Source organism: Variovorax sp. GW821-FHT10B04 (assembly GCF_059415645.1).
On sequence record NZ_JBWKNQ010000010.1, the window covers coordinates 54263 to 111933 of the forward strand.

Annotated in this window: 49 protein-coding genes (2 of these 49 running past the window's edge); 32 read left to right on the plus strand and 17 right to left on the minus strand. The window is 67.6% G+C overall.

The window, feature by feature from the left end:
* From AC07PZ_RS22845 to AC07PZ_RS22865, 5 genes are all read left to right on the plus strand, one after another.
* Positions 1–456, plus strand: partial view of an amino acid ABC transporter substrate-binding protein gene (locus AC07PZ_RS22845; protein ID WP_495297443.1) — the end only. The gene continues 579 nt to the left of window position 1, outside the view; the window shows 456 of its 1035 coding nt (coding positions 580–1035); the start codon falls outside the window, past its left edge; the stop codon is at positions 454–456.
* Between the two features lie 118 nt (positions 457–574).
* The gene (locus AC07PZ_RS22850) at positions 575–1585 is read left to right on the plus strand and encodes an amino acid ABC transporter permease (protein WP_495297444.1); all 1011 of its coding nucleotides are present in this window, start codon (positions 575–577) and stop codon (positions 1583–1585) included.
* 86 nt (positions 1586–1671) lie between these two features.
* Entirely contained in the window at positions 1672–2673 is a 1002-nt protein-coding gene (locus AC07PZ_RS22855; protein WP_495297593.1) for an amino acid ABC transporter permease, read from the plus strand.
* A gap of 25 nt (positions 2674–2698) precedes the next feature.
* Positions 2699–2836: a hypothetical protein gene (locus tag AC07PZ_RS22860; RefSeq protein ID WP_495297445.1), complete on the plus strand. Its 138-nt coding sequence runs from the start codon at positions 2699–2701 to the stop codon at positions 2834–2836.
* A gap of 111 nt (positions 2837–2947) precedes the next feature.
* Positions 2948–4324 (plus strand): homoserine dehydrogenase, encoded by a 1377-nt coding sequence (locus AC07PZ_RS22865; RefSeq protein WP_495297446.1) that lies wholly within the window; start codon positions 2948–2950, stop codon positions 4322–4324.
* 139 nt (positions 4325–4463) lie between these two features.
* Here AC07PZ_RS22865 and pgm read toward each other — a convergent pair whose 3' ends face one another.
* Genes pgm through map form a run of 4 tightly spaced genes read right to left on the minus strand, consistent with a single transcriptional unit; the run spans position 4464 to position 10286 of the window.
* Positions 4464–6113: a phosphoglucomutase (alpha-D-glucose-1,6-bisphosphate-dependent) gene (pgm, locus tag AC07PZ_RS22870; protein WP_495297447.1), complete on the minus strand. Its 1650-nt coding sequence runs from the start codon at positions 6111–6113 to the stop codon at positions 4464–4466.
* Position 6114: 1 nt separating this feature from the next.
* Positions 6115–6804 carry an HAD family hydrolase gene (locus AC07PZ_RS22875; protein ID WP_495297448.1) on the minus strand — a complete coding sequence of 230 codons (690 nt, stop codon included), beginning with the start codon at positions 6802–6804 and terminating at the stop codon, positions 6115–6117.
* A gap of 43 nt (positions 6805–6847) precedes the next feature.
* Entirely contained in the window at positions 6848–9445 is a 2598-nt protein-coding gene (locus tag AC07PZ_RS22880) for a [protein-PII] uridylyltransferase (RefSeq protein ID WP_495297594.1), read from the minus strand.
* Positions 9446–9470: 25 nt separating this feature from the next.
* Positions 9471–10286 (minus strand): type I methionyl aminopeptidase, encoded by an 816-nt coding sequence (gene map, locus AC07PZ_RS22885; RefSeq protein ID WP_495297449.1) that lies wholly within the window; start codon positions 10284–10286, stop codon positions 9471–9473.
* 158 nt (positions 10287–10444) lie between these two features.
* Here map and purL point away from each other — a divergent pair, with 158 nt between their 5' ends.
* Positions 10445–14431, plus strand: coding sequence for a phosphoribosylformylglycinamidine synthase (gene purL, locus AC07PZ_RS22890; RefSeq protein WP_495297450.1), 3987 nt, complete (start codon positions 10445–10447; stop codon positions 14429–14431).
* Between the two features lie 91 nt (positions 14432–14522).
* A complete protein-coding gene (ygiD, locus tag AC07PZ_RS22895; RefSeq protein ID WP_495297451.1) occupies positions 14523–15422 on the plus strand; it encodes a 4,5-DOPA-extradiol-dioxygenase in 900 nt (299 codons plus the stop codon).
* Positions 15423–15580: 158 nt separating this feature from the next.
* Here ygiD and AC07PZ_RS22900 read toward each other — a convergent pair whose 3' ends face one another.
* From AC07PZ_RS22900 to AC07PZ_RS22920, 5 genes are all read right to left on the minus strand, one after another.
* Complete coding sequence (locus AC07PZ_RS22900; protein ID WP_495297452.1) at positions 15581–16366, minus strand: foldase protein PrsA; 786 nt, start codon at positions 16364–16366, stop codon at positions 15581–15583.
* Positions 16367–16458: 92 nt separating this feature from the next.
* Entirely contained in the window at positions 16459–16722 is a 264-nt protein-coding gene (locus AC07PZ_RS22905; protein ID WP_495297453.1) for a BolA family protein, read from the minus strand.
* Complete coding sequence (locus AC07PZ_RS22910) at positions 16719–17261, minus strand: septation protein A (protein ID WP_495297454.1); 543 nt, start codon at positions 17259–17261, stop codon at positions 16719–16721. The genes AC07PZ_RS22905 and AC07PZ_RS22910 overlap by 4 nt, the downstream gene beginning before the upstream one ends.
* 47 nt (positions 17262–17308) lie before the next feature.
* Positions 17309–17737, minus strand: coding sequence for a peptide-methionine (R)-S-oxide reductase MsrB (gene msrB, locus AC07PZ_RS22915; RefSeq protein ID WP_495297455.1), 429 nt, complete (start codon positions 17735–17737; stop codon positions 17309–17311).
* A complete protein-coding gene (locus AC07PZ_RS22920; protein WP_495297456.1) occupies positions 17734–19236 on the minus strand; it encodes a protein adenylyltransferase SelO in 1503 nt (500 codons plus the stop codon). The genes msrB and AC07PZ_RS22920 overlap by 4 nt, the downstream gene beginning before the upstream one ends.
* Positions 19237–19395: 159 nt before the next feature.
* On the opposite strand from AC07PZ_RS22920, the gene AC07PZ_RS22925 reads away from it, so the two are divergent.
* The 17 genes from AC07PZ_RS22925 (at position 19396) to AC07PZ_RS23005 (ending at position 40628) form a co-directional block, all read left to right on the plus strand.
* Entirely contained in the window at positions 19396–21039 is a 1644-nt protein-coding gene (locus AC07PZ_RS22925; protein WP_495297457.1) for a 3-(methylthio)propionyl-CoA ligase, read from the plus strand.
* 228 nt (positions 21040–21267) lie between these two features.
* Entirely contained in the window at positions 21268–22497 is a 1230-nt protein-coding gene (locus tag AC07PZ_RS22930; RefSeq protein ID WP_495297458.1) for a branched-chain amino acid ABC transporter substrate-binding protein, read from the plus strand.
* 75 nt (positions 22498–22572) lie between these two features.
* Positions 22573–23526, plus strand: a complete 954-nt coding sequence (locus tag AC07PZ_RS22935; RefSeq protein ID WP_495297459.1) for a branched-chain amino acid ABC transporter permease — start codon at positions 22573–22575, stop codon at positions 23524–23526.
* Between the two features lie 23 nt (positions 23527–23549).
* Positions 23550–24869, plus strand: a complete 1320-nt coding sequence (locus tag AC07PZ_RS22940) for a branched-chain amino acid ABC transporter permease (protein ID WP_495297595.1) — start codon at positions 23550–23552, stop codon at positions 24867–24869.
* A gap of 17 nt (positions 24870–24886) precedes the next feature.
* Complete coding sequence (locus AC07PZ_RS22945) at positions 24887–25657, plus strand: ABC transporter ATP-binding protein (protein ID WP_495297460.1); 771 nt, start codon at positions 24887–24889, stop codon at positions 25655–25657.
* A 1-nt stretch (position 25658) separates the two neighbouring features.
* Entirely contained in the window at positions 25659–26354 is a 696-nt protein-coding gene (locus AC07PZ_RS22950) for an ABC transporter ATP-binding protein (RefSeq protein WP_495297461.1), read from the plus strand.
* Positions 26355–26536: 182 nt separating this feature from the next.
* Positions 26537–28897 carry a hypothetical protein gene (locus AC07PZ_RS22955; RefSeq protein WP_495297462.1) on the plus strand — a complete coding sequence of 787 codons (2361 nt, stop codon included), beginning with the start codon at positions 26537–26539 and terminating at the stop codon, positions 28895–28897.
* Positions 28898–29127: 230 nt separating this feature from the next.
* Complete coding sequence (locus tag AC07PZ_RS22960; protein WP_495297463.1) at positions 29128–31233, plus strand: 3-hydroxyacyl-CoA dehydrogenase NAD-binding domain-containing protein; 2106 nt, start codon at positions 29128–29130, stop codon at positions 31231–31233.
* Between the two features lie 28 nt (positions 31234–31261).
* Positions 31262–32737, plus strand: a complete 1476-nt coding sequence (locus AC07PZ_RS22965; RefSeq protein ID WP_495297464.1) for a M20 family peptidase — start codon at positions 31262–31264, stop codon at positions 32735–32737.
* Positions 32738–32772: 35 nt separating this feature from the next.
* On the plus strand, positions 32773–33948 hold the full coding sequence (locus AC07PZ_RS22970) for an acetyl-CoA C-acyltransferase (protein WP_495297465.1): 1176 nt from the start codon (positions 32773–32775) through the stop codon (positions 33946–33948).
* 226 nt (positions 33949–34174) lie between these two features.
* A complete protein-coding gene (locus tag AC07PZ_RS22975) occupies positions 34175–36007 on the plus strand; it encodes an acyl-CoA dehydrogenase (protein WP_495297466.1) in 1833 nt (610 codons plus the stop codon).
* Position 36008: 1 nt separating this feature from the next.
* On the plus strand, positions 36009–36206 hold the full coding sequence (locus AC07PZ_RS22980; RefSeq protein ID WP_495297467.1) for a hypothetical protein: 198 nt from the start codon (positions 36009–36011) through the stop codon (positions 36204–36206).
* A 112-nt stretch (positions 36207–36318) separates the two neighbouring features.
* On the plus strand, positions 36319–37113 hold the full coding sequence (locus tag AC07PZ_RS22985; RefSeq protein WP_495297468.1) for an SDR family oxidoreductase: 795 nt from the start codon (positions 36319–36321) through the stop codon (positions 37111–37113).
* Complete coding sequence (locus AC07PZ_RS22990) at positions 37106–37573, plus strand: PaaI family thioesterase (RefSeq protein WP_495297469.1); 468 nt, start codon at positions 37106–37108, stop codon at positions 37571–37573. Before AC07PZ_RS22985 ends, AC07PZ_RS22990 begins: the two co-directional genes overlap by 8 nt.
* Positions 37574–37604: 31 nt before the next feature.
* Positions 37605–38621, plus strand: coding sequence for an NADP-dependent oxidoreductase (locus AC07PZ_RS22995; protein WP_495297470.1), 1017 nt, complete (start codon positions 37605–37607; stop codon positions 38619–38621).
* A gap of 38 nt (positions 38622–38659) precedes the next feature.
* A complete protein-coding gene (locus tag AC07PZ_RS23000) occupies positions 38660–39586 on the plus strand; it encodes a glutathione S-transferase family protein (RefSeq protein ID WP_495297471.1) in 927 nt (308 codons plus the stop codon).
* A 136-nt stretch (positions 39587–39722) separates the two neighbouring features.
* Complete coding sequence (locus AC07PZ_RS23005) at positions 39723–40628, plus strand: SDR family oxidoreductase (protein WP_495297472.1); 906 nt, start codon at positions 39723–39725, stop codon at positions 40626–40628.
* 39 nt (positions 40629–40667) lie between these two features.
* Here the strand turns inward: AC07PZ_RS23005 and AC07PZ_RS23010 are convergent, their stop codons facing one another.
* From AC07PZ_RS23010 to AC07PZ_RS23030, 5 genes are all read right to left on the minus strand, one after another.
* Positions 40668–41624 carry an excalibur calcium-binding domain-containing protein gene (locus AC07PZ_RS23010; protein ID WP_495297473.1) on the minus strand — a complete coding sequence of 319 codons (957 nt, stop codon included), beginning with the start codon at positions 41622–41624 and terminating at the stop codon, positions 40668–40670.
* 52 nt (positions 41625–41676) lie between these two features.
* Entirely contained in the window at positions 41677–42795 is a 1119-nt protein-coding gene (locus AC07PZ_RS23015; protein ID WP_495297474.1) for a winged helix-turn-helix domain-containing protein, read from the minus strand.
* A 127-nt stretch (positions 42796–42922) separates the two neighbouring features.
* Positions 42923–45109, minus strand: a complete 2187-nt coding sequence (glgX, locus tag AC07PZ_RS23020) for a glycogen debranching protein GlgX (RefSeq protein ID WP_495297475.1) — start codon at positions 45107–45109, stop codon at positions 42923–42925.
* A gap of 137 nt (positions 45110–45246) precedes the next feature.
* Positions 45247–46278 carry an aldo/keto reductase gene (locus AC07PZ_RS23025; RefSeq protein ID WP_495297476.1) on the minus strand — a complete coding sequence of 344 codons (1032 nt, stop codon included), beginning with the start codon at positions 46276–46278 and terminating at the stop codon, positions 45247–45249.
* A gap of 43 nt (positions 46279–46321) precedes the next feature.
* The gene (locus tag AC07PZ_RS23030) at positions 46322–47533 is read right to left on the minus strand and encodes an MFS transporter (protein ID WP_495297477.1); all 1212 of its coding nucleotides are present in this window, start codon (positions 47531–47533) and stop codon (positions 46322–46324) included.
* 81 nt (positions 47534–47614) lie between these two features.
* On the opposite strand from AC07PZ_RS23030, the gene AC07PZ_RS23035 reads away from it, so the two are divergent.
* Positions 47615–48550, plus strand: a complete 936-nt coding sequence (locus AC07PZ_RS23035) for a LysR family transcriptional regulator (RefSeq protein ID WP_495297478.1) — start codon at positions 47615–47617, stop codon at positions 48548–48550.
* Positions 48547–49101, plus strand: coding sequence for a methylated-DNA--[protein]-cysteine S-methyltransferase (locus AC07PZ_RS23040; protein ID WP_495297479.1), 555 nt, complete (start codon positions 48547–48549; stop codon positions 49099–49101). Before AC07PZ_RS23035 ends, AC07PZ_RS23040 begins: the two co-directional genes overlap by 4 nt.
* 3 nt (positions 49102–49104) lie before the next feature.
* Here AC07PZ_RS23040 and AC07PZ_RS23045 read toward each other — a convergent pair whose 3' ends face one another.
* Positions 49105–50508: a type II toxin-antitoxin system HipA family toxin gene (locus tag AC07PZ_RS23045; RefSeq protein WP_495297480.1), complete on the minus strand. Its 1404-nt coding sequence runs from the start codon at positions 50506–50508 to the stop codon at positions 49105–49107.
* A complete protein-coding gene (locus AC07PZ_RS23050) occupies positions 50505–50894 on the minus strand; it encodes a helix-turn-helix domain-containing protein (protein WP_495297481.1) in 390 nt (129 codons plus the stop codon). The genes AC07PZ_RS23045 and AC07PZ_RS23050 overlap by 4 nt, the downstream gene beginning before the upstream one ends.
* A gap of 242 nt (positions 50895–51136) precedes the next feature.
* Between AC07PZ_RS23050 and AC07PZ_RS23055 the strand changes: the two genes are divergently transcribed.
* The 6 genes from AC07PZ_RS23055 to AC07PZ_RS23080 are packed head-to-tail and all read left to right on the plus strand — an operon-like array spanning position 51137 to position 57488.
* The gene (locus tag AC07PZ_RS23055; protein ID WP_495297596.1) at positions 51137–52321 is read left to right on the plus strand and encodes a multidrug effflux MFS transporter; all 1185 of its coding nucleotides are present in this window, start codon (positions 51137–51139) and stop codon (positions 52319–52321) included.
* Between the two features lie 23 nt (positions 52322–52344).
* Complete coding sequence (locus AC07PZ_RS23060; protein WP_495297482.1) at positions 52345–53748, plus strand: MFS transporter; 1404 nt, start codon at positions 52345–52347, stop codon at positions 53746–53748.
* Positions 53749–53783: 35 nt separating this feature from the next.
* Positions 53784–54440, plus strand: a complete 657-nt coding sequence (locus AC07PZ_RS23065) for a paraquat-inducible protein A (RefSeq protein ID WP_495297483.1) — start codon at positions 53784–53786, stop codon at positions 54438–54440.
* A gap of 53 nt (positions 54441–54493) precedes the next feature.
* Positions 54494–55192 (plus strand): paraquat-inducible protein A, encoded by a 699-nt coding sequence (locus AC07PZ_RS23070; protein ID WP_495297597.1) that lies wholly within the window; start codon positions 54494–54496, stop codon positions 55190–55192.
* Positions 55189–56844: a PqiB family protein gene (locus AC07PZ_RS23075; protein WP_495297484.1), complete on the plus strand. Its 1656-nt coding sequence runs from the start codon at positions 55189–55191 to the stop codon at positions 56842–56844. The genes AC07PZ_RS23070 and AC07PZ_RS23075 overlap by 4 nt, the downstream gene beginning before the upstream one ends.
* On the plus strand, positions 56841–57488 hold the full coding sequence (locus AC07PZ_RS23080) for a PqiC family protein (protein WP_495297485.1): 648 nt from the start codon (positions 56841–56843) through the stop codon (positions 57486–57488). The genes AC07PZ_RS23075 and AC07PZ_RS23080 overlap by 4 nt, the downstream gene beginning before the upstream one ends.
* A gap of 4 nt (positions 57489–57492) precedes the next feature.
* On the opposite strand, the gene AC07PZ_RS23085 is transcribed toward AC07PZ_RS23080, so the two are convergent.
* A protein-coding gene (locus tag AC07PZ_RS23085) for an amidase (protein WP_495297486.1) crosses the window boundary here: on the minus strand, positions 57493–57671 show its end. 1231 nt of this gene lie beyond the right edge of the window; the window shows 179 of its 1410 coding nt (coding positions 1232–1410); the start codon falls outside the window, past its right edge; the stop codon is at positions 57493–57495.

The following is a 57671-nucleotide window of genomic DNA, read 5'->3' on the forward strand; positions in this document are numbered from 1 at the left end:
TGCCAGGCCTTCACGACCGACACGTCGGCGCTGGCCGGGCTGCGCAACAAGGAAGCGCCGAACCCTGACGACTACGTCATCCTGCCGGAGCTGATCTCCAAGGAACCGCTCGCGCCGCTGGTACGCCGTGGCGACGACGAGTGGTTCGCCATCGTCAAGTGGGTGCCGAATGCGCTGATCGAGGCCGAGGAGGCCGGCATCACGCAGGCGAACATCGACGATCTCAAGGCGAACAGCAAGGACCCGGCGCAGCAGCGCCTGGTTGGCACGGGCGACGATCTCGGCAAGCTGCTGGGCCTGGACAAGGAGTGGTCGTACCGTGCCGTGAAGGCGGTCGGCAACTACGGCGAAATCTTCGAGCGCAACGTGGGGCCGAAGTCGGTGCTCAAGCTGCCGCGGGGCTCGAACAATCTGTGGAGCAAGGGCGGCCTGCTCTACGCGTTGCCTGTGCGTTGACTCGCCCCCAGGCTTCGCGCACTTCGTGTCGCTTCGCCAACCCCCTGCCCGGGGGCAACACCAACGGCCCGGCGAAGCCGGTTCCGTGGTGTTCCTGTGGTGAGGGAAGGAGCTTTTTATGAGTGGGAATGACTGGGCGCCGGGTGCCCGCCGCGGGGTTTGGCTCGCCTGGGCCGTGCAGGCTCTGCTGGTTCTTGCCGTCGTGGGTGGCGTGGTCTGGGTGGTGCATCACGCGCTGGAAGTGCTGCGCTCGCGCGGGGTGCGGTCGGGCTTCGACTTCCTGCTGCAGTCGGCCGGCTTCGAGATCTCTGAGGGCTGGCTCGACTTCGATTCGGGGCAGCCGTTCTGGCGTGCCTTCCTGGCCGGGCTGATCAACACGGTGCGTGCAGCGGTGCCGGCGGCGGTCGTCGCCGTGCTGCTGGGTACGCTGCTCGGCATTGGCCGGCTTGCGCCGCACGTGCTGGTGCGCGGGCTGTGCGGGGTGTACGTCCAGACGCTGCGCAACATCCCGCTGCTGGTGCAGATGTTGATGCTGTATTTCGCGCTGACCCAGTTGCTGCCGGATTCGACCGACGCCATGGAACTGCTGCCAGGGTTCTGGCTCAGCAAGGGCGGCCTGTCGATGCCGTGGCCGGTGCGGGAGGCCGGCGCGTTCTGGCCGACGCACCTCGAGTGGCCCGAGCGCGGCAGCTTCAACGTGAGCGGCGGCGCGGCGCTGAGTCCCGAATACCTCGCGGTGACGGGCGCGCTCGCGCTCTACACCGCTGCCTTCGTCGCGGAGATCGTGCGTGCCGGCATCGGGTCGGTCGCGCAGGGGCAGAAGCTGGCCGCGGGTGCGCTCGGCTTCACGCCGCTGCAGCAACTGCGCATCGTCGTGCTGCCGCAGGCGCTGCGTGTGATCGTGCCGTCGCTGACGAACCAGCTGTTGAGCCTCACCAAGAATTCGTCGCTGGCGGTCGCGGTCGGCTATCCGGAACTGGTGTCGGTCGCCAATACATCGCTCAATTCCACCGGCCGGGCCTTCGAGTGCATCGCGGTGGTGATGGCGGTGTACCTGCTGCTGTCGCTGCTGATCTCGGCGGGCATGAACCGCTACAACGCGCGTGTTGCGTTGCGAGGCTGGCAATGAGCCGGACGCCCACCGACTTCTCCGCACAGGGTGCCCCGGTCGTGCCGGCCTGGCAGCGCTGGCGCAGCGAACTCGCCGGTACGCCGATGCGTGCGCTGGCGACGTTGCTCGTTCTGTTGCTGGCTGCCTGGGTGCTCGCGCATGCCATCGACTGGGCGGTGCTGCACGCGGTGTTCCGCCCCGATGCCGAGGGCTGCCGCGCGCTGCAGCACGGCGCCTGCTGGGGCGTGATCGCCGAGAAATGGCGGCCGCTGCTGTTCGGCCGCTATCCCTACGAAGACCAATGGCGCCCTGCGATCGCGGTCGTCCTGCTGTCGGCCGTGACCCTGCTCAGCGCCTGGCCGCGCAGCTGGCGCTGGTGGTTGCTGCCGCTGTGGCTGGTCGCGCTGGGGTTGTTCGTGGTGTTGATGCGCGGTGGTGTGGCGGGTCTGGTGGAAGTGCCGACCAGCCGTTGGGGTGGGCTGCCGCTGACGATCGGCCTGGCGGTGGTCGGGCTGGCGCTGGCCTTTCCGCTGGCGCTGCTGCTCGCGCTCGGGCGGCGCTCGCAATGGCCGGTCGCGCGCACCCTGAGTGCGACCTACATCGAGCTGGTGCGCGGTGTGCCGCTGATCTCGGTGCTGTTCATGGCGTCCTTCCTGCTGCCGTTGCTGTGGCCTGCAGGCTGGCAGCCGGACGTGCTGGTGCGCGTGCTTGCCGGACTCACGCTGTTCGTCGCAGCCTACCTTGCGGAGATCGTGCGCGGCGGCTTGCAGGCCGTGCCGCGCGGGCAGATCGATGCCGCGATGGCGCTCGGCTTCGGACGATGGCCGGTGCAGCGCGACATCGTGCTGCCGCAGGCGCTGCGGCTCGTCGTGCCGGCGCTCACGAACAACGTGGTGGGCACGCTCAAGGACACCTCGCTGGTGACGGTGGTCGGCCTGTTCGAGCTCACCGGTGCGTTGGGCCTGGCGCTGGGTGGCGACCCGACCTGGCGGCCGTTCTACCTCGAGGGCTACCTGTTCATCGCCGCGGTGTATTGGGTGATGTGCTTCGGCCTGTCGCGCTACAGCGCATGGCTGGAGCGGCGCCTTTCCGCTGGCGCGCGCTGAGGCCTGCGGTACACTCCGGGCCGTCATGTCGATCCAGCATTCCATTCAAACCGCGTCCTTCGCCGCCTGCACGCCGTGCATGAGCCGGATGATGCCGCCTGCCATCGCGCAGGCAATGGTCGTTGCTCGAATGATTACCACCATTACCATCGCGGCCACCTGAGCACGCGCAGGTGGCCGTTTCGGCAGCCACCTGGTGTACACGCTCTCTCCGAACGAATGAACCCAGCTCTGGCAGCTGGGTTTTGTTTTTCTGTCGTTTGGAGTTGATGCCATGTACCGAGATCCCGTCGAATCCCGCGAATCCCTCACGCCGCTCGCCGCGCGCGAGCACCGCCTGTCCACCCGCGCGCTGCGCGTCGGCATGATCGGTATCGGGACGGTCGGATCCGGCACCTTCCGCGTTCTGGCGCGCAACCGTGCCGAGATCGCGGCGCGGGCGGGCCGGTCGATCGAACTCGTGATCGTGGCGGCGCGCAACCTGGCACGCGCCGCCACGATCGTCGGTGCGGATCTGCCGCTCACCGACGATCCGATGCAGGTCGCGACCCATCCCGATGTCGATGTGGTCGTCGAGGTGGCAGGTGGCACCGGTCCGGCGCGCGACTGGGTGCTGGCCGCCATTGCGCACGGCAAGCACGTGGTCACGGCCAACAAGGCACTGCTCGCGGTGCATGGCGAAGAGATCTTCGCGGCGGCGCGCGAGCGGGGCGTGGTCGTCGCCTATGAAGGCGCGGTGGCCGTGAGCATCCCGATCGTCAAGGCCTTGCGCGAAGGGCTCGCGGCCAATCGCATCGAGTGGGTCGCCGGCATCATCAACGGCACCACCAACTTCATTCTCAGCAAGATGCGCGACGAGGGGCTGGACTTCTCCACCGCCCTGGCCCAGGCCCAGGCGCTGGGCTACGCCGAGGCCGATCCGACCTTCGACATCGAGGGCATCGATGCCGCCCACAAGCTCTCGTTGCTGGCGGCCAATGCCTTCGGCATGCCGCTGCGCTTCGCCGATGCACAGATCGAGGGCATCACGAAGCTGCAGGCCATCGACGTGGCATGCGCCGAGCAGCTCGGTTTTCGCATCAAGCTGCTGGGTGTGGCGCGGCGCCAGGCGCAGGGCGTCGAGCTGCGCGTGCAGCCCGCGCTCGTGCCCGCTGCGCACCTGATGGCCAATGTGCATGGCGCGATGAACGCGGTGATGGTGAAGGCCGACGCGGCCGGCCTCACGCTGTACTACGGCGCCGGTGCCGGCTCGGAGCAGACCGCTTCGGCGGTGATCGCCGACCTGGTCGACGTGGCGCGGCTCGATGGTGCCGATGCGGCGCGGCAAGTGCCGCACCTCGGCGTGCATGCGCATGCGACCAACGACCTGTCCGTGCTGCCGCGTGCTGCGGTGAATACATCGCACTACCTGCGTGTGCCGGTGCGCTCGGCGAGCGGCATTCAGCGCGTCGCGGCCTGTCTCGCCGAACAGCAGGTGCCGGTGCGGCAGGTCGCCCTTGCGGGCCAGAACGACGATGCCGGGCCGCAGGTGCTAGTGCTCACCGGGCCGGTCGCGCAAGGCGTCCTGGATTTGGCCGCGCATGCTTTGCAATCGCATGCGGAGGTGAGTGGCGCAGTGACGTCGCTGCGCGTCGAAGAGCTGGCCGCCTGATCCGCTTGCAGGCGTCGTAGAAGCGGACGCGATCAAGGCTGGAAACACCGCAGAACCGGCTTTGCCGGGCTGCCGGTGCTGCCCCCGGAAGGGGGTTGGCGAAAGGCGACACGCAGTGCGCCGAAGCCTGGGGGAGAGCCTAACCCTCCAGCGCAGCGTCCACCACGTGCTGCGCTTCCTCGAGGATGCGTTTCAGATGGTCGGGGCCGACGAAGCTCTCGCCGTAGATCTTGTAGATGTCTTCCGTGCCGGACGGCCGGGCCGCGAACCAGCCGTTGGCCGTGACGACCTTCACGCCGCCGATCGCAGCGCCATTGCCGGGCGCATGGCTCAGCACCTGGAGCACCTTTTCGCCGGCGAGCTCGGTCGAGCTCACCTGCTCGGGCGACAGCGTCGACAACCGCTTCTTCTGAGCGACCGTGGCGGCCGCATCGACACGGTCCGACACCGGCTTGCCCAGCGCCTGTGTCAGCTCGACGAAGCGTTCACCCGGGTCGCGGCCCGTCTTGGCGCGGATCTCGCCGGACAGCAGCGCGGCCACGATGCCGTCCTTGTCGGTCGTCCAGACGGATCCGTCGCGCCGCAGGAAGGTCGCGCCCGCGCTCTCTTCACCGCCGAAACCCAGCGTGCCGCCGACCAGGCCGTCGACAAAGTACTTGAAGCCGACCGGCACCTCGTACAGCGTGCGGCCCAGGCTGGCGGCCACGCGGTCGATCATCTGGCTGCTGACCAGCGTCTTGCCGACGGCCGCGTCGGCGGCCCACTGCGGACGGTGGGTGAACAGGTAGTCGACCATCACCGCGAGGTAGTTGTTGGGCTGCATCAGGCCCGCAGTGCGCGTCACGATGCCGTGGCGATCGTGGTCGGTGTCGCAGGCGAAGGCGATCGGGAAGCGGTCCTTCAGCGCGATCAGGCCATTCATGGCGCTCGGCGACGACGGGTCCATGCGGATGCGGCCGTCCCAGTCGAGCGACATGAAGCGGAAGCGCGGATCGACCTCGCGGTTCAGCACCGTGAGCTTGAGCTTGTAGCGCTCTGCAATGGCCGGCCAGTAGTTGACGCCCGCGCCGCCCAGCGGATCGACGCCGAGTTCGACGTCTGCGCCACGGATCGCGTCCATGTCGATCGCCTGGTCGAGTTCGCCGACGTAGCTGTTCAGGTAGTCGTGGCGATGCGTGGTCGATGCCCGAAGCGCCTGGGCCAGGGGCAGGCGCTTCACGCCGTCGAGGTTGGCCGCCAGCATCCTGTTGGCCGCGGCTTCGACGGCCGAGGTGATGTCGGTGCCCGCGGGGCCGCCGTTGGGCGGGTTGTACTTGAAGCCACCGCTCTCGGGCGGGTTGTGCGACGGCGTGATCACGATGCCGTCGGCCAGTCCGCTGGTGCGGCCGCGGTTGTAGACCAGGATCGCGTGCGACACCGCGGGCGTCGGCGTGTACTCGTCGTCCTGCGAGAGCATCAGCTCGACGCCGTTGGCGGCGAGCACCTCGATCGCGCTGCTGCAGGCCGGTGTCGACAGCGCATGCGTGTCGATGCCGAGGAACAGCGGGCCGTCGATGCCCTTCTGCTTGCGGTAGTCGCAGATCGCTTGCGTCACCGCCAGCACGTGCCATTCGTTGAACGAGTTGTCGAAGGACGAACCGCGGTGGCCGGACGTGCCGAAGGCCACGCGTTGCGCGGCGACCGACGGGTCGGGCCGGCCGCTGTAATACGCGGAGACGAGCCGCGGCACGTCGACCAGCACGTCGTAGGGCGCCGGCTGGCCGGCGAGGGGATGGATCTTCTGGCTCATATCAGTGGTTGCTCGGGGTTGGCCATGGGAGGTGGATCAGGTCGCCGATACGCTCGATCGTGATGTCGGCCGGCGGAAAGCCCGCCAGCGCTTCGGTGTCGAGCGCGTAATGGCCCTGGCGCACGAAGACGGTGGTGAGGCGGTCGCCCCAGCCGGCCTTCATGGCGGTCAGGATGCGCAGCTTGTCGTCGACCATGACGTAGTGTCGCGCGGGATGGGCCTGTTCGATCGCGTCCAGCATCTCTTCCTTGTGGACATAGATCAATACCCGGCCTTCCATTGCGTCCCACAGGCCCGAGCGCTGCACCTTGCGCGGCTGGAACACGACATCGCCGTCGGACACGATCACGGTCGGGCCGTGCTGGCGCAGTTTCTGGATCGCCGCCAGCGCGTAGGGGTACAGCCGGTCGGCGAAGGGGTAGTCGATCAGGAAGGTCGACATCAGCAGCAGCCGCGGGTCGTTCATGCCGCGGCGGGTGCTGTCGGTACGGTAGCGCTGCAGTGCGCCGAGGTAGTCGACGTAGCCGAGCTCGCTGCGCAGCGATTCGAGTGCCGCCCAGTAGCGGTCGGACTCGGTGCGGCCGAATTCGGATTCGAGGTGGGCGCGCAGGTCGGCCAGCACGCGGTCGTTGTCGAGCAGGGTGTTGTCGACGTCGATCAGGAAGGCAATGTCGTCGGTGAAGTGCTGCATGGGGGTCGCTGTCGTGTCGTTGGCCGAGTCCAGCGCCCCCGCGTCACGCGGCGGTTGCGCCCAGGGCGTCCATCAATTCGGTTTCGATCGCCAGCTGTGCCCGCTGGCCTGCAAGTTCCGGACCGCTGATGAGGAAGGTGTCTTCCACGCGCTCGCCCAGCGTCGTGACCTTGGCGAGCTGCAGGTTCAGTTCGTGGCGTGCCAGCACGCGTGCCACCGAGTACAGCAGGCCGGCCCGGTCGCTGGCCGAGATGCTGAGGAGCCAGCGCTGGGCCTTGTCGTCGGGCACCAGGCTGATGCGCGGCTGGATCGGGAAGCTGCGCACCCGGCGCGACACGCGGCCCTTGCTCGGCGGCGGCAGCGGACCGGCCTCGACCAGCGTCTGGGTCAGGCCGGTCTCGACCATGCTGATCAGGTCGCGGTAGTGCTCGGGAATGAAGCCGGCGATGACCTGGAAGGTATCGAGCGCATAGCCATTGCTGGTCGTGTGGACCTTGGCATCCAGGATGCTGAAGGAGGCCTGGTCGAAGTAGCCGCAGATGCGCGCGAACAGGTCTTGCTGGTCGGGCGTGTAGACCGCGACCTGCAGGCCTTCGCCGACCGGCGACAGGCGCGCACGCACGATGGCCGGCGCCTTCGGGTCGATCGGCACGCCGCGGGCCGGCACGTAGCGCGACAACTGCTTGGTGTGCCAGGCGATCTCGCCCGCGTCATGGCGCATGAAGTAGCCGACGTCGAGCGTTTCCCACAGTGCCTTGTGCGACTCGAAAGGCATGGCGTGCAGCGCGAGCTGCACCAGCGCTTCGCGCTTGCGTGCCTCGACCTCGGCGTCCGGGTCGGGCATGTGGCCGCCGAGCGCACGCGAGGTGGCGCGATAGAGGTCTTCGAGCAGCTTGCCCTTCCACGCGTTCCACACGCGCGGCGACGTGCCGCGGATGTCCGCGATGGTCAGGAGATACAGCGCCGTCAGGTAGCGCTCGCTGCCCACGCGCTTGGCGAAGGCGGCGATGACTTCCGGGTCGCTCAGGTCCTGCTTCTGCGCGACCACGCTCATGGTCAGGTGCTCCGACACCAGGAAGGCGATCAGCTGGGCGTCCTCGCGTGGAACCTCGTGCTGGCGGCAGAACAGCCGCACGTCGCGCGCGCCGAGCGTCGAATGGTCGCCGCCGCGGCCCTTGGCGATGTCGTGGAACAACGCAGCCACGTACAGCACCCAGGGCTTGTCCCAGCCGGCCGCCAATTGCGAGCAGAACGGGTACTCGTGCGCATGCTCGGCGATGAAGAAGCGCCGCACGTTGCGCAGCACCATCAGGATGTGCTGGTCGACCGTGTAGACGTGGAACAGGTCGTGCTGCATCTGCCCCACGATGCTGCGGAAGACGCGCAGGTAGCGGCCCAGCACCGAGGTCTGGTTCATCAGCCGGAACGCGTGCGTGATGCCGCGCGGCTCCAGCAGGATGCGCATGAAGGTCACGTGGTTCACGCGGTCGTTGCGGAACTTCATGTCCATCACCGGCCGCGCGTTGTACAGCGCGCGCAGCGTGCGCGCCGACAGGCCTTGCACGCCGATGGTCTTCTGGTACAGCAGGAAGGTCTCGAGGATCGCGCGCGGGTCGCGCAGGTAGAGGTCGTCGCTGGCGACCTCGATCAGCCCGGCCTTCTCGAAGAAGCGCTCGTTGATGCGGGTCGGTTCCTCGGCACGCGGCTGCAGCCGTTCGGCGATGTTGAGCAGCAGGATCTGGTTGAGCTGCGTGACCGCCTTGGCGGCCCAGTAGTAGCGCCGCATCAGCGCCTCGCTCGCCTTGCGCTGCGATTCGCCGACATAGCCGAAGGTCGCGGCCACGGCGGTCTGCAGGTCGAAGACCAGGCGATCCTCGCGCCGTTGCGCGACCACGTGCAGGCGCGCGCGGATCTGGCTCAGCAGCGCTTCGTTGTGCTTGATCTGCCGGACCTCGAAGGGCGTGGCCAGGCCGTTCTTGGCCAGGTCGTCCCAGCGCTTGCCGAAACCGGCGGCCTTGGACATCCAGAGGATGGTCTGCAGGTCGCGCAGGCCGCCCGGCGACTCCTTGCAATTGGGCTCGAGCGCATAGGGCGTGTCGTCGAACTTCTGATGGCGGTGCCGCATTTCCTGCGACTTGGCCGCGAAGAAGGCCTTCGGGTCGATGGCTGCAAAAAACCGCGAGCAGAAGGTCGTGTACAGCTTCTTGTCGCCGGCGATCAGCCGCGATTCGAGCAGCGACGTCTGCACGGTGACGTCCTTCTCGGCCTCGACCAGGCATTCGTCCAGCGTGCGCACGCTGGAGCCGATCTCCAGGCCGGCGTCCCAGCAGTTGCCGATGAAGGCCTCGAGCCGGGCCGGATCGATGCCTTCGGCATGCCCTTCGGGCAGCAGCAGCAGCACATCGACGTCGGAGTAGGGGAACAGTTCGCCGCGACCGAAGCCGCCGACCGCGACCAGCGCGAACGCGTCGCCGAAACCGGCGTCGGCCCACAGCGTGCTCAGCGCCTCGTCAGCCAGCGTCGCCAATCGGCGCAACGTCACATGCACGCTGCGCGCGGGCGCCTTGGCGCTGCGCAGGGCATCGAAAAGTGCCAGTTTCCTGGCGCGGTAGGCGTCGCGCAGCGCGCTCACTTCCGTCACGGCGGCGGTCACGGCGGGCGGCGGCTCAGGCCGTCACGAAGGCGGGAGGCGGCGGGCTGCCGGCGGACAGCGTCAGCACCTCGTAGCCGGTTTCGGTGACCAGCACCGAATGCTCCCACTGCGCCGACAGCGAATGGTCGCGCGTGACGATGGTCCAGCCGTCGTACTTGCCGCCCTTGGTGTCTTCCTTGATGTCGCGCTTGCCCAGGTTGATCATCGGTTCGATCGTGAAGATCATCCCGGGCTTGAGTTCTTCCATCGTGCCCGGGCGGCCGTAATGCAGCACCTGGGGTTCTTCATGAAACTTGCGCCCCACACCATGGCCGCAGAACTCGCGAACCACCGAATAGCCGTTGCCTTCGGCGAACTTCTGGATCGCGTGGCCGACGTCGCCCAGGTGCGCGCCGGGGCGGACCTGCATGATGCCGTGCCACATCGCCTCGTAGGTGACGCTGCACAGGCGCTTGGCCGCGATCGATGCGTCGCCGACGATGAACATCCGGCTGTTGTCGCCGAACCAGCCGTCCTTGATCACCGTGACGTCGATGTTCATGATGTCGCCCTTCTTCAGGGGCTTGTCGTTCGGAATGCCGTGGCACACCACGTGGTTGACCGACGTGCACAGCGACTTGGGGAACGGGACGCTGCTGGCGCCCATGTAACCCACCGTGGCCGACGTCGTGCCTTGCGTGGCCATGTACTCGGAGGCCAGCCGGTCGATCTCGTTCGTGGTGACGCCGGGTTTGACGAAGGGCGTGAGGTAGTCCAGCACCTCGGACGACAGGCGCCCCGCGACGCGCATCGCGGCGATGCCTTCGGCGTTGTTATAGGTAATGCTCATGGGGCCAAATTATCCCATCGAGGCCCGGTAAAATCCCGCGCTTGCCCGGATCGCCCCAGTCAGCGGCGGCCCGGGCGGATTTTTCCGATTCACTTCTCCAGTTGGCCTGCCAGGCCCATCCGACCGTGACGCAGCCCTCGCACCTCAGCCCTCCCGTCGTGACCGTCTTCGAGGGGAGCGACGCCCTCAGCGGCTTCCGCGCTCGCCAGCTCCTGCCCCGCCTGCAGGCGATCGAGCCGCGCATCGAGGCCATTTCGGCGCGTTTCGTGCATCTGGTCGTCACCGACAGCGCTCCTGAAGAGGCGGATCGCGCCCGTTTGGCGGCACTCCTCACCTATGGCGAACCCTTTACGCCGCCGAAGTCGTCGACCACGCTGGTGGTCACGCCACGGCTCGGCACCGTGTCGCCGTGGGCTTCCAAGGCCACCGACATCGCGCACAACTGCGGACTGGCGCTGCGGCGCGTCGAACGCGCCACCCAGTTCCACCTGCAGCTCAAGTCGCCGCTGATCGGCAAGACGCCGGTGCTGGAAGGCGACAAGCTCGCCGCCGTGGCTGCGCTGCTGCACGACCGCATGACCGAGTCGGTGCTGCCCGGCATCGATGGCGCAGCCGCGCTGTTCGCCGAGCTGCCTGCGCAGCCGATGGCGCAGGTCGATGTGCTCACCGGCGGCCGCGGTGCGCTGGTCGACGCCAACACCACCTTCGGCCTCGCGCTGGCCGAGGACGAGGTCGATTACCTGGTCGATGCCTTCACCAGGCTCGGCCGCAACCCGAGCGACGTCGAGCTGATGATGTTCGCGCAGGCCAACAGCGAGCACTGCCGCCACAAGATCTTCAACGCCGATTTCGTGATCGACGGCGAGAAGCAGCCGATCAGCCTGTTCGGCATGATCCGCAATACCGAGAAGCTGAACCCGCAGCACACCGTGGTCGCCTATGCGGACAACGCGTCGATCATGGAAGGCACGCAGATCGAGCGCTTCGTCGCGCGCGACGGCGCGACCGGCGGCAGCTACGCGAAGGAAAGCGCGCTGAGCCACGTGCTGATGAAGGTCGAGACGCACAACCATCCGACCGCAATTTCTCCGTTCCCGGGCGCATCGACCGGCGCCGGCGGCGAAATCCGCGACGAGGGCGCGACCGGCCGGGGCTCCAAACCGAAGGCGGGCCTCACCGGTTTCACCGTGTCCAAGCTCTGGCCGGAAGACGGCCACTACGGCAAGCCCGAACACATCGCGAGCCCGCTGCAGATCATGACGGAGGGTCCGCTCGGCGGCGCCGCGTTCAACAACGAGTTCGGCCGGCCGAACCTTCTGGGCTACTTCCGCGAATACGAGCAGGCCATCGCCACCGATGCCGACACCGTGCACCGCGGCTACCACAAGCCCATCATGATCGCGGGCGGCCTCGGCAGCATCGACGCGACGCAGACGAAGAAGATCCTGTTCCCGGCCGGCTCGCTGCTGATCCAGCTCGGCGGGCCCGGCATGCGCATCGGCATGGGCGGCAGCGCCGCGAGTTCGATGGCCACGGGTGCGAACGCGGCAGAGCTCGACTTCGACTCGGTGCAGCGTGGCAATCCGGAGATCGAACGCCGTGCGCAGGAAGTCATCAACCATTGCTGGCAACAGGGCGCGGCCAACCCGATCCTTGCGATCCACGACGTCGGCGCGGGTGGCCTGTCGAACGCCTTCCCTGAACTGACGAACGACGCGGGCCGCGGCGCCCGCTTCGACCTGCGCAGCGTGCCGCTCGAAGAGTCCGGCATGGCGCCGAAGGAAATCTGGTGCAACGAGAGCCAGGAGCGCTACGTGCTCGCGATCGCGCCCGAATCGCTGGACCAGTTCAAGGCCTTCTGCGAGCGTGAACGCTGCCCGTTCTCGGTGGTCGGCGTGGCGACCGAAGCCCGCCAATTGCTCGTCGCGGACGAGGGCGCCGACGCGCAACCTGTCGACATGCCGATGGACGTCCTGCTCGGCAAGCCGCCGAAGATGCTGCGCGACGTGAAGACGGTGGCGCGTCAGTTCAAGCCGCTCGACCTGACCGGTGTCGAGCTGCAGAAGGCTGCGATCGACGTGCTGTCGCATCCGACCGTGGCCTCGAAGCGCTTCCTGATCACGATCGGCGACCGCACGGTCGGCGGCATGAGCCATCGCGACCAGATGGTCGGCCCGTGGCAGGTGCCGGTGGCCGACTGCGCGGTCACGCTGGCCGACTACAGCGGCTTTGCCGGCGAGGCGATGAGCATGGGCGAGCGCACGCCGCTGGCTGCGCTCGATGCGCCCGCGTCGGGTCGCATGGCGGTCGCAGAAGCGATCACCAACCTGCTGGCCGCACCGATCGAGCTGTCGCGCGTCAAGCTGTCGGCCAACTGGATGGCAGCCTGTGGCGAGCCCGGCGAGGATGCCGCGCTGTACGAGACGGTGAAGGCGGTCGGCCTCGAACTGTGCCCGGCGCTGGGCATCTCGATCCCGGTCGGCAAGGATTCGCTGTCGATGCGCACGCAGTGGTCGGACGGCGCTGAAAAGAAGAAGGTCACCTCGCCGGTGAGCCTGATCGTCACCGCCTTCGCGACGCTGGCCGATGTGCGTGGCACGCTCACCCCGCAGCTCGATCGCGATGAAGCCGACACCACGCTGGTGCTGGTCGACCTCGGCCGCGGACAGCATCGCATGGCCGGCAGCATCCTGGCGCAGACGCTGGGCCAAAGTGGCGATCGGGTGCCCGACCTGGATCGGCCCGAAGACCTGGTGAACCTGGTCAAGGCAGTGAACGCCTTGCGCAGCGACGGCAAGATCCTCGCGATGCACGACCGCAGCGACGGCGGCCTGTTCGCCGCGGCCTGCGAGATGGCGTTCGCGGGACATGTGGGCGTGTCGCTCAACGTCGACATGCTGGTCACCGAAGGCGATGGCATCTCCGACAGCCGCATGGAGACGGGCGACGCGAAGAACTGGGCGCAGCAGGTCAGCGCGCGGCGCGAGGAGCTCACGCTCAAGGCGCTGTTCAGCGAAGAGCTGGGCATGCTGCTGCAGGTGCGCACGGCCGAACGCAACGACGTGATGCAGGTGCTGCGCGCGCACGGGCTCAGCACGCACAGCCACTTCGTCGGCAAGACGCGTCCGGACGCCTCCACGATGGATGCCGGCAAGGGCAAGATCGAAGTCTGGCGCGACGCCAAGTCGGTCTTCAGCGCAAGCCTGCACGACCTGCACCAGGTCTGGGATTCGGTCAGCTGGAAGATCGCACGCGAACGCGACAACCCGGCCTGCGCGGACGCCGAGCATGCGGCCGCCGGTGCGCCGTCCGATCCGGGCATGCATGTCGTGCTGTCGGATGTGGCCGTGCGCGGCATCGCCGCCCCGGCGATCCTGCAGGCGCGTCCGAAGGTCGCGATCCTGCGCGAGCAGGGCGTCAATTCGCATGTCGAGATGGCCTATGCCTTCACCGAAGCCGGCTTCGAGGCGCACGACGTTCACATGACCGACCTGCAATCGGGCCGTGCCGACCTGGCGCAGTTCAAGGGTGTGGTCGCCTGCGGTGGTTTCAGCTATGGTGACACGCTCGGTGCCGGCATCGGCTGGGCACGCAGCATCACCTTCAACCCTGCGCTGTCGGCGCAGTTCCAGGCCTTCTTCGGCCGCGCCGACACCTTCGGTCTCGGCGTGTGCAACGGCTGCCAGATGTTTGCCGAGCTGGCCGACATCATCCCGGGTGCAGAGGCCTGGCCGCGTTTCACGACCAACCAGAGCGAGCGCTTCGAGGCGCGCCTGTCGATGGTCGAGGTGCTCGAGTCGCCGAGCATCTTCTTCGGCGGCCTGGCCGGCAGCCGGCTGCCGATCGCGGTGGCGCACGGCGAGGGCTATGCGAACTTCAAGCACCGCGGCGATGCCTCCAGGGCGATCACGGCGATGCGCTATGTCGACAACCACGGCCAGCCGACCGAGCAGTACCCGTTCAACCCGAACGGCAGCGCTGGCGGGCTGGCGTCGGTGACCACGGCCGACGGCCGCTTCACCGCCGTGATGCCGCACCCCGAGCGCGTGTTCCGCAACATCCAGATGAGCTGGACGGCCGGCGACAAGAGCGAATTCAGCCCGTGGATGCAGATCTGGCGCAATGCGCGCAAGTTCGTCGGCTGACATCCAGGTTTCGGTGATTCCTGTGCGTTTGCGCACCTGTTCGTGAAGAGAGGGCGCCTGCGTGGCACGCGGCGTGCTCAATGATCGGCCCATGCTGAACCGCCGTCACTTGCTGGGTGCCCTGGGCGCCGTCCTTCCGCTGGCCGACGTGCTGGCGGCCGAGCCTTTGCGCACGCTGAAGAAGTCGCCGCGGATGCCGGTGCTGTTCGTCGGCCATGGCAGCCCGATGAATGCGATCGGCGACAACGCCTATCGCCGGAGCTGGCAGGCCTTGGGCGCCGAGTTCGGCGCGAAGTACCCGGCGCCGCAATTGATCCTCTGCATCTCGGCGCACTGGCTCACGCAGGGCGGCTGGTACCTCACGGGCATGGCCAAGCCAAAGACGATCCATGACTTCGGCGGCTTTCCGCAGGAGCTGTTCGACCAGCAATACCCTGCGCCGGGCGCGCCTGCAGCGGCTGCCGAGATCGCGCAGGCCGTGCGTCAGCCGATGAGCGGCGCGGCGCTCGGGCTCGACAGGGACGAATGGGGCTTCGACCACGGGACCTGGTCGGTGCTGAAGCCGATGTTTCCGAAGGCGGACATCCCGTTGCTGCAACTGGGCATGGACTATGGCCGTTCGCCGGCCGAGCACTACATGGTCGGCCAGCAGTTGAAGGCGTTGCGCGAGCGCGGCGTGCTCATCGTCGGCAGCGGCAACATCGTGCACAACCTGCGTGTCACGCGGCGCGGCACGGCGCCGAACCAGGCCTATGACTGGGCCATCGAGTTCGACCGCATCGTTGCCGATCAACTCACGCGCGGCGATCTCGGATCGCTGCAGCGCTTTCAGGGTCTCGGCGCGGTCGCCAAGCAGGCGCACCCCACGCACGACCACTATCTGCCGCTGCTTCACGCGGCCGGTGCGGTGGACGCGAAAGACACGCCGCGTTTCTTCAATGCCGACTTTCAGTCGGCCTCGATCTCGATGCGGTCCGTCGTCTGGGCATGAAAAAAGCGGCCGCAGCCGCTTTCTTCATACTCATCTCCGCCGTCTGAGTCGTCAATCCAGAGACACCGCAGAACCGGCTTCGCCGGGTTGCAGGTGCCGCCCCCGGAAGGGGGTTGGCGAAAGCGACACGCAGTGCGCGAAGCCTGGGGGAGAACCTGTTACTCCACCTTGGCCTTGGCCCGCAGCTCTTCCTGGAATTTCTGCAGCTTCTGTTGCTGCAACTGCTGCAGCACCTGCGGCTTCACTTCTTCCAGCTTCGGCAGTTGCGTTGCACGGATCTCGTCGACACGGATGATGTGATAGCCGAACTGGGTCTTGACGGGTTCCGGCGTGGTTTCGCCAGCCTTCAGCTTGACCATGGCCGCGGAGAACTCGGGGACGAAGCTCGCGGGGTTGGCCCAGTCGAGGTCACCGCCATTGGCGCCCGAACCCGGGTCCTTCGATTCCTTCTTGGCGATGTCCTCGAACTTCGCGCCCTTCTTCAGGTCGGCCAGGATCTTCTTGGCCTGATCTTCCGTCTCGACGAGGATGTGGCGCGCCTTGTATTCCTGGCTGCCGTTGGCCGCAACGAACTTGTCGTACTCGGCCTGAACTTCGGCGTCGGTCACCGGGTTGGCCTTGCGGTAGTTGTCGAACAGCGTGCGGATCAGGATCGCCTGACGTGCGAGCTCGAGCTGGTTGCGGTAGTCGTCGCTGGCGTCCAGGCCCTGCTTCTGGGCTTCCTGCATGAACACTTCACGTGCGATCACTTCTTCACGCAGCTGGCCTTCCATCTCCGGTGTCACCGGGCGGCCGGCAGCCGCGAGCTGCTGCGCCAGCACTTCCATGCGGGCCTTGGGAACCGCTTTGCCGTTGACGATGGCAACGTTCTGCGCCAGCGCGCCGAACGAAGCGACGGACAGCACGGTGGCGACCGCAAGGGTCTTCAGGATGGGTTGTTTCATTGGAAAGTCCTCAGGACTCGAGAGTGATGGCGCTGTGGGCGCGGGGGTGAAAGACGTTGTCCTGTGCGTCCGTCGGACGACAGGAATCGGCCTCAGAGCGTTTCGATGGCGATGGCGTGAACGCCTTGGGCGATGAAAAACTGGAGCGCATCATACACAAGCCGATGGCGCGCCACGCGGGGCTTCCCGGCGAAAAGCGGGGAGGCGACACGCACCCGGAAATGGGTGCCGTAGCCTTCCGCGCCGGCCCCGGAGTGGCCGGCGTGCGCGGCGCTTTCGTCGAGCACTTCGAGCTGCGTGGGCTGCAGCTTGTCGCGCAGCACGGCATCGAGTTGGGCGGCGGTCGGGAGGCTCATGCCGCTGGCGTGTCGTCCGACTTCAGGTGCGGCGCGATGTACAGGCCCTGCGCAAGCAGGAAGACGATCGGGAACGCGTAACCCCAGAGCTTGAAGTTGACCCACGCCTCGGTGCTGAAGTACATCGCCACGTAGGCATTGATCGCCGACATGAAGATGCAGTAGGCGATCCACGCGAGGTTCAGGTGTGTCCATATGCGCGGGGGCAGCTGCAGCTGCGCACCGAGCATCACCTGCAGGAAGTTCTTGCGGAAGCCCCAGAGCGCGACCGCGAGCGCGACGGCCATCGCGCCGTACAGCACGGTCGGCTTCCATTTGATGAAGCGGTCGTCGTGCAGCACCAGCGTCAGCGTGCCGAACAGCAGGATGAGCACCAGCGTCGCCTTCTGCATGGTCTGCAGCTTGCGTTCCATCGCATAGGTGATCGCCATCTGGACCACGGTTGCGGCCATCAACACGCCGGTCGCGACGTAGATGTCGGCGAACTTGTAGGCGCCGAAGAACAGCAGGATGGGGAAGAAGTCGAGGATCAGTTTCATGCGGGCAGGCGAGAAGCGGGGGGCGATGGATGTCCAAAGGCGGGACGTCAGTCCTTGTCGCCTTCGAAAGCCAGCGAGGCGGAATTCATGCAGTAGCGTAACCCGGTCGGTGTCGGGCCGTCCGGAAACACGTGGCCGAGGTGGGCGCCGCAGTTGGTGCAGACGTTCTCGGTGCGCACCATGCCGTGCGAGCGGTCGACGATGTTGGTGATCGCGCCGGGCACGGCTTCTTCCGAGAAGCTCGGCCAGCCGCAGCCGGCGTCGAACTTGGTGCCGGACTCGAACAGCTTGGCGCCGCAGCAGACGCAGTGGTAGCTGCCGTCAGCCCAATGGTCTTCGTACTTTCCGGTGAACGGCCGTTCGGTCGCTGCGTGGCGCGTGACTTCGAAAGCGGCACGCTCCGCGCCTTTTTCGGCCAGTGCGGCCTTCCACTCGGCTTCGGTCTTCTGAACTTTGGGTGTGAAGGAAGAGGTCATGATGAGCAGCTGATTTCGATCGTGGAAGCCCAGTCGGGCGGGAAACCGGCATAGGCGTCGTGGCCGGCATGTTCGTCAAATGGGGTTTCGAGCAGATTCAGCAAGGTTGCGACGCCGGAGAAGTCCTTGCGCTGCGCAGCTTCGATCGCCTGCTGGCCCAGGTGGTTCCGCAGCACGAACTTCGGATTGACGCGCAGCATGCCTTCTCCGGCGACGCTGTCCTGAGCGGCGCCAAGACGTTCCGCATGGCGCGGCAGCCAGGCGTCGATGCCCGTGCGGTCGATGAACAGATCGGTGACGGGCGTGAAGTTGCCGTCGTTCACCGCGTGCGACAGGCGGCGCCAGAAGATGGTCCAGTCGGTGCGTTCGACGGCCAGCAGCTTGAGCACGTCGTCGATCAGCAGCCGGTCCCCATCGCGCGCGTCCGCCAGGCCGAGCTTGGCGCGCATCCGTCCTTCGAACTCGCGCGGAAATACCGAGCGGTAGGACGCCAGTGCCGCAACGGCCACTTCCTGTTCACCGATCAGCGGCAGCAGCGCCTGGCCGAGCGCGTACAGGTTCCAGTAGGCGACGTTGGGCTGCTGGTTGTACGCATAGCGGCCGTTGGTGTCGCTGTGGTTGCAGATGTGGCGCGGGTCGAAGCCGTCGAGAAACTGGAACGGGCCGTAGTCGATCGTGAGCCCGAGGATGCTCATGTTGTCGGTGTTCATCACGCCGTGGCAGAAGCCCACGGCCTGCCATTGGGCGAGCAGCGCCGCGGTGCGTTCGCTCACGGCCTCGAGCAGCGCGGCGTACGCGTTGCCGCCGAAACGCTCGCCGTGTCGGCAGGCCGGGTAGTAGCGGTCGATCACGTAGTCGGCGAGCGCACGCAGCTCGGCGTCCATCTGGTTCGCGGCGAAGTGCTCGAAATGTCCGAAGCGGATGAAGCTCGGCGCGACGCGCGCCACCACGGCGGCGGTTTCGAGCGTTTCGCGTCGAACACCCTGGTCGGAGCCGGTCACGCTGAGCGCGCGCGTGGTCGGTATGCCAAGCCCGTGAATCGCCTCGCTGCAGAGGAATTCGCGGATGCTGGAGCGCAGAACGGCGCGCCCGTCGCCGCCGCGGGAGTAGGGCGTCCGGCCTGCGCCCTTGAGCTGGAGTTCGAGCCCCTGCGCCGATTCGCCCAGCAGGATCGCGCGGCCGTCGCCGAGCTGGCCGGCCCAGACACCAAACTGGTGCCCGCTGTAGACGCTGGCCAGCGCGTCGCCGCCAGGCAAGCCGGCGTTGCCGGTCAACACCTCGAGCGCCTCGGAAGACGTGAACCAGTCCGGCGCCAGGCCGAGCGCGTGCGCGGTGCGTTCGCTGCGGCCGATCCAGTAGGGCGACGGCAGCGGCGTGGGGCGCAGGCGCGTGTGGAACGCGGGACCGAGGTCCGCGAAACCGTTGCGCCATGCCAGGCCCGTGGCGGGCGACTGCGTCGGGGGCTGGGCGGCCAGGGCGGGGTCGTGGGGCGAACTCATCGATCCGATTGTCCCGCAGCGCCTGTGCCACCCTGTCGCTTACGGGCATTCCCGCATCGTGACTTTTGTTGCACTGCGCAATACTTCGTCGCCGGCGCGCAATGACCCGAGGCGTCATTGCGCTGCGCCGTTCCCATTTTTCATTCGAAGGAAATGCCCATGCTGGGTTTGATGCAAGACCAACCGCTGTTGATTTCGTCGTTGATCGAATTCGCCGAGCGCCACCACGGCGACGCCGAAATCGTCTCGCGGCGTGTCGAAGGCGACATCCATCGCTACACCTGGACCGACGTCGCGACGCGCGCGCGCCAGATCGCCAATGCGCTGGAGGGCGAGAACCTGCTGTTCAGTGACCGTGTCGCCACGCTGGCCTGGAACGGCTATCGCCACCTGGAGCTGTACTACGGCGTGAGCGGTTCCGGCCGCGTGCTGCACACCGTCAACCCGCGCCTGCATCCCGACCAGATCGCCTGGATCGTCAACCATGCCGAAGACCAGATCCTGTGCTTCGACCTGAGCTTCCTGCCGCTGGTGCAGGCCGTGCACGCCCGCTGCCCGACCGTGAAGAAGTGGATCGCGATGTGCGACGCCGACCGCCTGCCGGTCGACAGCGGCGTTCCGAACCTGGTCAGCTACGAGGCCTGGATCGGCGCACAGCCGACGGCCTACGCCTGGCCCAGCTTCGACGAGAACTCGGCGTCGAGCATGTGCTACACGAGCGGCACGACCGGCAACCCGAAGGCTGCGCTGTACAGCCATCGCTCGACGCTGCTGCACGCGTACGCCGCGGCGCTGCCGGACGTGATGTGCCTGTCGGCGCGCGACTCCGTGCTGCCGGTGGTGCCGATGTTCCACGTCAACGCCTGGGGCATTCCGTACTCGGCTGCGCTGGCGGGCGCCAAGCTGGTGTTCCCGGGGCCGGCGATGGACGGCAAGTCGGTGTTCGAGCTGATCGAATCGGAGAAGGTCAGCTTCGCCGCAGGCGTGCCGACGGTCTGGCAGATGCTGCTCGGCCATGCGCAGACCCACGGCCTGAAGTTCTCGTCGCTCAAGCGCACCGTGATCGGCGGCTCGGCCTGCCCGCCGGCCATGATCCGCGCCTTCCAGGAGCAGTACGGCGTCGAGGTGCTGCATGCCTGGGGCATGACCGAGATGAGCCCGCTGGGCACGCTGTGCACGCTCAAGAACAAGCACCTGGCGCTGTCGGCCGAGGAGCAGACCGCCATCCGCATGAAGCAGGGCCGCGCGATCTTCGGCGTCGACATGAAGATCGTGGACGGCAACAACCAGGAACTGCCCTGGGACGGCAAGGCCTACGGCGACCTGCTGGTGAAGGGCCCGTGGATCGTCAAGGAATACTTCAAGGGCGAAGGCGGTGACCCGCTGATTCCCGATGCAGAGGACCGCGGCTGGTTCCCCACCGGCGACGTGGCGACCATCGACGCCGACGGCTACCTGCAGATCACCGACCGCAGCAAGGACGTGATCAAGTCGGGCGGCGAATGGATCAGCTCGATCGACATCGAGAACATCGCCGTCGCGCATCCGGCGATCGCGATGGCGGCCTGCGTCGGCGTGTTCCATCCGAAATGGGACGAGCGGCCGATCGTCGTGGTCGCCAAGAAGGCCGGCGCCGAGGTCACGCGCGAGGAACTGCTGAAGTTCTACGAAGGCAAGACGGCGAAATGGCAGATCCCGGATGACGTGGTGTTCGTCGAAGCCATCCCGCTGGGCGCCACCGGCAAGATCCTGAAGACCAAGCTGCGCGAGCAGCTCAAGGGCTACAAGCTGCCAGGTCTTTGAGAGCTCGATCTGCTTGCCGATCGGCAGGCAGATCCATTGGCAAAGTGCCCGAATCCGAGGGCCACGGGGGCGATTTCCTACCAATCGGTAGGACGCTCCGCGTGGCCCTTGTCGCGTGAGTGATAGAAACCGCGCGCCACGCGGTTTGCTTACGGGCATTCCCTGACGGGTGCGGATGCAAAGGCTTGTAATCTCGTCTCGCCTCGACAGTCACAACAGGAGACAAGAATGCAATTCGCTCTGAAGTTCACGGCAGCCGCCGTCCTCGCCGCATGCGCCGGCGGTGCCTTTGCCCAGAAGGGCGAAACCGTCAAGATCGGCTGGCTCGATCCCCTGTCGGGGCTGATGGCCGCGGTGGGTACCAACCAGCTCAAGACCTTCCAGTACTTCGCCGAGGAGTTCAACAAGAAGAACGCTGCCGGCGTGAAGTTCGAGATCATCGGGATCGACAACAAGCTGAGCCCGCAAGAGACCACGAGCGGCCTGCGCTCCGCCATGGACCAGGGCGCGCGCTACATCGTGCAGGGCAACGGTTCCGGCCCGGCGCTGGCCATCATCGATGCGCTCGAGAAGAACAATGCGCGCAACCCCGGCAAGGAAGCGCTGTACCTGAACTACGCTGCGGTCGACCCCGATCTGACCAACAGCAAGTGCAGCTACTGGCAGTACCGCTTCGATGCCGACACCTCCATGAAGATGGAAGCGCTGACGACCTACATGAAGGATCAGCCGGAGATCAAGAAGGTCTACCTGATCAACCAGAACTATTCGCACGGCCAGCAGGTCGCGAAGTTCGCCAAGCTCAACCTGAAGGACAAGCGCCCCGACGTGGAAATCGTCGGCGACGACCTGCATCCGCTGGCGCAGGTGCGTGACTTCGCGCCCTACATCGCCAAGATCAAGGCGTCGGGTGCCGACACCGTGATCACCGGCAACTGGGGCTCCGACCTCGCGCTGATGATCAAGGCGGCCAACGACGCCGGCCTGAACGTCAAGTTCTACACCTACTACGCCGTGACCACCGGCACGCCGACCGCCATGGGCGCGGCGTCCGACGGCAAGGTCTTCCAGGTCGGCTATGCCCACTACAACATGGGCGGCGAGATGCAGCGCTATGCGGAGGAGTTCAAGAAGAAGTTCAACGACGACCTCTACACCACCGACGTCTACACCGTGTTCGCCGCGCTGACCGAAGCCTTCGTCAAGGCCAAGTCGACCGATCCGGTCAAGGTCGCCGCGGTGATGGAAGGCATGAAGTTCAAGAGCTTCAACGGCGACGTCGAACTGCGCAAGGCCGACCACCAGCTGCAGCAGGGCCTGTACATCGCGCGCTGGGAGAAGGCCAGCGCCAAGTACCCGTACAGCCCCGAGAACACCGGCTACACGCTGGCCCCGGTGAAGTACTACGACGCCTATGTGGCGAGCACGCCCACTTCTTGCCAGATGAAGCGTCCCTGATCCTCAGGCGCCTGCCATGGCAAAGGCCCGACGTTCCCGCGCGGGCCTTTTTCTTTTCCACTACGGACGGGTTGGATGAACGTCGAATTCTTCGTTATCTCTCTGCTCAACGGCGTCAGCTACGGCCTGCTGCTGTTCATGCTGAGTTCGGGCCTCACGCTGATCTTCAGCATGATGGGCGTGCTGAATTTCGCGCATACGAGCTTCTACATGCTGGGTGCCTACCTGGCCTACACCATCTCGGGTGTCGTGGGCTTCTGGCCGGCGCTGGTGATCGCGCCGCTGGTGGTGTTCGCGCTGGGCGCGGCCTTCGAGCGCTACAGCCTGCGCCGGGTCCACAAGTTCGGCCACGTGCCCGAGCTGCTCGTCACCTTCGGCCTGTCCTACCTGATCCTCGAAGTGGTGCAACTGCTGTGGGGCCGTTCCACCGTGCCCTACGGCCTGCCCACGCAGCTTCAAGGCCCGCTGTTCACGCTCTACGGCACGCAGTTTCCGAAGTCGCGTTCCTTCATCATGCTGGTCGCGCTGCTGATGCTGTTGTCGGTCTGGCTGCTGCTCACCCGCACCCGCATCGGGCTCGTGATCCAGGCGGCGCTCAAGCATCCCGACATGGTCGAGGCACTGGGCCACAACGTGCCGCGCGTCTTCATGCTGGTGTTCGGCGGCGGCGCTGCACTCGCGGGCCTGGCCGGCGTGATCGGCGGCAACACCTACGTCACCGAGCCGGCCATGGCCGCGTCGGTCGGCTCGATCATCTTCGTGGTGGTGGTGGTCGGCGGCATGGGTTCGCTCGCAGGCGCCTTCCTGGCGTCGCTGCTGATCGGCATCATCCAGACCTTCGCGGTGGCGATGGACCAGTCGGTCGCCACCGGCCTGCGTGCCATCGGCATCGCCGTGAGCGAGCAGACCTTCGGCTACGAGCTGCTCAAGCTCACCATCTCGCAGGTCGCGCCGATCCTTCCCTACCTGTTCCTCGTGCTGATCCTGATCTTCCGGCCCAAGGGACTCCTGGGCACCCGCGAGGACTAGACGTGACGAACACCGCCACCGACATGAACACCGCTCCTCCAATTCAAGCCCCCGTGCGCTATTACCGCTTCAAGCCCTGGAACATCGCCCGCTTCCTGATCTGGACGCTGTTCGCGATCGCACTGCTCGTTGCGCCGCACGTGTTCCGCAGCAGCCTCGCGCTGACGATGCTCTCGCAGATCGGCTACCTGATCATCATCTGCCTGAGCTACAACATGCTGCTCGGCCAGGGCGGCATGCTGAGCTTCGGCCATGCGGTCTACACCGGCCTCGGCTCCTTCATCGCGATCCACGCCATGAACCTCGCGGCCGCGGGCAGCCTGCCGATCCCGCTGGTGCTGATTCCGCTGGTCGGCGGCCTCGGCGGCATGTTCTTCGCCTTCCTGTTCGGCTACGTCAGCACGAAGAAATCGGGCACGACCTTCGCGATGATCACGCTCGGCCTGGGCGAGCTCGTCGCGTCGATGGCGCTGATGTTCCCGAGCTTCTTCGGCGGGGAGGGCGGCGTGACCACCAACCGCGTGTACGGCACGCCTTTCCTGGGCCTGACCTTCGGGCCGCAGATCCAGGTGTACTACCTGATCGCGTTCTACTGCTTCATCTGCACGGCGCTGATGTATGCGTTCACCGGCACGCCGCTGGGCCGCATCCTGAATGCGGTGCGCGACAACCCCGAGCGCGTGGAGTTCATCGGCTACAGCACGCAGCGGGTGCGCTACTTCGCCTTCATCATCGCCGGCTTCTTCGCGGGCATCGGCGGCGGCCTGGCTGCCATCAACTTCGAAATCGTGAACGCGGCGGACAGCCTGAACGGCGTGCGCTCGGGCGGCTATCTGCTGTTCACCTTCCTTGGCGGCGCGACCTTCTTCTTCGGGCCGATCATCGGCGCGGTGCTGCTGGTGCTCGCCTCGGTGATGCTGTCGGAGCTCAGCAAGGCCTGGCTGCTGTACCTCGGCCTGGTGTTCCTGTTCATGGTGATGTTCGCGCCCGGTGGCGTGGCGAGCCTGATCATGATGAATCTGCGGGTGGCCAAGTTCGGCCGCTTCAAGCCCTTCTGGCGGCTCTATGCAGGCCTGCTCGCGAGCGGCGCCGTGCTGGTGGCCGGCGCGGCGGCGATCGTCGAGATGATCTATCACATGCAGCTCAACGCAGCCCTCGGACCGCAACTGCCTTTCTTCGGCTTGACGCTGGACACGTCCGCACCGGTGAGCTGGCTGGTTTCGGCCGCGCTGCTGGTCGTCGGCGGTGCGCTGCTCGAAATCGTGCGCCGGCGCTTCGTGCGCACCTGGGGACATGCCCAGGAATACATCGAAGCCGAGATCAAGCGCCGGGAGGCCGCGTGAGCGGGGACGGCAAGAACATGACCTACGCACTCGAACTCAAGGACCTGCGCAAGAGCTTCGGCAAGACCGAGATCATCCGCGGCGCCCAACTCGCCGTGAATGCCGGCGAGCGCATCGCGATCATCGGGCCCAACGGGGCCGGCAAGTCGACGCTGTTCAACCTGATCAGCGGCCGGCTGATTCCCACCAGCGGCGAAGTGCTGCTGAACGGCCAGCGCATCGACGGCAAGAAGCCTTACGAGATCAACCGTCTCGGCCTCTCGCGCAGCTTCCAGATCACCAACATCTTCCCCAAGCTCAGCGTCTTCGAGAACCTGCGCTGCGGCGTGCTGTGGAGCCTGGGCTACAAGTACACCTTCCTGCGCTTCCTGTCGAAGCTCGACGATGCCAACGAACGCACCGAACAGCTCATCCGGCAGGTCGGCCTCGAACGCAAGCGCGACGTGCTGGCGGTGAACCTCACCTACGCGGAGCAACGCGCGCTGGAGATCGGCGTGACGATCGCCGGCGGCGCCAGCGTGATCCTGCTCGACGAGCCGACCGCGGGCATGAGCAAGACCGAGACCGCGCACTTCATCGCGCTGATCAAGCAGGTGACCGTGGGCCGCACGCTGCTCACCGTGGAGCACGATATGGGCGTGGTCTTCGGCCTGGCCGACAAGATCGCCGTGGTGGTCTACGGCGAGGTGATCGCCTTCGACACGCCGGCTGCCGTGCGCGCCAACCCGCGCGTGCAGGAAGCCTATCTGGGTTCCTCGGTCGCCGACGCCCAGGGAGCGGGACACTGACATGCTGAAGCTTCAAGATATCCACGCCTACTACGGCAAGAGCCATGTGCTGCATGGCGTGACCTTCGACGTCGGGCCGGGCGAGATCGTCGCACTGCTCGGGCGCAACGGCTCGGGCCGCTCGACCACGGCCAAGGCGATCATGGGCCTGGTCCATGCCGAAGGCACGCTGCGCTGGAAGGAGCAGGACATCCTGCGCCAGAAGGCCTACGAGATCGCGCACCTCGGCATCGGCTACGTGCCGGAGAACCGCGACGTGTTCCCCAAGCTCACGGTGCACCAGAACCTGCTGCTGGGCCAGAAGGGCAAGGGCACGGGCAGCCGCTGGTCCTTCGACGACATGTACGCCATGTTTCCGCGTCTGAAGGAGCGCCAGCACACCGAGGCCGGCGTGCTCTCGGGCGGCGAGCAGCAGATGCTCACGCTGTGCCGCACGCTGATGGGCGACCCCGACCTGATCATCATCGACGAGCCGACCGAGGGGCTGGCGCCGAAGATCGTCGAACTGGTCGGCGAGTACCTCAAGCGCCTGAAGGACCGCGGCATCTCGGTGCTGCTGATCGAGCAGAAGCTGACGATCGCCATGCAGATCTCGGACCGGGCGCTCGTGATGGGACACGGCAGCATCGTGTTCGACGGCACGCCGGACAGCCTGCGTGCCGACGTGGCGACGCGCAAGGAGTGGCTGGAGGTCTGAGCTCCTGGGCCGGGCCGCACCGTGCGCCGTCCCGGCGTTGCGGATTCGGAATTCGAACCCCCGCTTCGGATGCGGCCGCCTGCGCGGCCACACCCCTGCGGATGATGAAGAGACCTCGCCGTCCGGCGCTGCGTTGCATCTTGCGCGCGAGCCGAACGTCCCGCTTCATCGAAAGGTCTCGAATGGTCACACCTCCTGGCTCGCCCGTCCGCTTTCGGGCCGTCGACAACGCCACCACTGTTCTTCAACGGCATCCGACTTCGACCGACAGTCCGGATGCTGCCCGCGTCCGGGGGCATTTTGCCGATCAGTTGGGCAATCTACGCTCGGCCGGCAACCTGGAGGTGAATGCGCCGCCGGAGCCGATCCCGATGCTCCTGACGCGTGCCAGGCCGCCCGCGCAAAGCGCGAAATTCTGGCAACGGCTCGAGAGCCCGCCGGCCGTGTCCGACACGCCGGCAGCGTCCCGCGGCGCGCCGGAATTCAACCATTGCGTCGACGCGCTGAGAGACTTCGCTCACACCTGTGACGCCCCCGGCGAGGTGTTCCGGCAACTCGACTGCCTGCAGCTGCAGACGTCCGGCAAACTCAAGGGCACCATCCGGCAGATCCAGGACAAGGACCTGTACGGCGCCACCCTTGACCAGCTCGAGGTCATCACCGCGGTGATCACCGATTCGGCGATGCCGTTCAGGACTCGTCGGCTGTTGCTTGACGACCTGTGTACCGATCTCGACAAATGCGCCGGCGGCGTCTGCAACAACATCGAACGGGTCGCCGTGCGGGCCGAACTTCTGATCCACGGCGTGCGCGGGGCGGCGGCGGCCTTCAAGCTGACGATGTTGACGCAGGTCCTGACCGAACTGATCCAGCAGGAGAGGATCGAGATCGCCTACGAGACCCACTGGGGAAAAGCCGTCACGCAGAGCATCGCCGACGCCTGCGGTCTGCCCGTGCTGGAGGATGACGTGACGGTCCGCTACGACATTCCGCGCAGCATCTCGCAGCAGGCCCGGAAAGAGCTGATGAAGCGGTGCGACGCCGGCAGTTTCATCGATCACCTCACCAACAAGATCCATGAGGAAGCCAGCGAAGCCTTCGCCGAAAAGATGCGCACGAGCTTCGCCGGCATGGCCGGCATGCCGCTGGACGACGCGTTCGAGTTCTGCAAGCAGTTTGCGGAGAGCGTTGCAACGGTCGATGGCATCCGGCTGGAACCCGAGAGGCTGGCGACCGAGCTTCTGCAGTATCGCCAGGGAGACGAGTACTGCACCATGAGACGCGACCCGACGCTGCTGCGGTCGCGTGTGCAGGACGAACTGCAGCAGGCGGGCCTCGTCGACATGGATGCGGTCACGCTCGCCCCCGTGGACGGCGGCGGTCGCCTGCAGTTCGACGGGACGCGGTTCCATGTGGACGCCGAAGCCGGGCGCCGGGCGCTGTCACCGCTCGAGTTGGCGCGCCAACGGCCGGCCGATTTCGGCGCGCATGCCCGCACGCTGGCATTGGGTGTCATCAGCGGCAGCGAGGGCGTCGGGCTGGAGAATTTTCCGGACCGTTGGGTCCTCGATGCCGAGGTGGCCTGCGCTTTGCTCAAGCAGTTGTCCCCTGGCGCGGCGGTCGCCCGCATGCGCTCACCCGCCTTCAAGGATCTGCAGCAGTCGGCCACGTCGGCGCAGCGCAACGAGATCGCCATCGCGGCCCTGCAGGGTGGCATGCCGGTACGCGAACTGGTGAGCAACGGCTGGATCGACACGCGCGCCGATGTGAGCGACCTTCTCGCGTCCCTGGTCGAGCACGGACTGGGCCATGCAGTCACCGCCCTGATCAACGATCACCACGTGCGGCGCCCCATGCACAAGCTTCGCATCGAGGACTGGACCCGGAATCCGGCGTCGAGAGCGATCTATGCGGGCGACGAAGCCCTTTACCGGCTGCTGCGCAAGGCCGGCTGGGCGCCGGGCGGCGTCCCGGGGCGGCTGCATGCAAACACCGCACTCGTCGATGCCCTGGTCTCTGGCGGCCGCATGGCCGGGCTGCAGATTCTCATCGACCAAGGCTATCTCGACGACTCGCGTGTCGCGGTGCCGGTGATCCGGAGTGCCGCCGCGGCAGGCAATCCGGCGATGGTTGCCGCGCTGCTGCCGAAGGTGCCCGCGAAGGAGCTGGGAGGGGCACTCCAGAATGCGATCGTCAGTGACAGCGTGGGCGCGACGATCGTGCTGCTGCAACACCTGCACAACACCCCCAAGTTGCGCGCGGAATTCGAGGTGCACCTGAACAGCCGGTCAATTTCTTACCGGGAGCACGACCCTGTGCTGGGGCTGCGGGAGGTGCACAAATATCCGTTGCAGGTCGCGATCGAACAGGGCAGTGTCGATATGGCGCGGTGTCTGTTGCAGGCCGGCTGCATCGTCAAGCAAACCGATGAGTTCGACGCCATGGAAGAGGCGCGGCTCGCGGGGCCAGAGATGGTCAAGGTGCTCGAGGAGTTCCTCGTCGTGGAGCGAGAGCGCACTGCGCTGGCGCGCGGTCGCCGGTAACGCGTGACGGTCCTCCGCTGCGGCGCCGAAGTCACGGCGCGATCGGTGGTGTGACGAATGTTAGAGGTTGGAGATGCTTGTCGCTGTTGGGACATTCCGCATAGGCAGGCTGTGAAGTCTCCATAGAATTGCGTAAAAAAGCACAATCGTGCGATTTGCGTGAATCGGGCAGCCCGGCCGATGCCGCGATCGGTTTGCCGCCTCTCCCTCCAACAGATTCGAGGACCAGAATGACCGCTGAATACACCGTCCATGGCAACGTCGCCGTGATCACCCTGAACAACCCGCCGGTCAACGGCCTCGGCTATGCGACCCGCGTCGGCATCACCGATGCGCTGTCGAAGGCGAATGCCGACGACGCCGTCACGTCGATCGTGATCACCGGTGCCGGCAAGGCGTTCTCCGGCGGCGCCGACATCAAGGAATTCGGCACGCCGAAAGCGCTGCAGGATCCGAACCTGCTGAGCGTGATCCTCGCGCTCGAAGCCTCGCCGAAGCCGATCGTCGCGGCGATCCATACCGTCTGCATGGGCGGCGGCCTCGAACTCGCCATGGGCTGCCACTACCGCGTGGCCGCCCCCGGCACCAGCATCGCGCTGCCCGAGGTCAAGCTGGGCCTGCTGCCCGGCGCCGGCGGCACGCAGCGCCTGCCGCGCCTGATCGGCGTGGAAACCGCACTCAACATGATCGTCAGCGGCGAGGCCGTCAAGAGCGAAGTGCTTGCCGGCCTGCCGGGCCAGAAGCTGTTCGACAAGCTCTCCGCATCGCCCGAGTCGGTGTTCGACGAGGCCGTGGCCTTCGCGAAATCGGTGGCCGGCAAGACCGGCGACGCGCTGCCGCTGGTGCGCAACCTGCCGTGCAAGCATCCGCTGGGCGACGCCTACTTCCAGTTCGCCAAGAACATGGTCGGCGGCATGTCGAAGAACTACCCGGCGCCGCTGAAATGCGTCGACGCCGTCGAAGCCGCGACCAAGCTGAAGTTCGACGACGGCATGGCCGAGGAGCGCCGGCTGTTCACCGCGCTGATGTTCACGCCCGAATCGCTGGCGCTGCGCCACCTGTTCATGGCCGAACGCGCCGCGAGCAAGATCCCCGACGTGCCCGAGGACACGCCCAAGCGCGAGATCAAGTCGGTCGGCGTGATCGGCGCCGGCACGATGGGCGGCGGCATCTCGATGAACTTCCTGAATGCGGGCATCCCGGTCAAGATCCTCGAGATGAAGCAGGAAGCGCTGGACCGCGGCCTGGGCGTCATCCGCAAGAACTACGAGGCGCAGGTCAAGAAGGGCAAGCTCAAGCAGGACAAGTACGACCAGCGCATGGCGCTGCTGAGCACCACGCTGAGCTACGACGACCTGAAGGACTGCGACCTGATCATCGAAGCCGTGTTCGAGGAACTCGGCGTCAAGGAAGCCGTGTTCAAGGAACTCGACCGCGTCGCCAAGCCGGGTGCGATCCTCGCGTCCAACACCTCGACGCTCGACGTCGACAAGATCGCCGCGTTCACGCAGCGTCCGCAGGACGTGGTCGGCATGCACTTCTTCAGCCCGGCCAACGTGATGAAGCTGCTCGAAGTGGTGCGCGGCAAGCACACCGCCAAGGACGTGCTCGCCACCGTGATGGGCGTCGCCAAGAAGATCAAGAAGACGGCCGTGGTGTCGGGTGTGTGCGACGGCTTCATCGGCAACCGCATGATCGAGCAGTACAGCCGCCAGGCCGGCTTCCTGCTGGACGAAGGCGCGACGCCGCAGCAGGTCGACAAGGCGATCGAGAAGTTCGGCTTCGCGATGGGTCCGTTCCGCATGGGCGACCTGGCCGGCAACGACATCGGCTGGGCGATCCGCAAGCGCCGCGCCACCGAGCGCGCCGACATGAAGTACAGCCGCACCGCCGACAAGCTCTGCGAACTGGGCCGCTTCGGCCAGAAGACCGGCGCCGGCTGGTACGACTACCAGGCCGGCAAGCGCGATGCGATCCCGTCGGAACTCGTCAACAAGATGATCGAGGACCACCGCAAGGAACTCGGCATCACGCCGCGCAAGATCTCCGACCAGGAAATCGTGCAGCGCCTGGTGTATTCGCTGGTCAACGAAGGCGCGCACATCCTCGAGGACGGCATCGCGAGCAAGTCGGGCGACATCGACATGGTGTACCTGACCGGCTACGGCTTCCCGATCTGGCGCGGCGGCCCGATGCAGTACGCGAGCCAGGTCGGACTGTTCAACGTGGCCGAGTCGATGAAGCGCTTTGCCAGGAACCCGCGCGACGACGCGAGCTTCTGGGAACCGGCCGGGCTGATCCAGAAGCTGGTGGCCGAAGGCAAGCAGTTCAGCTGATCGCACGCGCAGAAGGCCGAGACCATCCATGTTGAAACGCATTTTTCTCGGCCTGCTGCTGGCAGTCCTGCTGCTGGTGGCCGCCGTGGCGGTCAAGACCGTGGTCACGCCTTCGCAGCAATTGGCGGTGGCGCCCGCGCCCAAGCTCGACATCGACCTGCAGGCAGCCGCCACGCGGCTGTCCAGGGCGATCACGTTCAAGACGGTGTCGAGCCTCGACGAAGCGGACGCGAATGCGGCCGAGTTCGACAAGCTCCATGCCTATCTGGCGCAGCAGTTCCCCAAGGTCCATGCCACCCTCAAGAAAGAGGTCGTGGGCAACAAGGCGCTGCTCTACACCTGGGCCGGTTCCGACCCGGCGGCCCGTCCGATCGCGTTGATGGCGCACCAGGACATGGTGCCGATCGCTCCCGGCACCGAGAAGGCGTGGACGGTCGACCCGTTCTCGGGCGAGATCAAGGACGGCTTCATCTGGGGCCGCGGCACGCTCGACAACAAGGGCAACCTGTTCGCGCAGATGGAAGCCATCGAGCTGCTGATCGGCAGCGGCTTCACGCCGAGGCAGACCGTGTATCTCGTGATGGGCGACGACGAGGAAGTGAGCGGCCTGCGCGGTGCGCTGCCGATCGCCGAATTGCTCAAGTCGCGCAACGTTCGCCTCGACTGGGTGCTCGACGAGGGCCTGCTGGTGCTCGACGGCGTGTTGCCGGGGCTGTCGAAGCCTGCCGCGCTCATCGGCCTTGCCGAGAAGGGCTATGGCACCTTCTTCCTGTCGCTCGATACCTCGCCGGGACATTCGTCGATGCCGCCGCAGCACAGTGCCATCGGCAGCATGAGCGCGGCGCTCGCACGGCTCGAGGCCCATCCGATGCCTGGTGGCATCCAGGGCGTTGCCGGGCAGATGTTCGGTGCGCTCGCACCCGAGATGAACGGCATCAGCCGGGTGATGCTGTCCAACCTGTGGCTCACCGAGCCGCTGGTGCGCAGCCAGCTCGAGAAGAGCCCCAGCAGCAACGCGATGCTGCGCACGACCACGGCGCTCACCATCGTGCGCGCCGGCAACAAGGACAACGTGCTGCCCGGACGTGCCGAGGCCGCCGTCAACTTCCGCATCCTGCCGGGCGATACGCTGGCCAGCGTCGAGACCTATCTGCGCCGGGCACTGGCCAACGACGACATCAAGATCAAGCAGTACCCGGGCAACGCCGAGCCATCGCCGGTGTCGTCGACCGACAGCGCCGGCTACCGCGCGATCCAGCAGGCCGTGCGCCAGAGCTTCCCCGATGCCGTCGTGGCGCCCGGTCTCATGACGGCCGCCACCGATTCACGCCACTTCAGCCTCGTGAGCGATGCCGTGTTCCGCTTCTCGCCGTTCCGCGTGAAGGGCGAGGACCTGGCGCGTTTCCATGGCACCAACGAGCGCCTGGCCATCTCGAACTACGGCGAGATGATCGGCTTCTATCACCAGCTCCTGCGCAACGCCAACGCTGCGCCGGCTCACTGACCCCTCGTTTCCCTCCCCATCCAAAGGACTTCATCATGACCAGCGCCGTCATCGTCTCCACCGCCCGCACGCCGCTCGCGAAGAGCTGGAAGGGTGCCTTCAACATGACGCACGGCGCCACGCTCGGCGGCCACGCCGTGCAGCACGCGGTGGCGCGCGCCGGCATCGACGGTGCCGAGGTCGACGACGTCATCATGGGCTGCGCGACGCCCGAAGGCGCGACCGGCTCGAACATCGCGCGCCAGATCGCGCTGCGCGCCGGCCTGCCGATCACCACCTCGGGCATGACCATCAACCGCTTCTGCTCGTCGGGCCTGCAGACCATCGCGACCGCGGCCCAGCGCATCATCGCGGGCGAGGGCGAGGTCTATGTGGCTGGCGGCGTCGAGAGCATCTCGTGCGTGCAGAACGAGGCCAACCGCCACATGATCACCGACCCCTGGCTCGTGAAGAACAAGCCCGAGATCTACTGGAACATGCTGCAGACGGCCGAACAGGTCGCCAAGCGCTACAACATCGGCCGCGACGTCATGGACGAGTACGGCGCCGCCAGCCAGCAGAAGGCCACGGCCGCGCTGGAAGCCGGCCGCTTCAAGGACGAGATCGCACCGATCACCGTGACGGCCGGCGTGGCCGACCCGGTGCTGGGCCTGCGCACCAAGGAGGTCACCGTCGAGAACGACGAAGGCATCCGCGCCGGCACCACCAAGGAAGGCATCAGCGGCATTCGCCCCGCGTTGCCCGGCGGCCTGATCTCGGCCGGCAATGCGAGCCAGTTCTCGGACGGCGGCGGCGCCTGCGTGCTGGTCGACGAGCGCTACGCCGAGCGCAAGGGCCTGAAGCCGCTCGGCCGTTTCCTCGGCTTCGCGGTTGCAGGCTGCGAGCCTGACGAAATGGGCATCGGCCCGGTGTTCGCGATCCCGAAGGTGCTGAAGAAGCTGGGCCTGACGGTGAACGACATCGACCTGTGGGAGCTCAATGAAGCCTTCGCCGTGCAGGTCATCTACTGCCGCGACAAGCTGGGCATTCCGGCGGATCGGCTGAACGTCGATGGCGGCGCGATCGCGGTCGGCCATCCCTACGGCGTGAGCGGCCAGCGCCTGACCGGCCATGCGCTCATCGAAGGCAAGCGCCGCGGCGCGAAGAAGGTCGTGGTCACGATGTGCATCGGCGGCGGCATGGGCGCTGCGGGCGTCTTCGAGGTGATCTGACTCTCCCCCAGGCTTCGGCGCACTGCGTGTCGCCTTTCGCCAACCCCCTTCCGGGGGCAACGCCAGCGGCCCGGCAAAGCCGAAAGGCTTGGCTCTCCCCGAGGCTTGCCCACTTCGTGTGGCAGCGCCAACCCCCTCCGGGGGCGACACCTGCGGTCCGGCCAAGCCGGTCCCGCGGTGTTCCTGGAAGGGGCTCTATCTGTTTTGATCTTTTAGAAGTTCAGCCATGAGCCTGCGTCCCACCCTCGACTTCCTGCTGTACGACTGGCTCGATGCCGAATCGCTCAACCAGAGCGAGCGATTCGCCGACCATTCGCGCGAGACCTTCGATGCGGTGCTCGACACCTGCGAGCGCATCGCGCGCGAGAAGTACGCGCCGTTCAATCGGACGGTCGACACGCAGGAGCCGCATTTCGACGGCGAGAAGGTGATCCTGCCGCAGGCCACGCACGATGCGCACAAGGCCTTCGTCGAGTCCGGCATGCTGAGCGCTGCGCAGGACTACGACATCGGTGGCATGCAGCTGCCCTACACCCTGCAGGCGGCAGCCAACAGCTTCTTCGCGATGGCTTCGGTGAGCATCGGCTCGAACATGCTGACCTCCGGCAACGCCAACCTGCTGATGGTGCATGGCACCGAGATGCAGAAATCGGTCTTCGCCCGGAACGAATTCTCCGGTCGCTGGGCCGGCACGATGTGCCTGTCGGAGCCGCAGGCCGGCTCGTCGCTCAGCGACGTGGCCACGCGCGCCGTGCCCGACGGCGACGGCTTCCAGGACGATCCGCTCGGCCCGCGCTATCGGCTGACCGGCAACAAGATGTGGATCTCGTCCGGGGACCACGAACTGACCGAGAACATCGTGCACATCGTGCTCGCCAAGATTCCGGACGAGCACGGCAGGCTGGTGCCCGGCACGCGCGGCATTTCGCTGTTCATCGTGCCGAAGAAGATGGTCGACACCGACGGAAACCTGACCGGCCAGCGCAACGACGTGGCGCTCGCCGGGCTCAACCACAAGCTCGGCTGGCGCGGCACCACCAACACGCTGCTGAACTTCGGCGAAGGCCGCTATCCGGTGGACGGCAAGGCGGGCGCGGTCGGCTACCTGGTCGGGCAGCCCGGCAAGGGCCTGCACTGCATGTTCCACATGATGAACGAGGCGCGCATCGGCGTCGGCACCGCGGCCACCATGCTCGGCATGGCGGGCTACTACGCATCGCTCGACTATGCGAAGGTCCGGCCCCAGGGCCGTCCCGCAGGCCCGGCGGGCAAGGATTCGGCCAAACCGCAGGTGCGCATCATCGAGCACGCCGACGTGCGGCGCATGCTGCTCGCGCAGAAGTCCTACTGCGAAGGCGCATTGGCGCTGGAGCTGTATTGCGCGCGCCTGGTCGACGCGCAGAAGACCGGTGACGCACAGACCGCCGACGACGCGCGGCTGCTGCTCGAAGTGCTCACGCCGATCGCCAAGAGCTGGCCGAGCGAGTGGTGCCTGGAGGCGAACTCGCTGGCGATCCAGATCCATGGCGGTTACGGCTACACGCGCGATTTCCCGGTCGAGCAGTACTGGCGCGACAACCGCCTCAACATGATCCACGAAGGCACGCATGGCATCCAGGCGGCCGACTTGCTGGGGCGCAAGGTGCTGATGGAAGAAGGCCGCGGCCTGCTGCTGCTCGCGCAGCGCATTGCGGCGACGGCCCAGCGTGCGGCAGCGGTGCCCGCACTGGCGGCGCATGCCGGCGCGCTGACGGAAGCGCTGGCCCGCGTGGGCAGCGCCACGAAGTCCGCCTGGGCCACGGGAAATCCCCAGGATGCGCTGGCGAACGCGGTACCCTACATGCAGGCCTTCGGCCACACCGTCCTGGCCTGGATCTGGCTCGACGTCGCCGTGCGTGCATCCGAAAGCGATGCAGCCCTCGCGACGCCCGCCACCGCCGGCCGGCTCGGTGCCACCGCCTTCTTTTTCAACTATGAATTGCCGAAGATCGGCGCCTGGCTCAACGTCGTGGAGAGTCGGGATCCGACCTGTACGGCGCTGCCCGAGGACGCCTTCTAGGATGCAAACGCCCACCAAGCCACATGCCACGCTCGAGAAATGGATCTGGATCCTGATCTACGGCGGACTTTTTCTCCTGATCCTCGGCATCGCCACCGCCCGCAACGATGCGGCGATCGGCTGGGCGATGGCCGTGCCCGGTGCGCTCGCTGCCGTCGTCGGTGCGGTGCTGATCTACGTTCGCTCGCGCCTCAAGTGAAGAAGGACAACCGGCCATGATCGATCAGACACATGTGGCCGCCACGCCTGGCACGCTGCGCGGATCGCGCAGCGTCTTCGATTACCCCATCGCCTGAACTCCGGAGATTCCCATGACCACACGCACCGTTCAACAACTGTTCGACCTGAGCGGCAAGACCGCGCTGATCACCGGCGGATCCCGCGGTCTCGGCCTGCAGATGGCGCATGCGCTCGGCGAGGCCGGCGCGCGCATCATGCTGAGCGCGCGCAAGGCCGGCGAACTGGAAGAAGCCGTGGCCGAACTGCAGGCCGCCGGCATCGACGCGCGCTGGATCGCCGCCGACTGCGCCAAGGAAGAAGACACGCGCCGCCTGGCCCGCGAGACGATGGAGCGCATGGGCGCGATCGACATCCTGGTCAACAACGCCGGCGCGAGCTGGGGCGCCCCGGCCGAGTCGCACCCGGTCGAGGCCTGGGACAAGGTGATGAACCTCAACGTGCGCGGCTACTTCATCCTGGCGCAGGAAGTGGCCAACCTGTACATGATCCCGAAGCGCACCGGCCGCATCATCAACATCTCGTCGATCGCGGGCCTGAACGGCAATCCGCCGGAAATGCAGTGCCTGGCCTACAACACGTCCAAGACGGCGGTGCTGGGCTTCACGCGCACGCTGGCCGCCGAATGGGGCAAGTACAAGATCAACGTCAACGCGATCTGCCCCGGCTTCTTCGTGACCAAGCTGGCCGGCGGCCTGATCAAGGCGATCGGCCAGGAGAAGATGGAAGCGGCCGTGCCGCTCAACCGTCTCGGCGACGACGAAGACCTGAAGGGCATCGCACTGCTCTACGCGAGCGACGCCGGCAAGCACATCACCGGCCAGTGGCTGGCGGTGGACGGCGGCGTGAGCGTGGTGTCGCATGGCTGAGCCCGAGTCGCCGGCGGGCTTCGACACGCTGTCGTACACCAGCCGCATTCCGTTCGCGCGGCACCTGGGCATCACCCTGGCGGGTTTCGGCGGCGGAAAGTCGGAGCTCCACTACACGGCGAAGCCCGAGCACCTGAACACCTTCGACGTGACCCACGGCGGCGCCCTGATGACGCTGCTGGACATCGCGATGGCCGCCGCGGCGCGCAGCGACACGCCCGAGGTGGGCGTGGTCACGATCGAGATGAAGACCAGCTTCATGCGGCCGTCGGTCGGCCCGCTGGCGGCGCGCGGCCTGCTGAAGCACCGCACCGCGACGATGGCCTTCGTCGAGGCGACCATCTACGACGAGAAGGAGCAGGCCTGCGCGCACGCGACCGGCACCTTCAAATACGTCCATCGCCGGTTGCCGACCGGCCCGGGCAGCGCCAACGCGCAACGCCCGCCATCCACCGACTGAACCCGAACCCCATCGCCCCCCGGAGATACGCATGCCCATCAACAAGCAGATCCACCTCGACAACCGCCCCGAAGGCGAAGCCACGCTGTCCAACTTCAAGCTGGTCACCGGCGAGACGCCGGCGCTGGGCGACAACCAGGTGCTGGTGCGTCATCACTACATGAGCCTCGACCCGTACATGCGCGGACGCATGAACGACTCGAAGAGCTACACCGCCAACCAGCCGACCGGCGCGGTGTTCCAGGGCGGCACCGTCGGTGAGATCGTCGAGAGCAGGCACCCGAAGTACCAGGTCGGCGACAAGGTCGTCGGCTTCGGCGGCTGGCAGGAATACAGCGTGGTCGATGCGGCCGTGCCGGGCTCGCTGCGCAAGGTCGACACCACGCATGTGCCGTTGTCGCACTACCTCGGCGCGGTCGGCATGCCCGGCGTGACCGCCTGGTACGGGCTGGTGAAGATCATCGCGCCGAAGGAAGGCGAAACCCTGGTCATCACCGCCGCTTCGGGCGCGGTCGGCAGCGCCTTCGGTGCACTGGCCAAGGCGCGCGGCTGCCGCGTGGTCGGCATCGCAGGCGGTGCCGACAAGTGCAGGTACGTGACCGAAGAACTCGGCTTCGACGCCTGCATCGACTACAAGCAGCATCCCGACGTCAAGAGCATGAGCGCCGCTCTGAAGGAAGCCTGCCCGAAGGGCATCGACGGCTACTTCGAGAACGTCGGCGGCTACATCTTCGACGCGGTCATGCTGCGCCTGAACGCGTTCGCGCGCATCGCGCTGTGCGGAATGATCGCCGGCTACGACGGCGCGCCGCTGCCGCTGGCCAACCCGGCGCTGTTCCTCATCAACCGCGTGAAGCTCGAAGGCTTCATCGTCAGCGAACACATGGAAGTCTGGCCCGAGGCGCTGTCCGAACTCGGCGGCCTGATCGGCAGCGGCAAGCTCAAGCCGCGCGAGTCGGTGGCACAGGGCATCGAGGCGGCGCCCGAAGCCTTCCTTGGCCTGCTGAAAGGCCGCAACTTCGGCAAGCAGCTGGTCAAGCTGATCTGAAGCGTTCGCGCAGACGCCTTCAAGAGAAAGAACCCACCATGGCCGACCTGATCCTTCACCACTACGCGCGCTCGCCGTTCTCCGAAAAGATGCGGCTGATCCTGGGCTACAAGAAGCTGCCCTGGAAGTCGGTCGTGATCCCCGCGATCCTGCCGAAGCCCGACCTGCAGTCGCTGACCGGCGGCTACCGCAAGACGCCGGTGCTGCAGATCGGCGCCGACGTCTATTGCGACACCGCGCTGATCTGCGACGTGCTCGAACATCTGGCGCCGAGCCCGACGCTCTATCCCGAGCCCGAGAAGGGCATGTCGCGCATCCTCGCGCAGTGGGCCGACAGCACGCTGTTCTGGGCCGCGATGGCCTTCAACCTGCAGCCCAGGGGCGCGGCCGAGCTGTTCGCCGGCGCGCCGCCCGAGGCGGCCAAGGCCTTCGGCGAGGACCGCGCCAAGATGAGCGCGACGGGCATGACGCGACTGCGGCCGGCCGACGCCGCGGCGGCCTACAAGTCCTACCTGCGCCGCCTGTCGGACATGCTGGACGACAAGCCCTTTCTGCTCGGCGAGGTGCCTTGCATCGCGGACTTCTCGGTCTACCACCCGCTCTGGTACACGCGCCGCATCGAGGCGGTGAAGGGCATCCTGGACCTCACGCCCGCGGTGGTCGACTGGATGGACCGCATCGCCGCGATCGGCCATGGCGAGTCGGAGAAGCTCGACGCCGCCGACGCGCTCGCCGTGGCAAAGGCCTCGGTGCCGCACACGCTGCTGACCGACAGCACCTTCCAGGACGAGCACGGCATACCGCTCGGCAGCGAGGTGTCGATCCGCGCCGAGAGCTTCGGCCTCGAGGAGACCACCGGCAAGCTGCTGGCCGCGACCCGCACGCACTACACGCTGGAGCGCACCGACGAGCGCGCGGGCCAGGTGCACGTGCACTTCCCCCGTGTCGGCTTCGTCCTGAAGTGAACAACCCCCAGGCTTTGGCGCACTGCGTGTCGCCTTTCGCCAACCCCCTTCGAGGGGGCAACACCGGCGGCCCGGCGAAGCCGGTTCCGCGGTGTTCCCGGCTTTGGTCGTGACGGTTTTTAAGTAGGAGACAAGAATGATCCAGGACTTCAAAGGCAAGACCGCCGTGCTCACCGGCGCGGGCTCGGGCTTCGGGCTCGAATGCGCGCGCATCGGTGCGGCGCGCGGCATGAACCTCGTGCTGGTCGACGTGCAGCAGGACGCGCTCGACGCCGCGCAGGCCGAGATGGAAGCCGCCGGTGTGCAGGTGCTGGCACGCAAGGTCGACGTGTCGGACGCGGCGCAGATGGAGGCATTGGCCGCGGCCGTGAAGGCGCGCTTCGGCGCGCCGCACTTCGTCTTCAACAACGCGGGCGTGGGCGCGGGCGGACTGGTCTGGGAGAACAGCGTGTCCGACTGGGACTGGGTGCTGGGCGTCGACCTCTGGGGCGTGATCCACGGTGTGCGGCTGTTCACGCCGATGATGCTGGAAGCCGCTGCTCAGGACCCGTCCTACCGCGGCCACATCACCAACACCGCGAGCATGGCCGGCCTGCTGACGCCGCCGAACATGGGCATCTACAACGCGGCCAAGGCCGCGGTCGTGAGCCTGACCGAAACCATGTACCAGGACCTGAACCTGGTCACCGACCAGATCGGCGCGAGCCTGCTGTGCCCGTACTTCGTGCCGACCGGCATCACGCGCAGCGAGCGCAACCGGCCGAACGTCGAGAAGGAAGCGAAGCTCACCCGCAGCCAGCTGATCGGCCAGGCGATGACCGACAAGGCCGTGAGCAGCGGCAAGATCACCGCGGCCGAAGTCGCGCACAAGGTCTTCGAGGCGATCAGCGCCAACCAGTTCTACGTCTACAGCCACCCGAAGGCGCTGGGCAACGTGCGCAGCCGCATGGAGAACATGGTGGCGGGCGTGAATCCGGCCGACCCGTTCCTCGAGCGCCCGGAGATCGGCGAGAAGCTGCGCGCGCAACTGCGCGAAGCCTGAGTCCGGCGCCGGCCGCTCCCGCGGTGGCCGGCCGCACGTTCACTGCCGCGTGCCCGACAGCAGGATGGCGGCGCCCAGGTTGTCGCTGGCGATCATGTACAGCTGCCCCGTGGTCTTCGCGTAAATGCCGATGCCCGAGGCGTACTGCAGGCTCTTCGGGCAGGTGCCGCTGAAATAGACGGTCATCCGGTAGGCCGGCTCACCGGTCACCGTCCAGATCTGCCCGGTGAACGTGCATGTGCCGTCGATCTGCCCGACCATCGTGCCATCGCCCGAGACGGTGAGATAGGGCAGGGCCGCCACTTCGGTCGTGGTGGTGGCCGTGGCGTTCAGCAGCAGGTCCTTGAAGTCGCCGGCCAGCGCCGCGACCGAAGGAATGGCCAGTTCGTTCGTCTGGTACGTCGCGTTCAGGGTGTAGGAGCTCGTCCCCTGCGTCCAGGTGCCGGTCATGCTGGTGGACGGCGTGACGGTCGCCGACCAGCTGGCCGTGCCCGACTGCGCGGCACCGAAGCCGCTGACCGCGAGCGCGGCCGTCGACGTGACCGAGAACGCGCCGTTGACGGCCGCCACGCCATTCGTGCCGAAGGCCAGCCAGGTCGGGAAGACCGTGCCGTAACTCTCGGGCTGGGTCCGCATGAACCACGACTCGCCGGTGTCGAATACCACGCCGAGCAGCCCGTCGCCGTTGCTGAGCGTTCCGCTCCAGAGGCCGGTGGGCACGACCGCGGCCGTGTCGGTCGTGGTGTTCGCCGTGCTGCTGGGCAGGCTCTCGCAGGCGATGCCGTTGCCGTCGGGATCGAGTGCCGACGCGCTCGTGCTGGCGTTGGCTGCGTAGTAGAGCTGCGCAGCCTCCTGGGTCGTGAACAGGCTGCACGAGACGGTCGTCAGGCCGTAGCCGGCGTCGGTTGTGCTGTCGCTGTCGCCGCCGCCACCGCAGGAGGCGAGAAGCAGCGCGCAGAGAAGGGCGGCGCCCGCGCGCCAGCGTGAGAGAAACATCGTGTGAAACCGGAAGAAGATCAGCGGGCAGGTGCCCGCAGGGCGCCGCGCATCAAGGCCGCAGCGATGACGACGCCACGGCGATGGTGGCGTCCATGTCGGCAAGCAGTTCATGCGCGGGGCTGCCGGCTTCCATGGCCGTCGGCGCGGTGGCGATGAAGTCTCGTGCTTCTTTCAGCATGGCGAGCAGGCGGGCGGCGAGTTGCCCTGCATCGGCCGATGCCGGCGCGGCGGTCTGCTGCATGTGCAGCCGCAACGCGGCCTCCAGGCTGGCCAGCGAGCCATGTGCGCTGCGCACCGGTTGCACATCGGCCTGTGGCGGCTCGTCGTTCACGGGCGACATCAGCCGGTAGCCGCCTCCCCAGTTGCTCAACAGCTTCCAGCCATCGGCTGCTTCCATCTGCAGTTTGCGTCTCAGCCGGCGCACGCGCATGTCGATGGCCCGTGCCGACACGTCGGGGCGCTCCCACACCATGGTCCGCAGCCATTCGCGCGACAGCGTGCTGTCGGCGTGGCGGAAGAACTGCAGGGCCAGGTCGAATTCAAGCGCATGCAGGCTGACGGCCTGGCCGTCCACCAGCACCGTGCCGTTCGCCGGGGAGAAGTGGTAGGGCCCGACGACCATGTCGTGGTCCAGCACGTTCAGCCCCTGCTGGAGCACGGTGCGGCGCAACATCTGGTGCATGGCCTGGAAGCCGGTGCGCGGGCTGGACGCCACGCCATCGATGCGTGCGCGCGGCGGTACGAGGTCGGTGCGGCCTCCCGGCACCAGCAGCACGATCATCGTGCTCTTGTCGAGTGCCGCGCGCACCTCCTTCAGGAGGGCGGCGGTGCGTGCCACGTCGCGGCCGCAGGACAGCAGCATCAAGGTGCACTGCCGATCGCTCTGGCTGACCGACCGGAACTGCGCCGCGCTCTCGAAGAGCATCGGCACGTGGCCAAGCCGGCGGATCGACTGCCGCGCAAAGTCGCGCGCCCGCGGCAGCGGTTCGACCAGCGCGATGCGCCCGGGGCCTTCGTCCGCTCTCGACGCGGATGTCCTGGCAAGCGCGGCCGTGCGGTGCGGCGTCCGTGCCGGACGTTCCGGTCGCCCGTAACCCGGCTGCAGCCGGGGTCCGGCCGACGGATCGTGAAGGAAGTTTACAGAAAGAAGGGTCTGATCCAGCGCCATGTGCGGCGATGGTTCCATTCAATTCGGGAGACTCTGAGGAGAACGCCGGCCCTGGCGCATCGCCGTGGCCGCCGGAGCCAGCGCCGGCGCGCCCGCCGGCCATGGGCGGGCGTGCCGGCTGCCGGCGCTAAGCCTTCAGTGCCGCGAGCAGGGCGTCCACGGTCTCCTGCGACTGCGGCTCCCCGGCCGCCACGAACAGCAGCGTCGAGCGCCCCGTCACCGTGTAGGTCGTTTCGGGATCGAAATCTTCCGTGACCTGCGCGTCGAGCGCCGTATCGATCAGCCGCGTCCACTTCACGCCCGGGCCGCGATTGGCCAGGCGGAATTCGATCGCGTCCTGCCAGCCGTTGACGATCAGCAGCACGCTCGCGTCCTGGCCCGGCCGCGGGATCGACGAGGCCTGCGCCGTGCCTTCGAGCAGCAGGCCGAGGCAGCGGGTCTGCGGGTCGTCCCAGTGCTGGGCGTCCATTTCGGCGCCATCGGGGCTGAGCCAGGTCGCGTCCTTGGGCTGCGTGTCGTCGCGGCGTTCGCCGGTCAGGAAGCGGCCGCGGCGTAGCACGGGCAGCGCCTTGCGCAGCTGGATCAGCCGTTGCACGAAGCGGTTGAGCGCGCGGCCGCGATCGTCGATGCCGTCCCAGTCGACCCAGGAGATCTCGTCGTCCTGGCAGTAGGCGTTGTTGTTGCCTTGCTGCGTGCGGCCGAACTCGTCGCCGGCCAGCACCATCGGCGTGCCTTGCGCGAGCAGCAGCGTGGACATCAGGTTGCGTTGCTGGCGTGCACGCAGCGCGAGCACCTCGGGGTCGTCGGTCGGGCCTTCGACGCCGCAGTTCCACGAGCGGTTGTCCGAATGGCCGTCGCGGTTGTCCTCGCCGTTGGCGTCGTTGTGCTTGTCGTTGTAGCTCACGGTGTCGGCCAGCGTGAAGCCGTCGTGCGCGGTGATGAAGTTGACGCTGGCCCAGGGCCGCCGGCCGCGGTGGTTGAAGCGGTCGCCGCTGGCGGTGAGGCACTGCGCGAGCTTGGGCGCGATGGCCTCGTCGCCCTTCCAGAAGGCGCGCACGTTGTCGCGGAACTGGTCGTTCCACTCGGCCCAGCCGGGCGGGAAGCCGCCGACCTGGTAGCCGCCCGGCCCGATGTCCCACGGTTCGGCGATCAGCTTGACGCTGGACAGCACCGGGTCCTGCCGGCAGCTCTTCAGGAAGCCGCCGCCTTCGTCGAAGCCGTGTGGCTCGCGGGCCAGGATGGTCGCCAGGTCGAAGCGGAAGCCGTCGACGCGCATCTCGGTGACCCAGTAGCGCAGGCTGTCGGTCACCATCTGCAGCACGCGTGGATGGCTCAGGTTGACGGTGTTGCCGGTGCCGGTGTCGTTGATGTAGTAGCGCGGGCCGGGGCCGCCTTCGACGCCGTCGCCCGGCATCAGGCGGTAGTAGCTCGCGTTGTCGATGCCCTTGAAGGACAGCGTCGGGCCGAGCTCGTTGCCTTCCGGCGTGTGGTTGTAGACCACGTCGAGGATCACCTCCAGCCCGTGCGCATGGAAGCGGTCGACCATGTGCTTGAACTCGTCGATGTTCGGCCCGTCCATGTAGCGCTGGTCGAGCGCGAAGAAGCCGATGGTGTCGTAGCCCCAGAAGTTGGTCAGGCCCTTGTCGGTGAGGAAGGGCTGGTTCAGGAACATGTGGATCGGCAGCAGCTCGACGCTGGTCGCGCCGAGTTCGCGGATGTGCTTGATGACCTCGTCCTGCGCCAGGCCGGCGAAGGTGCCGCGCATGTGCTCGGGCACTGCGGGGTGGCGCATCGTGAAGCCGCGCACGTGGGTCTCGTAGAAGATGGTCTGGTCCCAGGGCACGCGCACGTCCTTGGGCTGGGTCCACTCGAACTTCGAGTCGACCACGACGCACTTGGGCACGAAGGGTGCGCTGTCGCGTTCGTCGAAGCTCAGGTCGGCGTCCGGGTGGCCGACGGTGTAGCCGAACAGCTCCGGTCCCCACTTGAGTTCGCCCATGTGCGCCTTGGCATACGGGTCCATCAGCAGCTTGTTGGGGTTGAAGCGGTGGCCCTTCTCGGGCTCGTAGGGGCCGTGCACGCGCAGGCCGTAGCGTGCGCCCGGCTGCAGGCCGGGGACGAAGCCGTGCCAGACCTCGTCGGTGTACTCCGGCAGGGCGAGCCGTGCCAGTTCCTGCGTGCCGCTTTCGTCGTAGAGGCAGACCTCGACCTTGGTGGCATGGGCCGAGAAGATCGCGAAATTCACGCCATCGCCGGTGTAGCTGGCGCCGCGTGGGTGGGAGGTTCCTTCTTCGATCGTGTACGTGTGGGTCATGGGTGAGGGTGTTGCTCGCGTGGGCCGGCGGAATGCCAGCCAGCATCATCGGCCTGACCCGCGAAACGTCTGGGGGACGCGCTCCCGTCGCCTCGTAGGCGGAACGCGATTGGCGCGCGCCGCCTCTGCCTGCACGCTCAGACCGGCACCGGGCTGCGCTCCGCGAACTGGCCGTTCCAGTAGGGGTAGTAGGGATAGGGCGGCGTGACCGCGCTGGCCGCATCGAGCAGCGCCATCTGCGCGGGCGACAGTTGCCAGCCGAGCGCGCCGAGGTTCTGCACGAGCTGCGCTTCGTCGCGTGCGCCGATCAGCACGCTCGCGACCGTCGGCCGCTGCAGCAGCCAGTTGAGCGCGATCTGCGGCAGCGTCTTGCCGGTTTGCTCGGCGACCTGGTCCATCGCCTCGACCACGCGGTACAGCCGTTCCGGGTCGGACGGCGGCGCAAAGCCTTCGGTGTCGTGCAGGCGGCTGCCCGGCGGCAGCGGCTGGCCGCGGCGGATCCGGCCTGTCAGCCGGCCCCAGCCAAGCGGGCTCCAGACGATCGCACCCACGCCCTGATCGATGCCCAGCGGCATCAGCTCCCATTCGTAGTCGCGGCCGATCAGCGAGTAGTAGGCCTGGTTCGCGACGTAGCGCGGCAGCCCGAGCCGGTCCGCCGCCGCAAGCGATTTCATGATCTGCCAGCCCGAGAAGTTCGACACGCCGACATAGCGCACCTTGCCGGCGCGCACCAGGTCGTCGAGCGTGCCCAGCACCTGCTCGACCGGTGTCATCGCGTCGAAGGCGTGCAGTTGCAGGATGTCGATGTGCCCGGTGCCGAGGCGCTGCAGTGCGGCGTCGACGCCCTCGATCAGGTGGTGGCGCGACGAACCTGCGTCGTTCGGTCCGTCGCCCGAACGCAGCGTGAGCTTGGTCGAGACGATGGCCTGGTTGCGCCGGCCCTTGAGCGCCGCGCCGAGGATCGACTCCGACGCGCCGCCGGAGTACACGTCGGCGCTGTCGAACAGGTTGACGCCCGCGTCCAGGCAGATGTCGACGATGCGGCGCGCACCGGCCACGTCGGTGTTGCCCCAGGCGCTGAAGAGCGGGCCTTGCCCGCCGAAGGTGCCGGCGCCGAAGCCGAGGGCGGGCACCTTGAAGCCGGAGCGGCCGAGATAGCGGTATTCCATGGAAATCTCCTGAATGTGGATGCGTGGATGAATGAGGACGGCGTCAGGCGCGGGTGGCGGCGCAGTCGGCTGTTGCACGTGCGGCGGCTTCGGCGGCTGCTGCGGACGAGCGCCCGTCCAGTGCGCGGCTCCACAGCGCGATCGCCAGCCCGGCCAGCGTGATCAGCGCGGCGACCCAGCCGAGCGCGCCGAGGCCCGGGCCGGCCTCGATCGTCAGCCCGCCGGCCCACGCGCCGATCGCATTGCCCAGGTTGAAGGCCGCGATGTTCAGGCTCGACGCCAGGTTCTGGCCGGCCGCGGATGCCTTCTCGAGCACGCGCAGCTGCAGCGGCGCCACCGTGGCGAACGAGGCCACGCCCAGCACGCCGAAGAACACGATCGCGGTCAGCGGCGTGCCGACGGCGAACTGGGTCGACGCCAGCACCAGCGTCAGCGCCGCCAGCGTGCCCAGCACGGCGCGCATCGCGCCGCGGTCGGCCAGCCGTCCGCCGAGCAGGTTGCCGATCGCCATGCCGCCGCCGAACAGCAGCAGCACGGCCGACACGGCGCCGTCGCTCAGGCCGGTCACGGTCGTCAGCAGCGGCTGGATGTAAGTGAAGACCACGAAGACGCCGGCATAGCCGACCACCGTCATCGCCAGCCCGAGCAGCACCTGCGGCTGCAGCAGCACGGCCAGCTCGTCGCGCAGCGGGGCGGGCGGTGCGTCGTTGCGGCTGCGCGGCACGAAGGCGGCGAGCACCGCGAAGGCCAGCACGCCGATCGCGGTCACGGCCCAGAAGGTGGCGCGCCAGCCGAAGTGCAGGCCCAGCCAGGCACCGGCGGGCACGCCCAGCACGGTGGCGGCGGTGAGGCCGGTGAACATGATCGCGATGGCCGAGGCGCGGCGCTCCGGCGCGACCAGCCCGGTCGCGACCACGGCGCCGACGCCGAAGAAGGTGCCGTGCGCGAGCGCGGTGACGACACGGGCCGCCATCAGCCACCCGTAGCTCGGCGCCAGTGCGCAGGCCAGGTTGCCGAGCGTGAAGATCGCCATCAGCGCGAGCAGCACGGTCTTGCGCGGCAGGCGGCGCGAGGCGATGGTCAGCACCGGCGCGCCGACCGCCACGCCGAGCGCATAGCCCGAGATGAGCAGCCCGGCGGCGGCAATGGAGACATGGAGATCGGCCGAGACCTGCGTGAGCAGGCCCATCAGCACGAATTCGGTGGTGCCGATGCCGAAGGCACCGGCGGTGAGGGCAAGGAGAGCGATGGGCATGATGCCTCCTACTGTGGCGGCGCCGGTGCTCGTTGACTAGAATCTCCGTTGGACTTTGACTTGTGAATTGAACTCATCTAAATGCCGCGCATCGACGTGAACCGTTCCGGCGAGATGGAAGCCTTCGTGCAGGTGGTCGAGCGCGACGGCTTCTCGGCTGCGGCGCGCGCGCTCGGCATGACGCCGTCGGCGGTGAGCAAGCTGGTCGGCCGGCTCGAGGCGCGGCTCGGCGTCCAGCTGGTGCACCGCTCGACGCGCAAGCTGCAGCTCACGGCCGAAGGCCGGCAGTTCCACGAGCGCAGCGTGCGCGTGCTGGCCGACATGGAAGAGGCCGAGCGCTGCGCCGCGGCCGACACCGCGCCGCGCGGCCGCGTCAGCATCAACACCAGCGTCTCCTTCGGCCACTTCGTGCTGATTCCATTGCTGCCGCGGCTGATGGAGCGGCATCCCGAACTCGGCATCGACCTGGGCCTGACCGATCGCGTGGTCGACCTGATGGACGAGCGGGCCGACATCGCGATCCGCTGGGGCCAGCTGCCGTCGTCCGACCTGCTGGCGCGGCCCCTGGGCCGGACCGGCCAGGCGATCGTCGCGTCGCCCGACTATCTGGCGCGCCACGGCACACCGCACACGCCGGACGACCTGATGGCGCACCAGCGGCTGGGCTGGAGCTACCGGCGCAGCGCACCCGACTGGCCGCTGCGCGTCGACGGCCGCGCGGTCCAGGTGCCGGTGTCGGGCAAGGTGCGTGCCTCGGACGGCGAGGCGCTGCGGCGGCTGGCCCTGGCCGGCTGCGGCATCGCGCGGCTGTCGCTGTACCACCTGGGCGACGACCTCGACACCGGCCGGCTGGTCGAGCTGCTGGACGAATTCAATCCGCGCGACATGGAGCCGATCCACGCGGTCTATCTGGGCAAGGCCGGGCGGTTGCCGGCGCGGGTGCGCGCGGTGCTGGACTTCCTGGTCGACGAGGTGCGGCTGCATCCGCGCGCCGACCCGCAGGCGGTGCCCGCATGACGACGGCACCCGTCACCGGCTTCGCGCTGTTCCCGACCGCGCTGGGCGACTGCGGCATCGCCTGGGGGCCGAACGGCATCGTCGGCGTGCACCTGCCCGAAGCGGACCGGCCCGCCGCGCTGGCCCGGCTGCGCCGATGCTTTCCCGGTTTCGTGGAGGCCGCGATGCCGCCCGAGGCCGTGCGCGCGGCGGACGGGGTCCGCGCGCTGCTGGCCGGCGAACAGCCCGACCTGCTGGACGTCGTGCTCGACGAAACCGGCGTGCCGGACTTCCACCGGCGCGTCTATGCGCTGGCGCGCCGCATCCTGCCCGGGCAGACGCTGACCTACGGCGAGGTCGCCGCCGCGCTCGGCGACAAGGGGCTGGCGCGCGCGGTCGGGCAGGCGATGGGCGCGAACCCGTTCGCGCCGGTCGTGCCTTGCCACCGCGTGCTGGCGGCCAACGGGCGTCCCGGCGGCTTCTCGGCGCACGGTGGGGCGCTGGTCAAGCTGCGTATGCTGGCGATCGAGGGCGCGCGGCCGAACGGCATGGCGTCGCTGTTCGACGCATAGCGCTCAGGCGCCGGCCGGTGCGGCCAGCGCTTTCGCCTGCTGCAGCGCGTCTTGCCATGCAGCGAGCAGGTCGGGCCGGCGCAGCCGCCGCGTGGCCTGTTCCAGGTGCGGATGGTTGGCCACCTGCGTCAGCAACTGCAGCTTCTGCCGCGGCGTGAGGCCGCTGTCCAAAATCGGCTGCAGCCACAGCTGTGCGGCCTGCGCCGCGACGTCGCGGATGACCTTGGATGCCGCCGGCGTCTGCAGGCCCAGCGCATTGCAGAAGGCGCGCAGGCGCGCCGGATTGAAGATCGGCTCCGCATGCTGCTTCTCGGCGTCCGGCATGAGCTTCAGCGCGTGGCCGCGCGCCACGTTGTAGAGCACGGTCGCCGTGATGTCGTACGCGGGCGCCAGTTCGGCCCGCCGCCGGTCGCGGTAGATCAGCCCGAGGTTCTTCAGGTGCATGTCGGCATTGCCGAGCAGCTCGTTGACCTCGATGCGGCGCAGCAGTTCGTGCACGGCGGTCTCGCCGCATTGCGGCAGGCTGAGCAGGGTGCCTGCGATGGCGAGGTACGACTCCTCGTACTTGTGCTCCGGCGGCCTGCTCAGGACCTGCGCGAAGTCCTCGAAATGCACCTTGCCGCCATCGGCGCGATCGAACCGGGTCACCGCGAGGAACTGGCCTTGCAGTTCGTCGCCGAGGTCGTAGCGGTGCGGCGCGGCCAGCGCCGACATCGGCATCAGCGCAAAGGCGCAGACGTCGACGCCGGCGAGCCCGGCCAGTTGCATGCTCAGGCCTTCGACCTGCGGCATGCGCGCGTACTCGGCGGAGGGCAGCTTGGCGATGATCGCGGCGTCGCCCTGGGACGTGCGCCCGACGAAGCGGCCTTCGCTGTCCCGGTTGACGCCGATCTTGGGCTGCACGCCGGAGATCGACAGGCTGTCCTGAAACGGCTCGGCCCAGACCGATGCTTCCAGCGCGTCCTGGTCCTGCGTGACCAGTCGCTGCAAGGACGCGCGCGCGATGTCTTCCCATTCCGCGGTGACGGCGCCGGGCATGTTCTTGCCGCAGGCGGCGATCATTCCCATGTGGTCCAGCGGATCGATCGCCGCTTCTTCGGCGACGAAGCGGCGGAACACGCCTTCCGGCAGCAGGTTCTGGAAGAACGGCGGCAACTGGGTGTCGCCCCGGCTGCCGGCGACCGCATTGAATTCGGGGCGGGTCACGTCGAGCCAGAACGACTGCTGCTGCGCCGGATCGGCCGATCGCATGGATTCCGACAGCACGTCGGCACCGGCCCAGGGCATTCGCGCGTAGGCCTCGTCGACCACGAAGCGCTGGATCGGCGGCAAGCCGGGCTGCTCGTACTTGAACAGGAAGCCGATGCGTTCGCCGTGCAGCTTGATCACGAGGACCGGGACGTTCATTTGCGGCCCTTCGATACCTTCGATCCGGCGGAGCGCTGCTGAAGATCGGCCAGCCGTTGCTGCACCGCCGACATCACGTGCGTGGCGGGACGGTCCGGCTCCGACGCGATGAGGGCCGAGGCCGGCCGACCGCGTGTGGAGACCGCGACGTCCGTGGCGCCGAGCTCCGGAAGACCGCGCTGCAAGGTGCGCGGGACGGTGGCGAGATCGAGTTCGAGCACGTCCATCACCGCCAGCAGCGTCGACACCTGCACGTCCTCGCCCTTGAACAGGCGGTAGACGGCTTGGCGGCTCACGCCCGCCTGCTCGGTCAGCGCTTTGCGGGTCAGGCCGCGGGCCTGCCGTGCGGCTTCCAGGCGCTGGGCCAGTTCCAGGGACGTGCTCATGATGTTGCGTATTCGGTATGTTTCTTCAAGCTTATCGAATTCGAGGCATTGCGAGTGAGAAAGTTGCGTATTCAATACAAATTAAAAAAATACTTGTATTCGATACATTGTAAGTTCCGGATGCCGCTGATCGGAAATGCGTGTCCCGAGCGCTAACACAGCAGGAACGCAGGCGTCCTACGAAAGCTTTACCCGCGTTGGCGACAATCGAGGCAATGACTTCTTCTTCGCGCTTTTTCAAGATGGCCCTCGTGCTGGGCCTGCTTTCCGCCATCGGTCCCTTCGCCATCGACATGTACCTGCCGGCATTGCCGGCCATCGGTGCCAGCCTGCGGGCTGACATCGGCGCAGTCCAGATGAGCCTGACGGCCTTCTTTCTCTCCATCGGCATCGGGCAACTGCTGTACGGGCCGGTATCGGACATGGTCGGCCGACGCCCGCCGCTGGTGTTCGGCCTGGTGCTGTTCGCGCTCGCCAGCGTGGGTTGCGCGCTGGCGACCGACGTCCATACGCTGATCGTGCTGCGCTTCATCCAGGGCCTGGGCGCGGCTGCCGGCATGGCGATTCCGCGCGCGGTGGTGCGCGACCTGCACACCGGCACCGAAGCCGCGCGCCTGATGTCGCTGCTGATGCTGGTCTTCAGCGTGTCGCCGATCCTTGCACCGCTGGCAGGCAGTGGTGTGATTGCCTTCGCCGGCTGGCGCGGCGTGTTCTGGGCGGTCGCCATCGCCGCGGTCGCCGGGCTGGTGCTGATTGGCACGTCGCTGAGCGAGACCCGGCCGGCCGCCCAGCGCGTCGAGAGCAGCCTGGGCGGCGCCTTTCGCGCCTATGCGCTGCTGCTGCGTGATGGCCACTATCTCGGGCTGGTGTTCATCGGCGCCTTCGCCATGGCCGGATTCTTCACCTACCTGGCCAACTCGTCCTTCGTGATGATCGACCACTACGGCCTGTCGCCGACGATGTACAGCGTGGCCTTCGGCGTCAATGCGGCCTCGTTCATCGGCATGTCGCAATTCACGGCGCCGCTGGGCGAGCGGTTCGGGCTGGTCCGGGTCGTCAAGGTCGGCGTCATCGCGTCGGCCGCGGCGATGCTCGTGATGTTCGCGTTCTTCGCGACCGGCCACGACGACATGTGGGTGCTGCTGGTGCTGTACTTCATCGCCAGCGCCTTCATGGGCCTGGTGATCCCGACCACGGCCGTGCTGGCACTGGAGCGCCACGGCGCCATCGCCGGCACCGCATCGGCGCTCATGGGCACGCTGCAGATGCTGGCCGGCGCGGCGGTGATGGGCGTCGTCGGCCTGTTCACCGACGGCACGCCGCTGCCGATGGTCTGCGGCATGGCTGGCGGTGCCATCGTGGCCCTGGTGCTGACCTGGGTGACACTCGGCGGTCATCGCGCGCACCGCGCCGTGGTTGCGCACTAGGACGAGTTCAACTGAAAACCGAGATGCACGTCACACCGCTGCAGGACGGCCTGCCCCAACCCCAGCGCACCCGCGCCATGCTGGTCATCCTGCTGGGCATTTCCGTTGCGGTGCTCGACGGCACCATCGTCAATCTGGCGCTGCCCGGCATCGCACGCGAACTCAACGCGAGTGCCGCGCACTCGATCTGGGTCGTCAACGCCTACCAGATCGCCACGCTCGTGATGCTGCTGCCGCTCGCGTCGCTGGGCGACCTGATCGGTTTTCGCCGCGTGTACCTCACCGGCATGGCGCTGTTCGCGACGGCCTCGCTGGCCGCGACCTTCGCCAATTCGCTGGGCACGCTGATCGCGTCCCGGGCACTGCAGGGGCTTGGCGCCGCGGGTCTCATGAGCGTCAACGCGGCACTGGTCCGGCGCATCTATCCGGCGGCCCAGCTGGGGCGCGGCATGGCGCTCAATTCGCTGGTCGTCGCCACGTCGTCGGTCGCCGGGCCATCGGTGGCCGCGGGCATCCTGTCGATCGCCTCGTGGCCCTGGCTGTTCGCGCTCAACGTGCCGCTCGGCCTCGTGGTCCTGACGCTGGGCTACCGCTCGCTGCCCGGCAACGTGCCGTCGGCGACGCAAGGGCGGCGTTTCTCGCTGTTCGACGTGGTGCTCAACGTGCTGATGTTCGCGCTGGTCTTCATCGGCAGCGACCGTCTCGGCGTGCGCGGCGAGGGCGCGCCGGGTGCCGACCCGCTGGCCTGGGGCCTGCTGCTGGCGGGCGTGGCCGTGGGCTTCTTCTATCTGCGCCGACAGCGTTCGCTGGCGCTGCCGCTGTTTCCGGTCGACCTGCTGCGCATCCCGGTGTTCGCGCTGTCGATGGGCACGTCGGTCGCGGCCTTCTGCGCGCAGATGCTGTCGTACATCGCATTGCCCTTCCTGCTGCTCGACGTCTATGGGCGCAACCATCTGGAGGCGGGCCTGCTGATCACCGCATGGCCGCTGGCCATCGTGGTGTTCGCGCCGATCGCGGGCCGGCTGATCGGCCGCTTTCCGGACGGCCTGCTCGGCGGTGTGGGCCTGGGCCTGCTCGCGGCCGGCCTGGCATTGCTGGCGGCGCTGCCGGACCATCCTTCCAACGCCGACATCGTCTGGCGCATGGCCCTGTGCGGCGCCGGCTTCGGCCTGTTCCAGTCGCCGAACAACCACACCATCGTGACCTCGCCGCCGCCGCACCGCAGCGGCGCCGCCAGCGGCATGCTGGGCACGGCCCGGCTCACCGGGCAGACGGTGGGCGCGGTGGTGCTCGCCGGCGTGTTCAGCATCTGGAGCCCGCACGAGGGCCGAGGCCCGCTGATCGCATTGATGCTGGCGTCCGGCTGCGCGGCACTGGCCGGCATCTTCAGCGTGCTGCGCCTGCGCACCTCGGGCGCCGGTCACTGAATGCGGGAACCCGCGATGCAAGCGCACGACGCACCATGACCGAGCTTCCCGAAGCCATCGTGTGCGAAGGCTGCGACGCGGTCTACCAGCGCACCTCGCTGAAGGAGCGGGAGGTCGCGCGCTGCAGCCGCTGCGGCACCGAGCTCGACCGGCATGCGGGCGACCAGCAGAAGCGCATCCTGCCGCTCACGATCGCCAGCCTGATCATGTTCACCATCGCCAACCTGTTCCCGATCGTCGAGATCGAGCTGCGCGGCCTGCGCAGCCAGACGACGCTGGCCGGCGCCGTGGTCGCGCTGAGCAACGAAGGCATGTCGCTGGTCGCGATGCTGGTGCTGGCGACCACCATCCTGTTTCCGTTGCTGCAGTTGCTGATCCTGCTGTGGCTGCTGGTGCCGCTGGCGCGCCGCGAACGGCCTCGCGGCTTTGCGCTGCTGGTGCGCACGATGCAGTCGCTGCGGCCCTGGGGAATGATCGAGGTGTTCCTGCTGGGCGTGCTCGTTGCGCTGGTCAAGCTGTCGAGCATGGCGACCGTGTTGCCCGGTCCGGCGCTGTGGGCCTTCGTGGCGCTCACGGTGCTGCTGACGGCGGTGCTGGCTTTCGATCCGCGCGGCTTCTGGGAGATGGCGATGGGCGCGTCGGCCCTGCCTGATGCCGGTACCGCCGCGCGCCGCACGGAGCGCCGTCCGTGAGCCGCGAGGCCGGACGCTCCAGCCGCTTCGGCCGCTTTGCCGGATTCAGTCGCCTGCTCGGCCCGCTGGCCTCCGTCGATCCGACGCTCGGCGCTTCGACCGACGAGCACGCGCCGGTCGCCACCGCCGCGGCTTCCGGGCTGATGCCGTGCCGCTATTGCGGAACCGTCTGGAAGGACGCGCAGGACGGCGAGGCCTGTGCGCGCTGCGGCACCACGCTCCACGTGCGCAAGCCCGACAGCCTCAACCGTACCTGGGCGTTGCTGATCGCGGCCTGCGTGATGTACCTTCCGGCCAACCTGCTGCCCGTGATGATCACGCGCTCGCTGTTCGGGACGCAGCAGGACACGATCATGAGCGGCGTGATCTATTTCTGGGTCACCGGCTCCTACGGGCTCGCGGCGGTCGTCTTCGTCGCCAGCTTCCTGGTGCCGCTGTTCAAGCTCGCCGCGCTGTTCGTGCTGGTGGTGTCGGCCCAGCGGCGCAGCGACTGGCGGCGTGCCGAGCGCGCCAAGCTGTACCACGTGATCGAGGTGATCGGCCGATGGTCGATGCTCGATGTGTTCGTGGTGGCGCTGCTGGCCGGGCTGGTGCGCATCCACGGGTTTGCGGAAATCACGGCCGGCGTCGGCATCGCGGCCTTCGGGTCCGTGGTGGTGCTGACCATGCTGGCGTCGCTGAGCTTCGACCCGAAGCTCAGCTGGGACGACCGCCCGGCGAAGAATCAGGGTGAGAAAAAGGAAACGACATGAGTGACGACAACACGCCGCAGCGCGCGGCTCCCCCGGGGGCCGGTCCGGCACCCGGCCTGCCGGCACCCAGGGTCGCGCGCCGGCGCGACTGGATGCCGTCGCTGATCTGGCTGATCCCGCTGGTGGCGGCGCTGGTCGGCATCACGCTGGTCGCGAAGATCCTGCTGGACCGCGGCCCCGAGGTCGTGCTGACGTTCAAGACGGCCGAAGGCCTGGAGGCCGGCAAGACCGCCGTGAAGTACAAGGACGTGCAGATCGGCGTGGTGCAGAGCCTGCGCCTGGCGCGCGACCGTTCGCACGTGCGCGTGGTGCTGCAGCTCAACAAGGACGCCGATGCCTTCACGGCCAAGGACACCCGTTTCTGGGTCGTCCGTCCGCGGCTCGACACCTCGGGCATCTCGGGCCTGGGCACCTTGCTGTCGGGCGCCTACATCGGTGCCGACGCGGGTGTGGACAAGGAGAGTTCCAGCGAGTTCGCCGGCCTCGAGACGCCGCCGATCGTGACGCGCGACGCCTCCGGGCGCCAGTTCCTGCTGCGCTCCACGGACATCGGCTCGCTCGATGTCGGCTCGCCGGTCTACTTCCGGCGCATCAAGGTCGGCCAGGTGGCCGCCTATGAACTCGACGCCGATGGCCGCGGCGTCACGCTGCGCGTGTTCGTGAACGCACCCTACGAGAAGTTCGTCGGTGCCAATACCCGGTTCTGGCATGCGAGCGGACTCGACATGCAGCTCAACGCCAGCGGCGTGACGCTGCGCACGCAATCGCTCGCGACCATCCTGCTCGGCGGCATCGCCTTCCGCGCGCCGGAAGATGCCAACGGCCCGGTCGCGCAGGAGAACACCGCCTTCACGCTGGCCAGCGACGAAGCCACGGCGATGAAGGTGCCCGACGGTCCGGCGCAGACCATGCTGCTGTACTTCAACCAGTCGCTGCGCGGCCTGTCGCCCGGTGCGCCGGTCGACTTCCGCGGCGTGGTGATCGGCGAGGTCAAGTCGATCGGTGTCGAGTTCGACCGCGCCGAGCGCGAGTTCCGCATGCCGGTGCTGGTGCAGATCTACCCGGACCGCGTGCGCCGCCGCGCCGGCGACGTGGCGCCCGAATCCAAGCGCACGCAGGAAGAGCAGATGCGCTTCATGGTGGGCCGCGGCCTGCGTGCCCAGCTGCGCACCGGCAACCTGCTGACCGGCCAGATCTACGTGGCGCTCGACTTCTTCCCGAAGGCGCCCAAGGTTGCGATCGACGCATCGCGCGAGCCGATCGAACTGCCGACCATGCCCAACAGCCTGGACGAGCTGCAGTCGCAGGTGCAGGAGATCGCGAGCAAGCTCAACAAGGTGCCGTTCGAGGAGATCGGCAACGACCTGCGCACCTCGCTGGCCACGCTCAACAGGACGCTGGCCAGCGCCGAGAAGCTGACGGGCACGCTCAACAACGACGTGTCGCCCGAGATCACGGCCGCCATGAAGGACGCGCGCAAGACCATCAACAGCGCCGAGCGCACGCTGGCGCAGGACTCGCCGTTGCAGACCGACATGCGCCAGACGCTGCAGGAACTCACGCGCGCCGCGGGTTCCATCCGCGTGCTGACCGACTACCTGGAGCGCCATCCTGAATCGCTGCTGCGCGGCAAACCGGACGACAAGAAATGAAGCCCAAGATGCAAATGCCGCTGCGCGGACCGCTGTCGCTCATCACGCTGGCCGCGGCGGCCATGCTCCTCGCGGGTTGCGCGAGCACGCCCGACCGCTACTACACGCTGGCGTCGCCGGCTGAGCCGGCCAGGGCAGCCACGGCGCCCCGCGGGGCGTCGCCGCTGTTCATCGAGCTTGCGCCGCTGGCCGTGCCCGAGCGGCTCGCACGGCCGCAGATGGTGGTGCGCAAGGCCGGCGGCCAGAGCGCTGAAGTGGAGTTGCTGGAACAGAGCCGCTGGTCGTCGTCGTTCGAGAACGAGCTGCGCGACGCGCTCGCAGCCGGCATCGCCAGCCGCCTGGGCGCGGTCGACCTGACGCGTGGCGGCCCGGTGCCGGCGCAGCCGGTCTGGCGCATCGCGGTGCAGGTGCGCCAGTTCGACGCGGTGCGCGACACGCGCGTCGACGCGGCCCTCAGCTGGAGCGTGCGCCGGTCCGACGGCGATCGGGTTCCGGCGTGCGAATGGTCGGGCAGCGAGCCCGTGGGCGCCGGCATCGAGGCGCTGGCCCAGGGCGCGCAGCGGCTGACCGCCAAGGCCGCCGAGGCCATTGCGCGCCGCGTGTCGGCCCTGCAGGCCGATCCTGCGGCGGCCTGCGCCGGTTAGAACGTCACCGGAAGCTCGAAGCGTCGGGGAAGGGCCGCTGTGCCGGCCGCATCTCTTCCCAGGCCCGTGCCATCTGGAGCACGCCCAGGTCGTCGAAGCGGCGCCCGGCGATCTGCAGGCCGATCGGCAGGCCGTCCGAGGTGTAGCCGGCGTTCACCGAGATGGCCGGCTGCTCGCTCATGC

Coding starts and splice junctions, on each gene's coding strand:
- AC07PZ_RS22960 (WP_495297463.1), top strand. CDS start 29,128: ATGACCGCTGAATACACCGTCCATGGCAACGTCGCCGTGATCACCCTG.
- AC07PZ_RS23065 (WP_495297483.1), top strand. CDS start 53,784: ATGACCGAGCTTCCCGAAGCCATCGTGTGCGAAGGCTGCGACGCGGTC.
- AC07PZ_RS22990 (WP_495297469.1), top strand. CDS start 37,106: ATGGCTGAGCCCGAGTCGCCGGCGGGCTTCGACACGCTGTCGTACACC.
- AC07PZ_RS22980 (WP_495297467.1), top strand. CDS start 36,009: ATGCAAACGCCCACCAAGCCACATGCCACGCTCGAGAAATGGATCTGG.
- msrB (WP_495297455.1), bottom strand. CDS start 17,737: ATGACCTCTTCCTTCACACCCAAAGTTCAGAAGACCGAAGCCGAGTGG.
- AC07PZ_RS22920 (WP_495297456.1), bottom strand. CDS start 19,236: ATGAGTTCGCCCCACGACCCCGCCCTGGCCGCCCAGCCCCCGACGCAG.
- glgX (WP_495297475.1), bottom strand. CDS start 45,109: ATGACCCACACGTACACGATCGAAGAAGGAACCTCCCACCCACGCGGC.
- AC07PZ_RS23010 (WP_495297473.1), bottom strand. CDS start 41,624: ATGTTTCTCTCACGCTGGCGCGCGGGCGCCGCCCTTCTCTGCGCGCTG.
- map (WP_495297449.1), bottom strand. CDS start 10,286: ATGAGCATTACCTATAACAACGCCGAAGGCATCGCCGCGATGCGCGTC.
- AC07PZ_RS22950 (WP_495297461.1), top strand. CDS start 25,659: ATGCTGAAGCTTCAAGATATCCACGCCTACTACGGCAAGAGCCATGTG.
- AC07PZ_RS23050 (WP_495297481.1), bottom strand. CDS start 50,894: ATGAGCACGTCCCTGGAACTGGCCCAGCGCCTGGAAGCCGCACGGCAG.
- AC07PZ_RS23025 (WP_495297476.1), bottom strand. CDS start 46,278: ATGGAATACCGCTATCTCGGCCGCTCCGGCTTCAAGGTGCCCGCCCTC.
- AC07PZ_RS23060 (WP_495297482.1), top strand. CDS start 52,345: ATGCACGTCACACCGCTGCAGGACGGCCTGCCCCAACCCCAGCGCACC.
- AC07PZ_RS22930 (WP_495297458.1), top strand. CDS start 21,268: ATGCAATTCGCTCTGAAGTTCACGGCAGCCGCCGTCCTCGCCGCATGC.
- AC07PZ_RS23000 (WP_495297471.1), top strand. CDS start 38,660: ATGGCCGACCTGATCCTTCACCACTACGCGCGCTCGCCGTTCTCCGAA.
- AC07PZ_RS22965 (WP_495297464.1), top strand. CDS start 31,262: ATGTTGAAACGCATTTTTCTCGGCCTGCTGCTGGCAGTCCTGCTGCTG.
- AC07PZ_RS23075 (WP_495297484.1), top strand. CDS start 55,189: ATGAGTGACGACAACACGCCGCAGCGCGCGGCTCCCCCGGGGGCCGGT.
- AC07PZ_RS23045 (WP_495297480.1), bottom strand. CDS start 50,508: ATGAACGTCCCGGTCCTCGTGATCAAGCTGCACGGCGAACGCATCGGC.
- AC07PZ_RS22940 (WP_495297595.1), top strand. CDS start 23,550: ATGAACACCGCTCCTCCAATTCAAGCCCCCGTGCGCTATTACCGCTTC.
- AC07PZ_RS22935 (WP_495297459.1), top strand. CDS start 22,573: ATGAACGTCGAATTCTTCGTTATCTCTCTGCTCAACGGCGTCAGCTAC.
- AC07PZ_RS23035 (WP_495297478.1), top strand. CDS start 47,615: ATGCCGCGCATCGACGTGAACCGTTCCGGCGAGATGGAAGCCTTCGTG.
- AC07PZ_RS23055 (WP_495297596.1), top strand. CDS start 51,137: ATGGCCCTCGTGCTGGGCCTGCTTTCCGCCATCGGTCCCTTCGCCATC.
- AC07PZ_RS23030 (WP_495297477.1), bottom strand. CDS start 47,533: ATGCCCATCGCTCTCCTTGCCCTCACCGCCGGTGCCTTCGGCATCGGC.
- pgm (WP_495297447.1), bottom strand. CDS start 6,113: ATGAGCCAGAAGATCCATCCCCTCGCCGGCCAGCCGGCGCCCTACGAC.
- AC07PZ_RS22955 (WP_495297462.1), top strand. CDS start 26,537: ATGGTCACACCTCCTGGCTCGCCCGTCCGCTTTCGGGCCGTCGACAAC.
- AC07PZ_RS22875 (WP_495297448.1), bottom strand. CDS start 6,804: ATGCAGCACTTCACCGACGACATTGCCTTCCTGATCGACGTCGACAAC.
- AC07PZ_RS23080 (WP_495297485.1), top strand. CDS start 56,841: ATGAAGCCCAAGATGCAAATGCCGCTGCGCGGACCGCTGTCGCTCATC.
- ygiD (WP_495297451.1), top strand. CDS start 14,523: ATGCTGAACCGCCGTCACTTGCTGGGTGCCCTGGGCGCCGTCCTTCCG.
- AC07PZ_RS22905 (WP_495297453.1), bottom strand. CDS start 16,722: ATGAGCCTCCCGACCGCCGCCCAACTCGATGCCGTGCTGCGCGACAAG.
- AC07PZ_RS22860 (WP_495297445.1), top strand. CDS start 2,699: ATGTCGATCCAGCATTCCATTCAAACCGCGTCCTTCGCCGCCTGCACG.
- AC07PZ_RS22970 (WP_495297465.1), top strand. CDS start 32,773: ATGACCAGCGCCGTCATCGTCTCCACCGCCCGCACGCCGCTCGCGAAG.
- AC07PZ_RS22945 (WP_495297460.1), top strand. CDS start 24,887: ATGACCTACGCACTCGAACTCAAGGACCTGCGCAAGAGCTTCGGCAAG.
- AC07PZ_RS22925 (WP_495297457.1), top strand. CDS start 19,396: ATGCTGGGTTTGATGCAAGACCAACCGCTGTTGATTTCGTCGTTGATC.
- AC07PZ_RS22985 (WP_495297468.1), top strand. CDS start 36,319: ATGACCACACGCACCGTTCAACAACTGTTCGACCTGAGCGGCAAGACC.
- AC07PZ_RS23015 (WP_495297474.1), bottom strand. CDS start 42,795: ATGGCGCTGGATCAGACCCTTCTTTCTGTAAACTTCCTTCACGATCCG.
- AC07PZ_RS22855 (WP_495297593.1), top strand. CDS start 1,672: ATGCGTGCGCTGGCGACGTTGCTCGTTCTGTTGCTGGCTGCCTGGGTG.
- AC07PZ_RS22975 (WP_495297466.1), top strand. CDS start 34,175: ATGAGCCTGCGTCCCACCCTCGACTTCCTGCTGTACGACTGGCTCGAT.
- AC07PZ_RS22995 (WP_495297470.1), top strand. CDS start 37,605: ATGCCCATCAACAAGCAGATCCACCTCGACAACCGCCCCGAAGGCGAA.
- AC07PZ_RS22900 (WP_495297452.1), bottom strand. CDS start 16,366: ATGAAACAACCCATCCTGAAGACCCTTGCGGTCGCCACCGTGCTGTCC.
- AC07PZ_RS23040 (WP_495297479.1), top strand. CDS start 48,547: ATGACGACGGCACCCGTCACCGGCTTCGCGCTGTTCCCGACCGCGCTG.
- AC07PZ_RS23005 (WP_495297472.1), top strand. CDS start 39,723: ATGATCCAGGACTTCAAAGGCAAGACCGCCGTGCTCACCGGCGCGGGC.
- AC07PZ_RS22910 (WP_495297454.1), bottom strand. CDS start 17,261: ATGAAACTGATCCTCGACTTCTTCCCCATCCTGCTGTTCTTCGGCGCC.
- AC07PZ_RS22850 (WP_495297444.1), top strand. CDS start 575: ATGAGTGGGAATGACTGGGCGCCGGGTGCCCGCCGCGGGGTTTGGCTC.
- AC07PZ_RS22865 (WP_495297446.1), top strand. CDS start 2,948: ATGTACCGAGATCCCGTCGAATCCCGCGAATCCCTCACGCCGCTCGCC.